The sequence below is a fragment of the Rugamonas violacea genome (assembly GCF_016461825.1).
GTDB lineage: Bacteria > Pseudomonadota > Gammaproteobacteria > Burkholderiales > Burkholderiaceae_D > Rugamonas.
The window spans coordinates 50869-103953 of sequence record NZ_JAEMNU010000074.1 but is presented as its reverse complement, the minus strand read 5'-3'; the positions used below and the strand labels follow the sequence as shown (position 1 = coordinate 103953).

Sequence of the window (53085 nt, the reverse complement as noted above, 5' to 3'; positions counted from 1 at the left end):
GTCGCCGACGTGCAGTCGGGCGGCTACGCCAACTGGGTCGCCGCCAACTATTTCAACCGGGAGGGCGCGCAATGACGCAGGCCAGCACCAGCAACAACGTCAACACCCGCAAGGGCATCATTCTGGCCGGCGGCTCGGGCACCCGGTTGTATCCGGTGACGATGAGCGTGTCGAAGCAGTTGCTGCCGATCTACGACAAGCCGATGATCTACCACCCGCTGACCACGCTGATGCTGGCCGGCATGCGCGAGATCCTGATCATCTCGACGCCGCAGGACACGCCGCGCTTTAAGGATTTGCTGGGCGACGGCAGCCAATGGGGCATCCAGCTCAGCTACGCGGTGCAGCCTTCGCCGGACGGCCTGGCGCAGGCCTTCATCATCGGCAAGGAATTCGTCGGCGATTCGCCGTCGGCGCTCATCCTGGGCGACAACATCTACTACGGCAACGACCTCGACGCGCTGTTGCGCAGCGCCGCCGAGCGCAGCCACGGCGCCACCGTCTTCGCCTACCACGTGCAGGACCCGGAACGCTACGGCGTGGTCGACTTCAACGCCGAGCGCCAGGCCGTCAGCATCGAGGAGAAGCCGCTCAAGCCGAAGTCCAACTACGCCGTCACCGGCCTGTACTTCTACGACCAGCAGGTCTGCGACATCGCCGCCGGCATCGCCCCCTCGGCCCGTGGCGAACTGGAGATCACCGACGTCAACCGGGTCTACCTGGAGCGCCAGCAACTGAACGTCGAGCTGATGGGACGCGGCATGGCCTGGCTCGACACCGGCACCCACGACTCGCTGCTCGACGCCTCGCAGTTCATCGCCACCATCGAGAAGCGCCAGGGCCTGAAGGTGGCCTGCCCGGAGGAGATCGCCTATCGCAAGGGCTACATCGACGCCGCCCAGCTGCGCAAGCTGGCCGAGCCGTTGAAGAAGAACAACTACGGCCAATATCTGCTGCAAATTCTTGAAGACAAGGTAATTCCACGATGAAAATGATTCCGACCCCCTTGGCCGGCCTGTTCCTGCTCGAACCGCGCGTGTTCGGCGACGATCGCGGCTTTTTCTACGAGAGCTTCAACGCCCGCACTTTCGCCGAACTGACCGGCGTGACGGCCGCCTTCGTGCAGGACAACCATTCGCGCTCGGCCAAGAACGTGCTGCGCGGCCTGCACTACCAGATCCAGCAGTCGCAGGGCAAGCTGGTGCGGGTCACCAGCGGCGCGGTGTTCGACGTCGCCGTCGACCTGCGCAAGAGCTCGGCCACCTTCGGCCAGTGGTATGGTGTCGAGTTGTCGGCCGAGAACAAGCGCCAGCTGTGGATTCCGCCCGGCTTCGCCCACGGCTTCGTGGTCACCAGCGAGCACGCCGAGTTCCTGTATAAAACCACCGATTACTGGGCGCCCGAGTTCGAGCGCGCCATCCTGTGGAACGATCCGGCGATCGGCATCGAGTGGCCGCTGGACGCCGCGCCGTTGCTGTCGGGCAAGGACCAGGCCGCCGCGCTGCTGGCCGACGCCGAGGTGTTCGCATGAGGATTTTGTTGACCGGATGCAGTGGCCAGGTCGGCTATGAGCTCGAACGCAGCCTGCAGGGCCTGGGTGAGGTCGTCGCGGTCGACCGCGCACGCATGGACCTGGCCGACCTGGACCAGGTGCGCGCCGTCATCCGCGAGGTGAAGCCCGGCCTGATCGTCAATCCGGCCGCCTACACGGCGGTCGACAAGGCCGAGAGCGAGCCCGAGCTGGCGCACCGCGTCAACGCCGAGGCGCCGGCCGTGATGGCCGAGGAGTGCAAGCGGCTGGGCGCGGCGCTGGTGCATTACTCGACCGACTACGTGTTCGACGGCAGCCAGGCCGGCGCCCGCGTCGAGACCGATCCGACCGGCCCGATCAACGTCTACGGCCGCAGCAAGCTGGCCGGCGAGCAGGCCATCGCGGCGGCCGGCATCCGCCACCTGATCCTGCGCACCAGCTGGGTCTACGGCATGCGCGGCAAGAACTTCCTGCTGACCATGCTGCGCCTGGCGCGCGAGCGCGACGAACTGAGGGTGGTCGCCGACCAGCACGGCGCGCCCACCTGGAGCCGCAGCATCGCCGACAGCACGGCGCTGATCCTGGCCCAGGCCCAAGGCGACAGCGACTGGTGGCAGCGCCACAGCGGCATCTACCACCTGAGCAGCCAGGGCCAGACCACCTGGTTCGAGTTCACCCAGGCCATCCTGGCCGAGGCGCAGATCGATTGCCGCCTGCTGCCGATCAGCACCGCCGAGTATCCCGTGCCGGCGCCCCGCCCGCAGTATTCGGTGATGTCGTCCGAACTTCTGATGAAGCAGTTCTGCCGTCTGCCACACTGGCGCGAAGCACTGCGCCTGTGCCTGAAATAGAGGGCCGGGCCGCCGCTGGCGCTGGCGCCGGTCGCCGCTGGCGGCCGCGCCGGCCGTCAGCGGCGGCCCGCGCCATTTGTATCGATTGGTAAGCGTCGGCCGCGCGGCCGGCGTGTTTTGTTAGAATCCGCGCATTCAATGACGCCGCGCCGTCGTTTTCCCCGAATATGGAATTGCCGATTGTCGATTGCCGAATCCGGTACAATCGCGGCTTGGCGTGCCGATAATAAAGTCTCAAGGCACGGGATAATCGCCACATCGTATGGTGTTGCCGGGACCGCCAGCGCGCCCGGTATTTTTGTACTGATAAAAAAATAATGTTTTCTTTTTTACTGAGCTTTGTCGCCTCCGCGCTGCTGACCCTGTTGGTGATTAAGGAAGCGCGACTGCACGGCCCGGCGCTGGACGACGACTTCCAGGCGGTGCAAAAAGTGCATTCGCATTCGGTGGCGCGGATCGGCGGCCTGTCGATCTTCCTCGCCGTGGCGCTCAGTTCGCTTATTTCCGTTTGGCGCGTGCCGGCCATGACCGGCCTGCTGATTCCCCTGCTCGGCTGCGCCACCGTGGCCTTCGTCGGCGGCATCGTCGAGGACTACACCGGCCGCGTCAGCGCGACGCGGCGCCTGGTGCTGACCATGATCGCCGCGTTGATGGGTTATTTCCTGCTCGACGCCCGCATCGACCGCATCGACTGGGCCTTCTCCGCCTGGCCGCTGCAATACATGTGGCTGACCTTGCCGCTGACGGTGCTGGCGGTGGCCGGCATCGCCAACGCCGTCAACATCATCGACGGCTTCAACGGCCTGGCCAGCGTGGTCACCATTTGCATGTTGCTGTCGCTCGGCTATGTCGCGCTGCAGGTCAACGACATGTTCGTGCTGGTCGCCGCGCTGATGGTGGCCGGCGCCACCGCCGGCTTCCTGGTGTGGAACTATCCGGTCGGCCTGATCTTCCTCGGCGACGGCGGCGCCTATTTCATCGGCTTCATGCTGGGCGAGCTGGCGTTGTTGCTGGTGATGCGCAATCCGCAGGTGTCGACCTGGTACGCCGCCTTGCTGCTGATCTACCCGACCTTCGAAACCCTGTTCTCGGTGTACCGCCGGATGTTTATTCGCGGTAAATCGCCGGCCATGCCCGACGGCATACATTTGCACAGCCTGATATTCCGCCGCATCGTCCAATGGGCGGTCGGGCGCAAGGAGGCGCGCGCGCTGATGCGGCGCAATTCGCTGACCTCGCCGTATTTGTGGATGTTTTCGCTGATGGCGGTAATACCGGCCACGGTATTCTGGCGCCACACCTGGGTGTTAATGGTGTTCTGCCTGTTGTTTATCATCAGCTATATCTGGCTGTATGTGCGCATCGTTCGATTCAAGGCGCCGCGTTGGATGATACGCCACAAGAGAAACTAGTATTTGCGCGGCTTTGTAGTATATTTCTATCGTCAGCGGTTTAAATGTATTCACCCCCCATTTTAAAAGGAAGCGAAGATGGATCTATCCAATTTGTCGGCGGCCGATCTGCGCAATCAGCAGGAACACATCAAACGCGAATTAAAGAAACGGGAATCGCAGGAGCGCGCCCGGGCGGTCGAGCAGATATTCGCCATCGCGAAAAGCGTCGGCCTGCCGTTGCAGGATTTGATCGGCGGCGGGCGCGCGAAAACCGGCTCGGTGGCGCCGCGCTACCGCAATCCGGCCGACGCCAGCCAGCAGTGGACCGGTCGCGGCCGCCAGCCGAAGTGGGTCAAGGACTGGCTCGACGCCGGCAAATCGATCGATTTGCTGCGCCTCTGAGCGGTTTCTCCGCTCGCCGATGAAGCGGCAGGGCTTGCCTGCCGCTGGTATCGCACTTACTATATCAATGTTGTGCCCGTGAACTTTACGGGCGGCCATTCTTTTCCCCATCCATCCAGCGGGCCGGACCCGCGCCAGCGGCCTCGTCGCGGCGCGTCGGCCGCATCACGTGAATTCAAACACCATGGTTTCCCTGTCAAAAACGATCTTTAAAGCATACGACATTCGCGGCATCATCGACCAGACGCTCGACGCCGGCGTGGCGCGGCAGATCGGCATGGCCTTCGGCCAGGCCGCGCTGGCCAAGGGCGAGACCAAGGTGGTGATCGGCCGCGACGGCCGCCTGTCCGGCCCCGAACTGGCCGCCGCGCTGGCCCAGGGCCTGCAGGCCGCCGGCGTCGACGTGATCGACCTGGGCGTGGTGGCCACGCCGATGGTCTACTTCGGCACCAACGTGCTCGACGCCAAGTCCGGCATCATGGTCACCGGCAGCCACAACCCGCCCAACTACAACGGCTTCAAGATGGTGCTGGCCGGCGAGGCCATCCACGGCGTGGCGATCACCTCCTTGTACGAGCGCATCGTCGCCGCCGACGGCGCGCTGGCGGCCCAGCCGGGCGCCTACAGCACGCACGACATCCGCGCCGCCTACCTGCAGCGCATCATCGGCGACGTCAAGCTGGCGCGGCCGATCAAGATCGCCGTCGACTGCGGCAACGGCGTGGCCGGCGCCTTCGCCGGCGACCTGTTCCGTGGCATGGGTTGCGAGGTGGTCGAGCTGTTCTGCGAAGTCGACGGCACCTTCCCCAACCACCATCCCGACCCGGCCCACCCGGAGAACCTGCAGGACCTGATCCGCTGCCTGCAAACCAGCGACGCCGAGATCGGCATCGCCTTCGACGGCGACGGCGACCGCCTCGGCGTGGTCACCAAGGACGGCCAGATCATCTATCCGGACCGCCAGATGATGTTGTTCGCCGCCGACGTGCTGACGCGCCATCCGGGCGAGCAGATCCTCTACGACGTCAAGTGCACGCGCCATCTGGCGCCATGGATCAGCAAGCACGGCGGCCGTCCGCTGATGTACAAGACCGGCCACTCGCTGGTCAAGGCCAAGCTGCGCGAGACCGGCGCCCCGCTGGGCGGCGAGATGAGCGGCCACATCTTCTTCAAGGACCGCTGGTACGGCTTCGACGACGGCCTGTACTCGGGCGCGCGCCTGCTGGAGATCCTGACCCGCGAGGCCGATCCGTCGGCCCTGCTGAACAGCCTGCCGCAGTCCGACAGCACGCCCGAGCTGCACCTGGAGCTCAAGGAGGGCGAGAACGTCGCCCTGATGGAGCGCCTGCGCAGCGACGCCGTGTTCCCCGGCCACGAGCAGATCATCACCATCGACGGCCTGCGCGTCGAGTACGCCGACGGCTTCGGCCTGGCCCGCTCGTCGAACACCACGCCGGTGATCGTGATGCGCTTCGAGGCCGAGACGCCGGCCGCGCTGGCGCGCATCCAGGGCCAGTTCAAGAGCGTGATCCTGGCCGCCAAGCCGGACGCGGTGCTGCCGTTCTAAGCGCCATGGCGACCAAGGCCGCGCGAGCGGGCGGCCCACGGCCGCTGAACATCCTGCTGGTGCGCGTGTCCTCGCTGGGCGACGTGCTGCACAACCTGCCGATGGTGGCCGACATCGCCCGCCACTGCCCGGACGCGAATATCGACTGGGTGGTGGAGGAGGGCTATGTCAGCCTGGTGCGGCAGAACAGCCGGGTGCGCAACATCATTCCCTTCGCCCTGCGGCGCTGGCGCAAGAGCCTGGGCAAGCCGGAGACGCGGGCCGAAATGAAAGCCTTCTGGCGCCGCCTGCGCGAGCAGGAGTACGACTATGTGTTCGACACCCAGGGCCTGTTGAAGACCGGCGCCATCATGGGCATGGCGCGGGTGGTCAAGGGCGGCCGCAAGGTCGGCCTGGCCAACGGCAGCGAGGGCTCGGGTTACGAGGGCATCTCGCGCCTGTTCCACAGCGAGAGCGTGCCGACCGATCCGCGCACCCACGCGGTGGCGCGCGGCCGCCTGGTGGCCGGCGCGGCGCTCGGCTATTCGGTCGACACGCCGGCCGACTTCGGCCTGCCGGCGCTGGAGGCCGCCGCGCCCCGGCCGGACTGGATGCCGGCCGGGGCCTACGCCGTCTACTTCCACGGCACCGCGCGCGACGCCAAGAAATGGTCGGCGCAGAACTGGATAGAACTGGGCCGCCAGCTGGCGCCCATGCCCATCCTGCTGCCCTGGGGCTCGGCCAAGGAGCTGGCCGAGGCCGAGCAACTGGCCGCCGGCCTGCCCAACGCCCGCGTGCTGCCCAAGCTGAGCATGGCCGACGCGGTGCTGCTGGCGCGCCACGCCGCGCTGGCGGTCGGCGTCGACACCGGCCTGACCCACATCGCCGCCGCCTTCACGGTGCCGACGGTGGAGATCTACGCCGACTCGCCGCGTTGGAAGACCGAGGGCAACTGGTCGCCGAAGATCATCAACCTGGGCGACCAGGGCGCGCCGCCCGGCGTGGCCGAAGTGGCCGCCGCCGCCAAGAGTCTATTGGCCTGAACATGCGTACCTTTTATTCCGCGATGTGGTGGCTGGCCCTGCCGCTGGTGTTGGCGCGGCTGTGGCTGCGCGGCCGCAAGGAGCCCGGTTACCGCGGCCATTGGGGCGAGCGGCTCGGCCTGTACGGCCGTGCCGTCGGTTCGGCCGGCCCCGGCGCGGCGCTGCCGGCGATCTGGTTGCATGCCGTCTCGGTCGGCGAAACGCGCGCCGCCGAGCCGCTGGTCAACGCCCTGCTGGCCGCCTATCCCGACCACCGCATTGTGCTGACCCACATGACGCCGACCGGCCGCGCCACCGGCGCCGCGCTGTTCGCGCGCCACGGCGCGCGGCTGGTGCAATCCTATCTGCCTTACGACACGGCGACCATGGTGCGCCGCTTCCTGCGCCATTTCGCGCCGCGCATCTGCATCCTGATGGAGACCGAGGTGTGGCCCAACCTGATCGCCGAATGCGGCCGTGGCGGCGTGCCGGTGGTGCTGGCCAACGCCCGCCTGTCGGAGCGCTCGCTGCGCAAGGCCGGCCGCTTCGGCCGCCTGCTGCTCGACGCCGCGCGCGGCATCACGCTGGTGGCGGCGCAGACCGAGGCCGACGCGGCGCGCGTGCGCACGCTGGGCGCGCCGCGCGTCGAAGTCACCGGCAGCATCAAGTTCGACGTCGACGTGCCGGCCGCCGCGCTGGCCACCGGCGCCGCCCTGCGCGGCCACATCGGCGACCGTCCGGTGCTGCTGTGCGCCAGCACGCGCGAGGGCGAGGAGGCTTTGATATTGGACGCCTTCCAGCAGGCCCGCGCGGCCCTGCCGGCCGACGTGCTGCTGTTGATCGTGCCGCGCCATCCGCAGCGTTTCGACGAGGTGGCCAAGCTGGTCGCCGGCCACGGCTTGGCGCTGGAGCGGCGCAGCGCGCTGACGTTGACCCCGGACGGCGCCGCGCCGCCGGCCAGGGCGACGGTGCTGCTGGGCGATTCGATGGGCGAGATGTTCGCCTACTACGCCGCCTGCGACTGCGCCTTTGTCGGCGGCAGCCTGCTGCCGCTGGGCGGACAGAACCTGATCGAACCGGCGGCGCTGGGCAAGCCGGTGCTGATCGGCCCGCACACCTTCAATTTCGCCGTGGTGACGGAAGACGCGCTGGCCGCCGGCGGCGCCGTGCGCGTGGCCGACGCGGCCGAGCTGATGGCCCAGGCGGCCCGCCTGCTGAACGACGCCGCCGCCCGCCACGCCATGGGCGGGCAGGCGCTGGCCTTCGCCAACCAGCATCGCGGCGCCACCGCCCGCACCGTGGCGCTGCTGCCGACCTGGCTGTAAAGGCAGGCAGCGCCGTCGTCCTCGCGAAGGCGGGGACCCATGCGCGGCCGGCCTTGTCGGCGTAGCGTGCTTTCCATGGCTTGCCGCCTGCGCGGCAACGACAACTGGGGAGATAGCAACGACAGCTAGGGAAACAGCACCGACAGGCTAGGGAAACAGCACCGGCAGCTCCTGCGCGCGTTTGCGCAGCAGCTGCTTGGCCTCCTCGTATTCCGGGTAGATGGTGCCGACGGTGTCCCAGAAGCGGGCGCTGTGGTTCATCTCCAGCAGGTGCGACAGCTCGTGCGCCACCACGTAGTCGATCAGCGGCAGCGAGAAGTGGACCAGGCGCCAGTTCAGGCGGATCTTGCGGTCGACCGTGCACGAGCCCCAGCGCGTGCCGGCCGAGGACAGCGCGAACGAATGGTAGCGCACGCCCAGCCGGGCGGCGTACACGTCGAGGCGTTGCTCGAACAACTGGCGCGCCTCCAGTTGCAGCCAGGCGCGCACGCGTTCCTTGAGCAGCAGCTCGGTGGCGCCGGGCACCAACACCATCGCCAACTCGCGCGTGGCCGGGTTGTAGCTGGTGCGGTTGCGGCCGCCCACCAGCAGGCGCAGCACGATCTCGCCGCCCAGGTAGGGCAGGGTGGCGCCGTCGACCCATTCGACCGGCGGCTTTTGCAGCCGCGCCGCGCGGCGTTCGCGCCGCTCGTGCAGCTTGCTGAGTATCCAGGCCTGCTTGGTGCGGATGGCGTTGTCGACCTCGGCGATGCTGATGCGCTTGGGCGCGGTGACGCGCAGGCCGTCGTCGTCGATCATGAAGCCGATCGAGCGGCGCGTCGAGCGGCGCAGCGTGTATTCGAGGACGAACTGGCCGACCAGCAGCTGGCGCTTGGGCGCGGCGTCGGGTGCCGGCGGTGCCGGCGGCGGCGCTTTGCGCGGCACTGGCGGCGCGGTCGGGGAAAAGTCCGGCGTGGCCGGCGCGACGCGGCGCGGCGCGGCGGGATTGGCGGGATTGGCGGGGAACGTGGCGGGGTTGGCCGGCAAGGCGACGGGGTCGGCTTCGCGCCGCAGCGCGGCAGGCGCCACGTGGCCGCTCAATGCGGCGGCCGGCGCGGCCGCGCCGGCCTGCCCGAACAGGTCGAGCTGCGAGGCGTCGTCCGGCGCCGTGGCGGCTGCCGGCCGGACTACGCTCGCGATGTCATCTAGCCAGCGTTGTAGGCGTGGGGCGAAATGACGTGCATTTCTGATTCTATCCAATTTTCCACCTGTTGCATCAAGCTGTCCGGTGTGTGCCCGGCCGACGGAATCGGTTTGCCGATCGATACCGTGATCAGGCCGGGACGCTTAATAAACGAATTCTTGGGCCAGCATTCGCCGGAGTTGTGGGCGATCGGCACCACCACCGCGCCGGTCTCGATGGCCAGCCGCGTGCCGCCGCTCTTGTACTTGCCCTTTTGTCCGACCGGGATGCGGGTCCCTTCGGGGAACATGATAATCCATTGGCCGTCGGCCAGGCGGCGTTTCCCGTGGGTGACCACGTGTTTGAAGGCGTTCTTGCCCTGCTTGCGGTCGATCGGGATCATGCGCAGCAGCGCCATGGCCCAGCCGAAGAAGGGGATGTACAGGATCTCCTTCTTGAAGACGAACACCAGCGGGCGCGGCATGCTGGGCAGCAGGAAGATGGTTTCCCAGGCCGACTGGTGCTTCGACAGCACGACGGCCGGCGCGTCGGGGAAGTTCTCGGCGCCCTTGATCTCGTAGCGGATGCCGCAAATGACCTTGGCGCACCAGATGATGAACACGTTCCAGCGCGAGGTGACGTAGAAGCGCTGGTTGTACGGCAGCGGCGCGACCAGGAAGCAGACGCAGGCCCAGACGATGGTGGCCAGCGTCATGATGGTCATGAACAGCAGGGAACGCAGGAACAGGAAGGTATGGCGCAATGCGGACTCCGGAATTGTTTTTATGGGTGTGTCAGTTGACGACGTGCAGCGCGGGCGGCGCGCCGGTCTTGAGCAGGTGGTTGACCATCGCCGCCAGGTCGGCGAAGACCATGGTGCCGGGCGGCAGGCCGCCGGTGCTGTGGGTTTTTTCGCCTTTGCCGGTCAACACCAGATAGGGTATGCAGCCGCTGACGAAGCCGGCCTGCAGGTCGCGCAGCGAGTCGCCGACGGTGGGCACGCCCTTCAGGCTGAGCTGGTAGCGCTTGGAGATCTCGGCGAACATGCCGGGCTTGGGCTTGCGGCAGTCGCAGCTGTCGACCGCCGCGTGCGGGCAGAAGAAGATCGCGTCGATGGTGGCGCCGACCTGTTGCGCCAGCAGGTGCATCTTCTGGTGGATGGCGTTGAGGATGCTCATGTCGAAGTACTCGCGGGCGATGCCCGATTGGTTCGACGCCACCACCACCCGGTAGCCCGCCTGGTTCAGGCGGGCGATCGCTTCGAGCGAGCCGGGGATGGGCAGCCACTCGGCGGGCGACTTGATGAAGTCCGGCGAGTCATGGTTGATCACGCCGTCGCGATCCAGAATGATCAGCTTCATGGCCGGCGCTCCCATTTAGGCCGCCAGTTTCGAGATGTCGGCGACGCGGTTCATCATGCCGTGCAGCGAGGACAGCAGGGCCAGGCGGTTGTTGCGCAGGGCGACATCCTCGGCCATCACCATGACGTCGTTGAAGAAGGCGTCGACGTCGTCGCGCAGCTGGGCCAGCGTTTTCAGCGTGCCGGCGAAGTCGCCGGCGGCGAAGGCGGCGTCGACTTCAGGCTGCACGCGCAGCACGGCGGCGGCCAGGTTCTTCTCGGCCGTGTCGACCAGCAGCGCGGCGTTGACGCCGGCGTTGCCGGAGGCGCTGAGCGCCTCTTCGTTCTTCTTCAGGATGTTGGTGATGCGCTTGTTGGCGGCGGCCAGCGAGGCGCTCTCCGGCAGCGCGGCGAAGGCCTGCACGGCCTCCAGGCGCTGCACAATGTCGTCCAGGCGGTCCGGATTCTGCGCCACCACGGCCTCGATCTCGTTGGGCGAGAAGCCGCGCTCGCGCAGGATGCCGCGCAGGCGGTCGATCATGAAGGTGTAGATCTCGGCCGACGGGTCTTTGAAACCGGCGACGAATTCAAACATTTTCGCCGCGCTCGAAAGCAGCGCGCCGATTGAAATCGACAGGCGCTTTTCGATCAGCATGCGCAGCACGCCGAGGGCGTGGCGGCGCAGCGCGAACGGGTCCTTGTCGCCGGTCGGCGCCAGGCCGATGGCCCAGATGCCGACCAGGGTCTCGAGCTTGTCGGCCAGCGCCACGGCGGTGCCGGTGACGGTGCTCGGCAGGGCGTCGCCGGCGAAGCGCGGCTGGTAGTGCTCGGAGGCGGCCAGCGCGACGTCTTCGTGCTCGCCGTCGTTGCGGGCGTAGTAGGTGCCCATGATGCCTTGCAGCTCGGGGAACTCGCCGACCATGTCGGTGACCAGGTCGGCCTTGGACAGCTTGGCGGCGCGGCTCGCCAGCGCGGCGTCGCCGCCGATCAAGCCGGCGATGTGGCCGGCCAGCGTGGCGACGCGTTCGCCGCGCGCGGCCTGGGTGCCCAGTTTGTTGTGGTAGACGATCTTGTCGAGCAGCGGCAGGCGCGATTCCAGCGTCTTCTTCTTGTCCTGCTCGAAGAAGAATTTGGCGTCGGCCAGGCGCGGGCGCACCACGCGCTCGTTGCCGCCGACGATGGCGGCCGGCGTCGCCGTCTCGATGTTGGAGACGATCAGGAAGCGCGAGCGCAGCTTGCCGGCGCTGTCGGTCAGGGCGAAATACTTCTGGTTGGTCTGCATGGTCAGGATCAGGCATTCCTGCGGCACGGCGAGGAACTCGTCCTCGAAGCGGCACTCGTAGACCACCGGCCATTCGACCAGCGCGGTGACTTCGTCGAGCAGGGCTTCGGGCATCAGCACCTGGTCGGCGCCGGCTTTTTCCAGCAGGGCGGCGCGGATCTTCTCCTTGCGCTGCTCGATGCTGGCGATGACCTTGCCTTCGCCGGCCAGGGTGGCGGCGTAGCTGTCGGCGTCGGCGATGACGATTTTTTTGCTGCCGTCGGCCATCAGGAAGCGGTGGCCCAGACTGGTGTTGGAGGCGGTCAGGCCGAGCAGGGTCAGCGGCAGTACATCGGCGCCATGCAGGGCGACCAGGCTGTGCGCCGGGCGGACGAACTGCACGCTGCTGCCGTCGGGACGCTGGTAGCTCATCAGCTTGGGAATCGGCAGCTTGGCGGCCGATTCCTCCAGCGCGGCTTGCAGCCCGCTGTGCAGCGCGCTGCCGGCGGCGGTGTGGGTGTAGAAGAAGCTCTCGGCCTTGCCGTCGACGGCGCGTTCCAGCTCGGCCACGGTGAGCTCGGGGAAGCCCAGCGCGGCCAGTTTCTTGGCCAGCGGCGCGGTGGCGTTGCCGTTGGCGTCGAGGGCGACGCTGACCGGCAGGACTTTTTCACGGATCGCCTTGTCGGGCGAGGTGGCGCGCACCTTGCTGATGGACACGGCCAGGCGGCGCGGCGAGGCGAACGAGGTGGCGACGCTGTCGGCTTCGAGGAAGTCGCGCGATTTCAGGCCGTTGACGATGCCGGCGGCGAAGGCGGCGCCCAGTTTGGCCAGCGCCTTCGGCGGCAGCTCTTCGGTCAGCAGTTCGATTAAGAGTGTCTGGTTCATATGGTTCATATTCTGTGGGGCTTAGGCGGCAGCGGCGGCGGCGTTGCCGAGCATGGGGAAGCCCAGCCGTTCGCGCGAGTCGTAATAGGCTTGCGCGACCAGGCGCGACAAGGTGCGCACGCGGCCGATGTAGGCGGCGCGCTCGGTGACGGAGATGGCGCCACGGGCGTCGAGCATGTTGAAGCTGTGCGAAGCCTTCATGATCTGCTCGTAGGCCGGCAGGGTCAGCTGCAACTCGATCAGGCGCTTGGCTTCCGATTCGTGGTTGGCGAATTGGGCGAACAGCAGGTCGGTGTTGGCGTGCTCGAAGTTGTAGGTCGACTGCTCGACCTCGTTTTGGTGGAACACGTCGCCGTAGGTCAGCTTTTTCGTCATACCGTTTTCTTCCCACTCGGTCCAGACCAGGTCGTAGACGTTCTCGACGCCCTGCAGATACATGGCCAGGCGTTCGATGCCGTAGGTGATCTCGCCCAGCACCGGCTTGCAATCGAGGCCGCCGACCTGCTGGAAGTAGGTGAACTGGGTCACCTCCATGCCGTTCAACCAGACCTCCCAACCCAGGCCCCAGGCGCCCAGGGTCGGGCTTTCCCAGTCGTCCTCGACGAAGCGCACGTCGTTCTGCTGCAGGTCCAGGCCGAGCGCGGCCAGCGAACCGAGATACAGGTCGAGGATGTTTTCCGGCGCCGGCTTGAGCACCACCTGGTATTGGTAGTAGTGCTGCATGCGGTTCGGGTTCTCGCCGTAGCGGCCGTCCTTGGGGCGGCGCGACGGCTGCACGTAGGCGGCGCGCCAAGGCTCGGGGCCGATGGCGCGCAGGAAGGTGCCGGTGTGGAAGGTGCCGGCGCCGACTTCCATGTCGTAGGGCTGGAGCAGGGCGCAGCCTTGCTTGTCCCAGTAGGTTTGCAAGGTCAGAATGATTTGTTGAAATGTGAGCATCTTGTTTGGTCGGTGGTGCGCAGCGGTGCGCGAGCGGTTGCAGGTTCGCTAAAGCGGCAATTTTAGCGGGTTTTAGCGGGTGGCTGGTGAGTTTAAGCGGGCTTTGCGCAGGGTTTCAGGCGCCTATGTCGGGATTGTCGCCCGCGACGCGGCATTTCGCCGCGCCAGCAGCCAGGCGCCGCCCAGGGCCAGGGCGGTCAGGACGAGGAATAGTTTGTTGCCCCACAGGATGTAAGGCGTGCTGCCGGCCATGCCCTGCACCGTCGCCGCCAGGGTGCCACGGGTGTAGGGCGCCAACTGGGCCCGCACCACGCCGTGGCCGTCGATGACGGCGGTGGCGCCGGTGTTGGTCGAGCGCAGCATCGGCCGGCCCGTCTCCAGCGTGCGCATCTGCGAGATCTGCAGGTGCTGCGGGATGGCGATGGTGTCGCCGAACCAGGCCAGGTTGGAGACGTTGAGCAGCAGCGTGGCCGGCAATTGGCCGCCGGCCGGCGCGTTGAGCTGTTCGGCGATCTCCTCGCCGAACAAGTCCTCGTAGCAGATGTTGGGCAGCACGCGCTGGTCCTTGACGGCCAGCGCCGGTTGCACGGCGGCGCCTCGGGTTTGGTCGCCCAGTGGAATCGACATCAGGTCGACGAACCAGCGGAAGCCGAGCGGAATGAATTCGCCGAACGGCACCAGGTGGTGTTTGTCGTAGCGGTAGGCGGCGGCGCCGGCGCGCGGGGCGATGCCGATGACGCTGTTGTGGTAGACGGTGGGGCTGTCGGCCAGCGGGATGCCGAGCACCAGGCTGCTGCCGGTTTTTTGGGTGAACTGGGCCAGCGCCGGCAGGTAGTCGGGCGGCAGCTGCTGCGGCAGCAGCACCACCGCCGTCTCCGGCGTGGCGATCAGGTCGGCCGGGGCGGCCATGATGGCCTCCTGGTACTGCTTCAGCGTGGCCATCACGTGGGCGCCGTTGAACTTCTCGTCCTGCGGGATGTTGCCCTGTAGCAGACGCACGCTGATCGGCTTGCCCTCGGCGTGGGTCCAGTGCAGCTGGCCCAGGCCCAGGCCGGCCAGCATGAGGCCGGCGAGCAGGCCGGCGGCGCGCCAGCGGGTGCGGTGCGCCAGCAGCAGCAGGGCGCCGGCGCAGACGGCGGCCAGCCAGCCCAGGCCGTACACGCCGATGATGGCGGCGTAGCCGGCCAGCGGACCGTGGTTGTGGGCGTAGCCGGCCGACAGCCAGGGGAAGCCGGTGAACAGCCAGCCGCGCAGCCATTCGAACAGCGCCCACATGGCCGGCAGCAGCAGCAGGTTGGCGGCCGGCAGCGGCAGCGCCCAGCGCTGGCGCAACCAGGCGGCGGCGCCCATCGCCAGGGCGACGTAGCTGCCCATGCCGAAGGCCAGCAGGGCGACGGCGGCGGCGGCCAGGGGCGCGGCCATGCCGCCGAAGTTGTGCAGGGAGACGTAGAGCCAGTGGGTGCCGGCGGCGGTCCAGCCGAAGCCGAAGGCCCAGCCGACCAGCGCCGCGCTTTTCACGCCGGCGCTGCGCAGCACCTGGTAGAACAGCACGGCCAGGGCGAGGATCTGCAGCGGCCACCAGCCGAACGGGGCGAAGGCGAAGACGCAGCCGGCGCCGGCCAGCGCGGCGATGGCCATGCGGCCACGGGTGCTGCGTTGGGGCGGGGGAGGGGCGTCGGGACGGGCTGGGCGAAAACGCATGTCAGGCGTCGGCGCCCGGCGCGGCCGGCAGTCTTTCCACCAGCAGCACGTGGATCTGCCGGGCGTCGGCGCGCAGCACCTCGAAGCGCAGGTTCTCGAAGTCGAACACGTCGCCCTTGTGCGGCATGCGCGCCAGGTGCTTGGCGACCAGGCCGCCGATGGTGTCGACGTCGTCGTCGGGCAGGGCGGTGTCGAGCTCGTCGTTGAACTGGCTGATCTCGGTCAGCGCCTTGATGCGCCAGCGCGGGCCGTGGACGCCTTCCTTGATCGAGAGGATGTTGTCCTCCTCCTCGTCGAAGTCGTATTCGTCCTCGATGTCGCCGACGATCTGTTCGAGCACGTCCTCGATGGTGATCAGGCCGGCCACGCCGCTGTACTCGTCAACCACGATGGCCATGTGGTTGTGGTTGGCGCGGAAGTCGCGCAGCAACACGTTCAGGCGTTTCGATTCGGGGATGAAGATGGCCGGGCGCAGCATGTCGCGCACGTCGAAGGAGTCTTCGGCGTAGTAGCGCAGCAGGTCCTTGGCCAGCAGGATGCCGATCACCTTGTCGCGTTCGCCCTCGATGGCGGGGAAGCGCGAGTGCGCCGTCTGCAGCACGGTCGGCAGCCATTCCTCGATCGGTTTGGAGATGTCGATCACGTCCATTTGCGAACGGGGGATCATGATGTCGCGGGCGGACAGGTCCGACACCTGGAACACGCCTTCGATCATCGACAGGGCGTCGGCGTCGATCAGGTTGCGTTCGTGGGCGTCGTGCAGAACTTCGAGCAGTTCCGCGCGGTTCTCGGGCTCGGGGGAGATCAGTGCGGTCAGGCGTTCAAACAGTGACCGGTGGGGCTTGGCGTCAGTCTTGACGCCACTAGGGTGCTCTTGCATAGGAGGCGTGAGCCGTTGTTTCGAAGGGGTATAGGATACACCAAATGGCCGGGGCGGACGGATTTTGTCAAAACAACATGCTCGCGCCCGCCGCCGGGGGCGGACTTAGCCGGCCGCGTCGGCGTAGGGGTCGGCGATGCCGAGGGCGGCCAGGATCTCGGTCTCCAGGCCTTCCATCTCGGTGGCTTCGGCGTCGTCCATGTGGTCGTAGCCCTGGGCGTGCAGCACGCCGTGGACGATCAGGTGGGCGGTGTGCTGCTCGACCGTCTTGCCCTGCTCGGCCGCTTCGCGTTCGAGCACGTCGGTGCAGAGGATGATGTCGGCCTGGGTCGGCGCGTCGTCGGCCAGCTGCTCGCCCTCGTTGTAGGCGAAGGTCAGCACGTTGGTGGCGTAGTCCTTGCCGCGGTAGTCGCGGTTCAGGGTCCGGCCCTCGGCGGCGTCGACGAAGCGGATGGTCAGCTCGGCCGGCGCCAGCAGGGCCGCCTGGACCCAGCGGCGCAGTTTGGCGCGGGTGATGCTGGCCTGCAGGCGGCTGTCCGGGTATTGCACCGACAGCGAGAGTTTATTTTTTTCGGACATTTTTGACGGCGCTGGGTTTGATCAAATGGGTGATGTCGGCGTTGGCGTCCTGCGCCGCCTCGTAGGCGTCGACGATGCGCGCCACCAGCGGGTGGCGCACCACGTCCTCGCTGCCGAACTGGGTGAAGGCGATGCCGCGCACCTCGCGCAGCACGGCGATGGCGTCGACCAGACCGCTCTTCTGGCTCTTGTGCAGGTCGATCTGGGTGACGTCGCCGGTGACCACGGCCTTGCTGCCGAAGCCGATGCGGGTCAGGAACATCTTCATCTGTTCGACGGTGGTGTTCTGCGCCTCGTCGAGGATGACGAAGGCGTGGTTCAGGGTGCGGCCGCGCATGTAGGCCAGCGGGGCGACCTCGATGATCTGCTTCTCGAACATCTTCTGCGTGCGGTCGAAGCCGAGCAGGTCGTACAGCGCGTCGTACAGCGGGCGCAGGTAGGGATCGACCTTCTGCGCCAGGTCGCCGGGCAGGAAGCCGAGGCGTTCGCCGGCTTCGACGGCGGGGCGGGTCAGGATGATGCGCTTGACGGCGTCGCGTTCGAGGGCGTCGACGGCGCAGGCCACCGCCAGGTAGGTCTTGCCGGTGCCGGCCGGGCCGACGCCGAAGCTGATGTCGTGTTCGAGGATGTGGCGCAGGTATTTGATCTGGTGCGGCGTGCGGCCGCGCAGGTCGGTGCGGCGCGTCTTCAACTGCGGGCTGGCGATGTCGGGTTCGACGAAGGCGCTCGGGGCGTGGTGCTCGCTGACGGCCGACAGGCCGGCGCGCTGCTCGACCAGGGCCAGTTGCACCTCCTCGATCGGCACCACCTTGTTGGCGACCTGGTAGAACTGGTCGAGGATTTCGACGGCGCGTTCGGCGTTGCTGCCGCTGACGATGAATTTTTCGCCACGGCGGAAGATGGTGACGTCGAGCGCGGCGGAGATCTGCCGCAGGTTCTCGTCGAGCGGGCCGCACAGGTGGGCCAGGCGCGCGTTATCGAGCGGCTCGGGGATGAAGTAGTGCGGCTGGACTGGGGTCTTGGTTTTCAATGGGGCGTGTCGTTCGTGTGTGAGGGGCGCGGCGGCGGCGTGGCCGCGACGCGCCGGACGGGGCGCAAGGCGCGCCCGCCAAGGGCCGGAGGCGGCAGAGCGGCGCGCCGGCGGGATAGGCGCCAGTGTAACGTAAATTGCCGGGGCGGATGGCGAGTCAATCCAGGCCGGCGCGGATTTTTGCTTGCATTCCGGTCGGCGCGCTCTACAGTAAAGATGTAGCCCGCCGGCAATGTCCGGTGCCATCCACCCTGTCGGAGTCCGCCATGTCGCTTCGTCCCGCCGGTTCCGCCGCCGCCACGGTGGCCAACAATTTGCAGCAGACCGCCCAGCACCGCGGCGCGCGGCGCGCCGAGGACGGCCAGCGGGCCGAGCGCGGCCAGCAGGCGCGCGGCGACAATAAGGCGGCCGAGGCGGCGGCCAAGGTGGCCGAGCGCCAGCAGGCCGCCAAGGCCGAGCAGCAGCGCCAGGTCGGCGCCCGCATCGAGCTGGCGCAGCAGCAGGTCGAGGCGCAGCAGGAGCGCGCCACGCTGGGCCGGCATATCGACACCACCGCCTGAGCCGTTCTACCGACTCGCTTTTTTCCACCTTGCGCGATGCCAGCCGGGGCACATCCGGCCGGCGCGTCGCCGCGTCCCCATCCCGCAGTCTTGGCGCCGCCGCCGGCCCGACGCCGCCGGGGTCATGTCACAGTTCCCCGGCCAATGATGAGGTCGCCAGCGGAGCGCCATTTAATCTTGTAACAATTTCCTACAAGTTCTTGCGTGCGACACCCATGGTCGCCATGTGTTGAAATGGCATCAAAGTTGTCAAGCTTTCCAGCTAATGATTGATCTTACACAATCTTTGCTGGCGCTGCACAAGAGGGAAACTAGCAATTTAGGTATAGAATATTGTGTAAATTACAATTTAAAAAGGAGGGCGAAAGTGGCTCAAATCGCCGCCGGCGCGCCAGGCGCGGGTGGGGAAACAGGCAACACCCCTGGCGAGGCGCTCTAAGCCGCCCTTAAGTTCGGAACCGCATTATTTGATTCACCAACACAGACGAGGAATATCATGGCACATCACGCGCTTGCATCCCAAGAGAGCTACAACCCCAACCATCTGCTCGACATCCTGCTTGGCAAGATGCAGCTGAAAAACGACGCCGCCCTGTCGCGCCTGCTGGAAGTGGCACCGCCGGTGATTAGCAAGATCCGCCACCATCGCCTGCCGGTCGGCGCCTCGCTGCTGATCCGCATGCACGAGGTGACCGGTATGAGCATCCGTGACCTGCGCGATTTGATGGGCGACCGGCGCACCAAGTATCGCCTGTCCGACGCCCAGGGCCGCCCCAAGGCGGAAGACCGTGGCGACAAGAAGGAAGCCGGCGGCAACTACGCCCACCACTGAGGTGCGCCGTGGCGGCGCGCGGCCGGCCTTGCTCAGGAGAGCAGGGCCATGGTGATCTCCTCGTACTGCAGCTCGGTTTCGCGGAACAGCTGCAGGTAGACCGACTCGTCGAGTCCCAGCGCGTTCCAGGCCACCGGCGAGACCGGCGGCACCAGGCCGTCGGGCGCCTGCGCCAGGTCGAGCGCGTGGACGATGGCGTCGGCCACGTGGATGATGGCGGCGAGGAAGCCGGCGCCCGGTTTTTCCGGGTCGTGGTGGCCGCCGATGGCCAGCCGCATCGTGTCGGAGAAGTTCCAGTGCTCGGCCAGCGCCATGCCGGCATCGACGTGGTCGATGCCCAGCACGGCCCGTTCGGCGTCGAGCAGGAAGCAATCGTGTTCGGCGCGGTGGGCCAGCACCTGCTCGTAGCGATCGGGGAAGCTGGCCACCAGCACCAGCCGGCCGATGTCGTGCAGCAGGCCGGCGGTGAAGGCGTAGTCCTGGTTGAAACGCATCTGCCGCGCCAGCACCTTGGCGCAGGCGGCGGTGGCGATCGAGTGGCGCCAGAAAGCGCGGTGGTCGAAGCCGCGGCAATGGCCCTCGGCGAAGCAGCCGGTGACGGCCGCCGCCGTGATCAGGTTGCGCGTGGTCTGGAAACCCAGGTAGGTGATCGCCTGCTGGATGGTGGTGACCTTGATCTGCAGGCCGTACAGCGAGGAGTTGGCCAGGCGCAGCGTCTTGGCCGTCAGCGCCTGGTCGTTCGACACCTTCTTGGCCAACACCGAGATGTCGACGTCCTCCTGGTCGATGCTGTTGAGCAGCTCCATCACCACCGCCGGCAGCGACGGCAAGTCCTCCAGATTCTTGACGACGTCGTCGTAGCTCAACGCCTGCAAGGCGGGATCGATGCTCATGCCGCGTCCTCCGCCGGGCCGGCGCGGAAATGGCTGACGTGGCTGCGCAGCAGGGTGGTGGCCCAGTCCTTGTCGACCTCCGGGTCGTTGCGGCGGAACAGGTGGGCGATGCGTTCGAGCTGTTGCTGGCGCTCGGCGGCCGCCTCTTCGACCGAGACGGGCTGCAGGGCGATCGGCAGCACGGCGATGCCGTGGCGCGGCATCAGGGCGATCATCGCCTCGCTCAGCACCGTGCCCTGCGGCAGCAGGACGTGGCCCTGCAGGTCGAGCAGCTCGTCCGACAAGCTCATGCCCGGCAGCACTTGCGCCAGCGGCAACTGCTGGTAGTTGGTGGTCATACATCCTCCCTGATCGCTTTGTCCGATCTTACCATTGCCAGCCTGCCACGTCTGCCGCCTCCTGCATTGGCCCGGCGCAATGTTGTGCTGCGTCAGCTACCGGCCCGCGGCGTGGCCGTGCCGGGCTTGCAACTTCTTGCCAAGTCGCGGGGCTTCCCGTACATTGGGGCGTTGCCATCGAAAACAGCGGTTGTCCCGCGCGGGCGAGGGGGGAGCGGTAGATGTTTGGAATCCAAGGTCGGCTGACATTGTTGTTCGTGCTGATCGTCACGGTGGTGCTGGCCATTTCCGGCACCTACGCCCAATACAGCCTCGGCCACGAGTTGGAGGTCAGCAACCAGCGCCTGCGCCAGGGTGTGTTGACGCGCCTGCAGACCAGCCTGCCGTCGGCGCTGTGGGACCTGGACAAGGCCAAGGTCGACAACATCGTCGCCGCCGAGATGTTGCCGCCCGAGCTGGTGGCGATCCGCGTCTACGACACCTCGGTCGGCCTGTTTTCCGGCAAGCTGCGGCGCGACAACGGCGGCGTCGCCAGCATCGACACCGACTCCCCCGTGCCCGGCTCGCCGGTGGTGGCCGACCTGGCCTACCGCGACTCGGGCGCCGCCGGCGCCGCCCTGAAGCCGGTGATCGTCGGCCGCGTGGTGGTCAACTTCAGCCGCGCCCAGATCGACGCCACCTTGGCGGCCGAGGTGCGGCGCAAGGTCATCGAGGTGCTGTTGCTCGACTTGATCCTGGTGGCGGCGCTGGCGCTCAGCCTGCGCATCGTGTTCGACCCGTTGAAACAATTGCGCGACGGCCTGTTCGACCTGGCCACGCGCGGCAGCGACGAGGTCGAGGAGCTGGCCGACAACCGGCGCGACGAGCTCGGCGAGGTGATCCGCGGCTTCAACGCCATCCAGCGCAAGGTGAAGTCGATCATCGCCCGCATCCGCGAGGCCGAGGACGAGGCGCGCAAGTCGGCGCAGGCGACGGCGCGGGCGATGGACGACCTGCAGCGCACCCAGGAGTCGCTGCTGCAGGCCGAGCGGCTGGCCTCGCTGGGCGGCCTGGTGGCCGGCGTCGCCCACGAGATCAACACGCCGGTCGGCATCGCCCTGACCAGCGCCTCGGTGCTGATGGAGGCGACCGAAAAGGTGCACCAGAACGTGGCCGACGGCAACATCAAGAAGTCCGACATCCTGCGCTACCTGGAGACGGCCAGCGAGAGCGCCCGCCTGATCATGAACAACGCCTACCGCGCCGCCCACCTGATCCACAGCTTCAAGCAGATCGCCGTCGACCAGGTCAGCGAGGCGCGCCGCCGTTTCGAGTTGCGCGACTACATCGGCGAGGTGGTGTCGAGCCTGCAGCCGAAGCTGAAGAAGACGCGCATCGTCGTGGCCATCGAGTGCCCGGCCGACATCGTGCTCGACAGCTACCCCGGCGCGCTGGCCCAGGTGATCACCAACTTGACGCTGAACTGCGTCGAGCACGCCTTCGCCGCCGAGGCCGAGGGCCGCATCGGCATCAACGTCAAGCGCGACGGCGACTGGATCGAGATGCAGGTGGTCGACAACGGCCGGGGCATCGCGGCCGACATGCTCGACAAGGTGTTCGACCCCTTCGTCACCACCCGCCGCGGCCAGGGCGGCACCGGGTTGGGGCTCAACATCGTGTTCAACCTGATCGTCAAGCAGTTCGCCGGCACCATCGCGGTGAGCAGCAAGCCCGGCCAGGGCGCCAGTTTCACGCTGCGCATTCCCATCGTCACGCCGGTCGAGGCCGGCCACGGCACCGTCGCCACGGCCGACGGCAAGGTCACGGCCTGAACCACGCGACCGCGCCGGCCGCATTAGGCCGGCTTATATTTGGTTCATAAAAATCAGTTCCACTTATATAGGAGAGTGTATGAAACTGTACTTCAGTCCGGGCGCTTGTTCCCTGTCACCACATATCGTGCTGCTCGAGGCCGGTCTGGCTTTCGACGCCGAGCGGGTCGACCTGCGCAGCAAGCGCACCGCCAGCGGCGCCGATTTCTACGCCATCCAGCCGCAGGGCTACGTGCCGGCGCTGCAGCTCGACGGCGGCCTGGTGCTGACCGAGGGGCCGGCCATCGTGCAATACCTGGCCGACCTGGCGCCGCACAAGCAACTGGCGCCGCCGGCCGGCAGCCTGGGGCGCTACCAGCTGGCCGCCTGGCTGAACTTCATCGGCACCGAGCTGCACAAGAACTTCAGCCCGCTGTTCGACCCCGGCGCCGCCGACGCGCTGAAGGATTACGCCCGCGCCAACCTGGCGCGCCGCCTGGCCCACGTCGGCGAGGTGCTGGCCGGCAACGAGTATCTGATGGGCAAGCAGTTCAGCGTCGCCGACGCCTACCTGTTCACCGTGCTCAACTGGGCCGGCATGGTCAAGGTCGACCTTAGCCCGTGGCCGGCGCTGGCCGCCTTCCAAGCGCGCGTCGCGGCACGGCCGGCGGTGCAGCAGGCGATGCGCGAGGAAGGCTTGATCCCGGCGGACTGAGCGGCGCGATGCGGAGCCGCACCGAGGGCGGCAAGCATTATTACGACTTCGACTACAGCCTGGCGCCGATTGCCTGACGCCACCGTGGCGGGCTAGAATGGCGGCCTGTCGACTTTCGCCCATGGCTAAGCATGAACAAAGATTTGATCAAGGGCATTCTGATATTGAGCGCTGTGTTGCTGGCCCTGTTTGTCGGCGCCGTGGCCACGGCCGACCATGGCATGGACAAGCTCGGCTGCATCTTCCGCGCCCTGTCGCACGGCATCGCGCTGAGCAACGTGCATGGCGTGTGTGGCTTGTAGCGGCGGGTGCCGACCGCGCAAAAAAAATCCCGCTGATGTAGCGGGATTTTTTATTGACGACGACGTTTAGTCGATGAATTTCTCGTAGGCCCCGCGGCGCCCGCCCTTGAGGCCGAGCACGACCAGGCCGAGCAGCAGCATCAACAGGGTGCCCGGCTCCGGCACCGGCGCCGCCGCCTCGTCGTAGCGCGTCGCTTCGGTCGGCGCGGCGCCCAATTCCTCGTCCGTCAAGGCGGCCGACGCGGTGGCGGCGATGCCGCAGGCGTCGGTCGGCGCGGCGAGGGCACAGGCATTGTTGTCGAAGGATGGCACGGCGCCGGCGGGGGCGGCCTGGGCGGCAGCCGTCAAGTCGAGCAATAGCGCGGCGGTGATGAGGCTGCTAGAGAGTTTGAACATATGTCTTCTTTCCGGTGTTAGGGCACTGCGCACTGCCGGCCCATGCGACCATCACGCGACTTACTTTGATAAAACTCAAACTGATTCCACAACGCCATTAGAGCATATTCGATTCAAAATTGATATCTGTATTTGCATATGGAAATCTATTTTTACCAACGAGCAACACTCTGTTCGGACTTTCCCGCGCCGTCCAAGCCGGTTTTTCCGCCGTTTTCCACCTGTTCCAGCGATCTTCGGCCGGCCGGCTGGCGGGCCGGCAGCGGCAGGCGGCGAGTCATCGCTTGCGCGATAAATTTGGCGCGTGGCATACTGCGCAGGCGTTTGCGCATCCACTCCGGGATGCATATTGCGGAAGAAGCAGAACCATGATTACACCGAATTCCACCGGCCGCCGCGCCGTCCCCGTCCGGGCCGGCATGCTGGCCGCCGCGCTGGCCCTGCTGCTGGCCACGAGCGCTTGCGGCGTGTTCAAATCGGCTGGCGCCGGCGCCGCCAAAACGGCCGCCGCGCCGGCCGCCACCACGGCCGCGCCGCCGCAGGTGCTGCTGCTCGGCGAGGTGCACGACAACGCCCAAGGCCACCGCCAGCGCTACGAGCTGCTGCGCCAGCGCGTCGAGGCGGGCTGGCGGCCGGCCATCGCCATGGAGCAGTTCGACCGCGAGCGGCAGGAGCTGTTGAGCAAGGCGCAGGCCGGCTGCCTGGACGCCGACTGCGTGATCCGCGTGATCGGCGGGCCGCGCTGGGACTGGCAGCAGTACCGTCCGTTGATCGAGCTGGCGCTGCAGTACCAACTGCCGCTGGTGGCGGTCAACCTGTCGCGCGCCGACGCCTCGCGCGTGGTGCGCGACGGCGTCGCCTCGTCCTTCAATCCGCAGGTGGTGGCCGAGTACCGCCTGGGCGAGCCGCTGCCGGCCGCGCTGCGCGCCGCGCAGCAGGAGGAGATCGTCGCCGGCCACTGCAATATGCTGCCCGAGGCGATGGTCGGCGGCATGGTCGACGCCCAGGTGGCGCGCGACATCTGGATGGCCAAGCTGATCCGCGCCCAGCGCCCGCGCGACGTCGTCCTCATCGCCGGCAACGGCCACGTGCGCAAGGACGTCGGCGTGCCCTATTGGCTCGACCGCATCGAACCCAAGCTGACGCTGCGCAGCGAAGGTTTCGTCGAAGGCAAGGACGGCGGCCGGGAAGCGGCCGGCCGCTACGACGCCAGCCACGCGCTGGCGCCGCAGGGGCGGCCCGATCCGTGCGCCGCTGTCAAGCCGAAGTAGTAGACCATACAGTTTTCGCCACCGCCCCGCCGCGCCGTCGTCGCGCGTGCGGAGCGCGGCGCCACCACGCGGAGAGCACGATGGAAACCACTTACCAAGCCGGCGCGCCGGAGCGCGCCGAGATCGACGCCCTGGCCGGCCCAGTGCTGCTGGAGTTCGGCGCCAACTGGTGCGGCCACTGCCGCGCCACGCAGGCGCCGTTGGCCGAGGCCTACGCCGGCCACGGCGGCGTGCGCCATATCAAGGTCGAGGACGGGCCGGGCCGCGCGCTGGGCCGCACTTTCCGCGTCAAGCTGTGGCCGACGCTGATCTTCCTGCGCGACGGCGTCGAGCTGGCGCGCCTGGTGCGGCCGCTGGAAAGCGAACCGATCGCCGCCGCCTTCGGCCGCATCGATACGCCGGCGTAGCCACCCGCTCGGCCGCCTGCGGAGGCCCGCGCAAGCAGCTGCGCAAGCCTGCGTGGCCGCCTGCGTAGTGTGCGTAGTATTACGCAGGCCCCCTCGCGGCGCTTGGCAGTTGCCGCCGGCGCCGCGTATCATGCAGCGTTCCAGCAGGACAGCGCGCCCCGACACATACCGCCGGCGCCCCGCCAGCGCGCGCCCGACAGCGGCCCGCGCGGCAAACCGGCCGACCACCCCTGCGCCCGTTTGCCACCGTCCTGCCGCCGCGAGCGGCATCCGCCGCCGCGCCGCCGCGCCGCATTTATCCTGCGCCGCCGCCGCGCGCCGGCGCCGTCTCGCCCATTCGATCCAGCCACACTGTCCACCGCACCCACGCCAACTAGGAGCGCTATTTATGTCCTTGCCCCATCCGGTGCCGCCTCCTCCGGCCGCCAAGACCAATTCGCCGGCCACCGTGCTGTTCGCCAGCCTGATCGGCACCACCATCGAATTCTTCGACTTCTACATCTACGCCACCGCCGCCGTGCTGGTGTTCCCCAAGCTGTTCTTCCCGGCCGGTGACGCCGCCGCCGCCACGCTGCAATCGCTGGCCACCTTCGCCATCGCCTTCTTCGCCCGTCCGGTCGGCTCGGCCGTGTTCGGCCACTTCGGCGACCGGGTCGGCCGCAAGGCCACGCTGGTGGCGGCGCTGCTGACGATGGGCCTGTCGACGGTGGCGATCGGCCTGCTGCCGACCTACGCGGCGATCGGCACCACCGCGCCGCTGCTGCTGGCGCTGTGCCGCTTCGGCCAAGGCCTGGGGCTGGGCGGCGAGTGGGGCGGCGCCGTGCTGCTGGCCACCGAGAACGCGCCGCCCGGCAAGCGCGCCTGGTACGGCATGTTCCCGCAACTGGGCGCGCCGATCGGCTTCTTCCTCTCCGGCGGCATCTTCCTGCTGCTCAGCCAGACCCTGAGCGACGCCGAATTCTTCAGCTACGGCTGGCGCATCCCCTTCCTGGCCAGCGCGCTGCTGGTGCTGGTGGGCCTGTACGTGCGCCTGAAGATCACCGAAACGCCGGCCTTCCAGCAGGTGCTCGACAAGAACGAGCGCGTCAAGATCCCGGTGGTGGCGGTGTTCCGCGAGCACGGCCGTGTGCTGGTGCTGGGCACCCTGATCGCCATGGCCACCTTCGTGCTGTTCTACCTGATGACGGTGTTCGCGCTGAGCTGGGGCACCACCGCGCTGGGCTTCTCGCGCAAGGACTTCCTGATTTTGCAGCTGTTCTCGGTGCTGTTCTTCGGCCTGACCATTCCGCTCGCCGCCGTGCTGGCCGACCGCCACGGCCGGCGCCAGACCTTGATCGCGGTGTCGGCGGCGATCGCCCTGTTCGGCCTGGTGCTGGCGCCGATGTTCGGCTCCGGCAGCGCCTGGGAGGTGACGCTGTTCATGTCGCTCGGCCTGGGCCTGATGGGCATGACCTACGGCCCGCTCGGCACCATGCTGTCCGAGCTGTTCCCGGCCGAGGTGCGCTACACCGGCGCCTCGTTGACCTTCAACCTGGCCGGCATCCTCGGCGCCTCGCTGGCACCCTACATCGCCACCTGGCTGGCGACCAACCACGGCCTGCAGTATGTCGGCTACTACCTGTCCGCCGCCGCGCTGCTCAGCCTGGCCGCGCTGGTCATGACCGGGAAACCGAAGGAGCACGACTGGGGTTGAGGTGGGACGGCCGGCCGCCAGAGCACCTTGGAAGCCAAGAAGACCCAACGGCGTACACCTAGGGTCAGACCCCGTGGGGTCTGACCCTGGCTCTCTGCCTTTGGGTGGTTTGGCAAGCGCTGTTGGCTTAACGCTGTCCAGCGAATAAAAAACCGGCCCTCGCGAGGGCCGGTTTTTTTGCGCCCGCGTCGCGGGGCTGGCTGGCTTAGAAGCGGTAGCGCGCCGTCAGTTGCAGCGAGCGCGGTGCGCCCGGCAGGTTCAGATTTTTGCTGCTGCCGTGGCCGGCGACGATGTACTCGCGGTCGAACAGGTTCTGCGCGTTGAGCTGCAGCTCGACCTTGCCGCTGCGGTAGTAGGCCATCGCGTCGGCGGTGACGAAGCTTGGCAGCGTCACCGTGTTGCCCGGATTGGCGAAGCGGTCGCCGACATAATTGACGCCGGCGCCGACGCCGAAGCCCTGGCCCAGCGCCTTGCTGAGCCACAGGTTGGCGCTGTGGCGCGGCGTGAGTGTCGGCCGCTTGCCCTGCACCAGTTGGCCGTCGTCCTTGGCCACCGAGGCGATCATGCTGGCGTCGAGCAGGGCGTAGCCGGCCCAGGTTTGCCAGCCGTCGCCCAGGTTGCCGCTGAGGGTCAGCTCCAGGCCGTCGGTGCGCTGGCTGCCCATCTGCACCAGCTTGTTGGTGACCGCGTCGGTCACCTTCATGTTGCTGCGTTCGAGGCGGAACAGCGAGACGCCGGCCGTGGCCTTGCCGCCGAACAGATCGAGCTTGGCGCCGACCTCGTTGTTCTTGGTGATTTCCGGATCGAGCTCGGCGTTGTTGGCGGCCAGCGCCGCGTTCTCGCCCGAGGGCTGGAAGGAGCGGCTGAACGAGGCGTAGTAGGACTGCGTGGCGCTGGGTTGGTAGACCAGGCCGGCGCGCGGACTCCAGCTGCGGTCGGTGCGGCCCAGGTTGGGCTGGCCGGCGCGGTGGTCCTCGGTCTGCTGTTCGAAGCGGTCGTAGCGCAGGCCGGCCAGCGCCTTCCATTGATTGCTCAAGCTGACCAGATCCTGCACGTAGACGGCGGCGACCTTGAAGATGCCGCGGTTGTCGCTGGCCGGTGCGCCGCCGGCGGTGAACGGCACCACCGGATTGACCGGGTTGAACAGCGACACGGTGGCGACGTTGGCCTGCGAGCGGTTCAGGATGTCCTTGGTCTGCTGGCCGAGCTCCAGGCCGTACAGCAACTGGTGGGGCATGCCGGCCAGCGTGGTCTTCTGCGTCAACTCGGTCTGGTTGAAGTAACCGCTCTCGTCGCGCTTGATGTTGCCGCGGGTGAGCGAGACGGTCTTGGCCGCCTCGTTGACCGAGCCCACCAGGGTGTTGTTGCGGTCGAGCGAGTAGTCGTAGTGGCGGAAGGCGTTGCGCAGCGACCAGTCCTGGTTGAGGCGGTGCTCCAAGGTGAAGCCCAGCGCGTGCACACGGGATTCGTTGTAGTCGTTGTCCTTGGCGTTGGCGGCGCCGTAGTAGGTGCCCGGCGCCACGTCGACCACGCGGCCCTGGTAGGACGGCACGCCGAAGTCGGTCAGGCGCTTGTCGTGCAGGTACTCGGCCTGCAGCAGCAGCGTGGTGGCGGCACCCAGCTTGAACTGCAGCGATGGCGCCAGCGTCTCGCGTTGGAGGAACTGCTGGTCGCGGTAGCTGCCCGAATCCTCGACGGCGCCGGTGACGCGCAGCGCCATGGCTTGCTCCGGCAGCCTGCGCGCCAGGTCGAACTCGGCGCGTTTCTGCTGGTTGCTTCCGGCTTGGATGCTCACTTCGCTGAGATCGATGCCGGGTTTTTTGCTGACCCGGTTGATCAAGCCGCCCGACGAGCCGCGCCCGAACAGCACCGAGGCCGGTCCCTTGACCACTTCAATCTGCTCGATGTTGGACAGGTCGCGGAAGTACATCGAATCGTCGCGCATGCCGTCGACGAACTGGTCGGCGATGGCCGAGAAGCCACGGATGGTCACCTGGTCGCGCTGGCCGTCGCCGGTCGACAGGCCGACGCCCGGCACGGCCTTGAGCACGTCCTGCATCGAGCGCGCCGCCTGGTCGCGCAGCAGCTCCTTCGGCACCACGTTGACGGTCTGCGGAATGTCGCGCAGCGGCGCCTCGGTCTTGGTGGCGCTGCCGGCGCTGCCGGCGTTGTAGCCGCTGTCCTGGCTGCCGCTGACGGTCACCACCGTCATGGTTTGTTCGGCGCCGGCGGCGGGCGCCGGGCCGGCGTCGGCCGCCTGGGCGGTGGTGGAGAGCGATTGAACGGCCAGCGCGACGAGCAGCGCGAGCGGGGTCTTGTTGAGTGCCATGAACAGTCCTAGTCAAAAATGGGAGTCGCTGGCTACCACGTGCTGACACGCTTTGCTTGCTTAAATGAGAATCATTACTATTCAAATTATGGCTGGACTGTTGACGTTGCACAAGGCTAAGTGACTTGTTTATTGATATTTATTATGGATTCGGTGGATTTGCGGTCGCCGGGCGGTGGCGGGGGAGAGGCGGCGGGGAGGCGGCGGGAGCGCCGGATAAGGCGGCTCCGCCGGCCCGGAGCGCGCCGCCGACGGGGTGGCGGAAGGCGTGCGCTCGGGCTTGGGCCGGCGGATGGCCGGCCCGCGAAAACTAAAAAACTAGAACAGGCGGCTCAGGTCGGGCCGGGTGGCCAGTGCCTGGTTGACGATGGCGCTGACGCGCTCGCGCTCGGCGCCTTGCAGCGGCTGGCGCGGCCGGCGCACGTTCTCGTTGCCGACGCCGGCCAGGGTCTCGACCAGCTTCAGGTTCTGCACCAGCTTGGTCGACACGTCGAGGTGCATCAGCGGCATGAACCACTGGTACAGCTTGAGCGCCTCGTCCCAGCGCTTGGCCTTCATCAGCTTGTACAGCGCCACGGTCTCCTTGGGGAAGGCCACCACCAGGCCGGCCAGCAGGCCGTCGGCGCCCACCGCCAGACCCTCGAAGGACAGGTCGTCGACGCCCATGAACAGCTGGTAGCGATGGCCGACGGCGTTGCGCAGGTCGGTGATGCGGCGCACGTTGTCGCTCGACTCCTTGATGGCGACGATCCACTCGCAGTCGGCCAGGTCCTGGAAGTCCTCCGGCGTCAGGTCGACCTTGTAGGTGACCGGATTGTTATACACCATGATCGGCAGGCGCGCCGCGTCGGCGATGGTGCGCAGATTCTCCTTGGCCTCGCGGGCGTCGGCCGCGTACAGCACGGACGGCATCACCATCAGGCCCTGCACGCCCATCTCGTGCGCCTTTTCGACGAAGCGGCAGGCGTTCAGCGTGCGCGTCTCGCTGACGTTGACCAGCACCGGCACGCGGCCGGCGGCGACGCGCAGCGCGGTCTGGGTGACCGCCAGCTTCTCGTCGAAGGACAAGGTGCTGGCCTCGCCGAGCGAGCCGCAGGTGAGCAGGGCGTGCACGCCGCTGTCGATCTGGAAGGCGAAGTGGCGCTCCATGGCGTCGTGGTCGAGATCCTCGTTCGATTTGAACTTGGTGGTGACTGCGGGGAAGACCCCTTCCCATTTTGCTGCGGCCATGCTGTTCTCCTGGTTGTTATAACTTCGGTTATGAAGCGGTGGTGATGCTGTCGATGCGCGCCGGTGAAATCGGCAAACGCACGGAGTCGGGGCGCCAGCCGTATAGCAGCTCGGTGGCGCCGCCGCAGATGCGGCCCTGGCAGGGACCCATGCCGCATCGGCTGTGTAGCTTGGCGCTGCGCCAGCTGTTGTGCTGCCGCAGCTCGCCATGGCAAACGTCTTCGCAGCGGCAGACGATGGTGTCGTCGTCTGCCAGTGCGCTTAATTCGGGGCGTAGGACAAAGGTGCGCGCCAGGCGGCCGGCGAAGGCCTGCCAGCGCGCCCGTTCGGCGAAGTGGTCGCGCGCCTGGTCGGGCCGCTCGGCGGCGGCCAGGCCGGCGATGCGGCCCTCGGCCAGCGCCAGGTCGACGCCGCCGACGCCGGTGCCCTCGCCGGCGCAATAGACGCCGGCCACGGAGCTGTGCTGCCACTGGTCGACGCGCACCGCGCCGGCGGCGCTGGCGCAGCCGAGCGCCAGCGCCAGCTCCAGATTGGGCAGCAGGCCGTAGCCGCAGGCCAGGTAGTCGCAGTCCAGCGTCTCGCTGGCGCCGCCACGCTGCACGCTGACGCGCAGGGCCGGTGGCTGCGTCAAGCCGGCCTGTTCGTCGTCCAGCAGGCTGGCCACCGAGCGCACATAGCTGTTGTGCCGGTAGGGCACGCCACGCAGGCGGCGCATCAACTGCCATGCCTGCTGCAATTTGGACGGTGTGGCCGGCAGGCCGAGGGCGAAGCGGGCCAGCCGGGGCAGGGCGGCTTGCTCGACGATGGCGACCACTTGCGCGCCGCGTTCGCGCAGCGTGGCGGCCACCGCCAGCAGCAGCGGGCCGGAGCCGGCCACCAGCACGCGTTTTCCGGCCAGCGGATAGCCGCCCTTGGCCAACGCCTGCAGGCCGCCGGCGCCGGTCACGCCGGGCAGGGTCCAGCCGGGGAAGGGCAGCAGCCGCTCGCGCGCGCCGGTGGCGAGGATCAGTTTTTGGTAGGCCAGCGTTTCCGCGCCGTGCGGCGTTTGCACCAGCAGCCGGCCCGGCGCCGGCGCGTACAGCACGCGCGCCTGGTGCAGGAAGCTGACCTTGGGGCTGGCGCGCAGCGCGTCCCACAACCGGCGCGCGCGCGGGTCCGGCTGATGCTGCGGGCCGCCGCGCCAGATCTGGCCGCCGGCTTGCGGATTGTCGTCGACCACGACCACCTGCGCGCCGTTGGACTCGGCGGCGTGGGCGGCGGCCAGGCCGGCCGGACCGGCGCCGACCACCAGCACGTCGATGGCGCGGTTCGCGGCGCCGCCCGCCGTGTGCGTTGCGGGGTGCGTCGCGGCGCCGCTCATTGCGCCTCCGGCGATTGTGCAGTCAATACGTGCATACCGGACGCGCAAGGCGTCTGGCAGGCCAGTTGGTGCGCCAGGCCGTCGATGCTGACGCGGCACTCGTGGCAGACGCCCATGCCGCACAAGGGCGCGCGCGGCATGCCGCCGACCGAGCGGCGTGTCACCGGGCTGCCCGTCATGGCGATGGCGGCGGCCACGCTGGTGCCGGCGGCGACGCTGACCTCGCGTCCGTCGATGCGCAGGCTGATGCTGGCGCTGGGGCTATGCATGGCCGGCCGCCATGCCGGTCGAACCATGCCGCTCGAAGCGCTGCGGCAGATAGGGCTGGAAGGGAATGGCCGATGGCTCGCCGCAGATCTGCGCGGCCAGCAGCTGGGCCGTGGCCAGCGAGGTGGTGATGCCCAGGCCCTCGTGGCCGGTGGCCAGCCACAGGCCGTGACGCAGCGCGCTGGGACCGATCAGCGGCAAGCCGTCCGGACTGGCGGCGCGCAGGCCGGTCCAGCAGCGCAGCAGATTCATTTTGCCCAGCGCCGGCGTGAAGCTGGTGGCGTGGGCCAGCATGCGCGTCATCATCGCCGGGTCGACGGCCAGGTTGTCGGTGCCGAACTGGCGCGACGAGCCGATCAGGATTTGTCCGGTCGGGCGTGGCTGTAGATTGAAGGCCACCGAGTCGCCGCTGGCGGCGTGCGCGCTCTTGATGTAGCCCAGCTCGACCAGTTGATGGCGGATGAAGCCGGGGTAACGGTCGGTGATGGCGACATGGCCCTTCTTCGGCTGGATCGGCAGTTGCGGCAGCAGGACGCTGGAGCGCGAGCCGGCGGCCAGCACCACATGGGCCGCCTGCAGACGGCTGCCGTCGGCCAGCAGCACGCCGTGGTCCTCGATGGCGACCACTTCGCCGTTGAGCAGGGTGGTGCCACGGGCCAGCGCCTTGTCGAGCAGGATGCGGGCGCTCTTGGGCGGATACACCAGCGCGTCGCCGCTCACCAGCAGGCCGCCGGCCAAGCCGGCGCGCAGCTGCGGTTCGCATGCATACAGCGCTTCGGCGCCGAGCAGTTCGCAGGCCAGGCCGTGGCCGGCCAGCGTCTCCGCCTTGGCGCCGGCGGCGGCCATCTCCTCCTCGTCGGCGGCGATCCAAAGGGTGCCGCAGCGGCTGTACTCATGGCGCAACGGCGCCGCCTCGACCAGCTGGTTCCACAGCCGGATCGAATAGGCCGACAGGGCCAGTTCGGCCGCGCTGTCGTCCATCACCACCAGATGGCCCATGCCGGCCGCCGTGGCGCCGCCGCCCACGCCGTCCTGCTCGATCAGCGTGACGCGCAGGCCGCGCATGCTCAGCGCGTCGGCGCAGGCGGCGCCGACGATGCCGGCGCCGACCACGATGACGTCCGGCGTCATGCCGGGTTCCGGCATACAAGACCGGTGGCGCGGACTCCCCCACGCGGCCGGTGGAAATGGAACACCATGGACATCAGCGGATGCCCCAGACGAAAGGGTCGCTCGGGTCGAGGATCAACTGGCCCTGGGCGTTGACCCAGGCCTGGCCACGGATGCTGGGAATCAGCGCGCCGTCGCGGTAGCGGTAGGAGCCGGTGAAGACGCTGCCGATGATGCTCTCCTGGCGCCACAGCGCGTGCTCGGCCAGCTTGCCGTCGGCCGCCAGGCAGGCCAGCTTGGCGCTGGTGCCCGTGCCGCAGGGCGAGCGGTCGTAGGCCTTGCCGGGGCAGAGCACGAAGCTCTGGCTGTCGGCGCCCGTGCGCGAGGGGCCGAACAGTTCGATGTGGTCGATCTCGGCGCCGTCGGTGCCGCCGATGCCGGCCTGCGCCAGCGCCGCGCCGACGCGGGCGGCGAAGGCGGTCAGCGCCTCGACGTTCTCGACGCGCAGCTCCAGGCCGTGCTCGGCGACCAGGAAGAACCAGTTGCCGCCCCAGGCGACGTCGCCGACCACCGCACCGTGGCCGGGCACGTTCACACTGACCTGGCGCTGGCTGCGGTAGGAAGCCACATTGTCGAGGGTGACGCTGCCGTCGGCGTGCAGCTCGGCCTCGACCACGCCGACCGGCGTGTCGATGCGGTGGCGGCCGACGCCGATGCGGCCCATGTGGGCCAGCGAGGCGACCAGGCCGATGGTGCCGTGGCCGCACATGCCGAGATAGCCGACGTTGTTGAAGAAGATGACGCCGGCGACGCAGTCGGCGGCGTGCGGTTCGCACAGCAGGGCGCCGACCAGCACGTCCGAGCCGCGCGGTTCGCACACCACCGCCGAGCGGAAGTGGTCGTGCTCGCAGCGCAGCGTGGCCAGCCGTTCGGAGAGGGGGCCGTTGCCCAGTTCGGGGCCGCCGGCGGTGACCAGGCGGGTCGGTTCGCCGCCGGTGTGGGAGTCGATAATGGAGATGGATTTCATAGTGAAATCATAAGCCCGGCCGCGCCGCCTGTCTTGCACACGCCCGGCATCAAAGATGACGAAATCGGCACAATCGTCACATGACAACAAGGGCAAACGGTGGTTTAATCGGGGCGCACGGGGTGGCCCGGGCACAGCGGGGAGTCAAATGGCGCAGACATTGAAACAGGATCGGACACGGCAGGCGGACGCGCGCGACGCGCTCGGCCGCCGCATCGCCGACGCCTTCTTCGCCGAGCATCTGTTCGACGCGCTGCCCGACGTGGTCTTCTTCGTCAAGGATGCCGAGGGCCGTTACGTGGTGGTCAACCAGGCGCTGGTCAAGCGTTGCGGCGTCAAGGAGAAGACGGCGCTGATCGGCCGCACGCCGGCCGAGGTGTTCGCCCATCCCTTCGGCCAGACCTATCTGGCGCAGGACTTGGCGGTGCTGGCCGGCGGCGCCGATATCGACGACCAGCTCGAACTGCACCTGTATCCCAACCGCGACCCCGGCTGGTGCCTGACGCGCAAGGTGGCGCTGCGCGACGCGGCCGGCGCCATCGTCGGCCTGAGCGGCGTGTCGCGCGATCTGGCGATGGCCGACCAGAAGAATCCGGCCTATGCCAGGGTGGCCGCCGCCGCGCGCATGATCCAGGAACAGTTCGACCAGCCGCTGCCGCTGAGCCAACTGGCGCGCACCGCCAACATGTCGGTGGCGCAGATCGAGCGCTACTTCCTGCGCATCTTCCACCTGACGCCGCGCCAGATGATTATCAAGGCGCGTCTGGACGCCGCCTCGCGTCTGTTGATTGGTCCGGCCAGCGTGGCCGAGATCGCCCAGGCCTGCGGCTACGGCGACCACAGCGCCTTCACGCGGCAGTTCAAGGCCACGGTCGGCGTGACACCCAGCCAGTACCGTTTGATGTTGCGGGGGTGAGACAGATTGCCGGTTTTTTATCAGTGGGCGCGGCGGCCGTAGCGGATGCGTCGTGGCGAAACGGCTTCTTTGACGCCTGGTAGGACCAATCCGGCCGCCGCGCGCGGCCAGCTGCGCGGCTAGTTGGCGGTGCTAGTCGGCGCGGCTAGTCGAACTCCGGCCCGAAGCGGCTGCGCACGAAGTCGATGTGGGTTTGCATGGCGGTGCGCGCCTCTTCCGGCCGGTTCAGGCAGATCGACTCGGCCACGCTGCGGTGCTGCTGCAATAGCTGCTCGGCGACGTTGGCGTCGATCTCGCGCAGGCCGTTGCCGTTCAAGGTGATGTGCTCGCGCAGCATGCTCAACACGCTGGTGTGCAGGTGCAGGAACATCGAATTGTGCGAGGCCAGCGCGATCGCCTCGTGCAGACGGGTGTCGGCGTTGGCCTCGGCCGGACGGTTGTCGTCGCGGCGCGCCTGCTCCAGTTCCTGCATCAAGCCCTTGATGCGCTCGCGTTCCTCGGCCGTGGCGCGCTGCGCCGCGAAGTAGGCGGTGGCGCCCTCCAGCACGCGGCGGAACTCCAGGATGTCCTCGCGCACGCCGGGATGGTCGGCCACCAGCTCGCCCCACGGCGTGCTGATGCCGGTGCGCAGTTGGTCGGTGACGTAGACGCCGGCGCCGGCCCGGCTGCGCAGCAGGCCGCGCGCGTTCAGGCGCTGGATCGCCTCGCGCACCGTGTTGCGCGACACCTGGTACTGCTCGGCCAGCACGCGCTCGGCCGGCAGGCGCGCGTTGGCCGCCAGCGAGCCGTCCAGCAGGGCCGCCTCCAGCTTCTGTATCACCTCCGCCACCCGTCCACCCGCCTGCCTGCCGCGCATCGCATCTCCTTTGTCCTGGCTCGGCGCATGCCGCGACGCCGGCAAAACCCAAGGGCGCAACCTGGGGTCAGACCCGACGGGTCTGACCCCGGCTCTTTGCCGCTGGGGTTTGCCGGTATCGCCGGCGCCTCGCATTCCATGTATTCGCCAACTCCGCGATTGGTCCAACCAATTTGTGGTCCGCCGCATCCGCTGGGATTATGGGCTGAACAAAAATAATACGCAAACCTTCGCACCATCGAGGAGACACCATGCAGGACCGAGACTATCCCACCGCCCCCAAACAGGTCTACCTGTTCGGCACTTGCGTGATCGACCTGTTCATGCCGGAAGCGGGGCTGGACGCCGTCCGCCTGCTCGAACGCGAAGGGCTGGCCGTGCACTTCCCGCGCGGCCAGAGCTGCTGCGGCCAGCCGGCCTACAGCAGCGGCAATCCCGACGAGGCGCGCGCCGTGGCGCTGGCCCAGATCGACCTGTTCGCCCAACCCTGGCCGGTGATCGTGCCATCCGGCTCCTGCGCCGGCATGATGCGCCACCACTGGCCGCAGCTGTTCGCCGACGACCCGGCCACTGCCGCCAAGGCGCAGGAACTGGCCGGCCGCATCTACGAGCTGAGCGAATTCCTGCTGCACGTGCTGAAGGTCGATTACCGCGCCGCCGTCGGCGCCCCGGTCGAGCAGGTGGTGCTGCACACCTCCTGCGGCGCGCGGCGCGAAATGGGCACCCGCGTTCACGGCGTGGCGCTGGTCGACGCGCTGCCCGGCGTGCAGCGCATCGAACACGAACACGAATCGGAATGCTGCGGCTTCGGCGGCACCTTCTCGCTCAAGCACGCCGACATCTCCGGCGCCATGGTCAAGGACAAGGTGGCCGCCGCCTGCGCCACCGGCGCCGGCCGGCTGGTCTCGGCCGACTGCGGCTGCCTGCTCAACATCGGCCACGCCGCCCGCTTCCAGGGCGCGCCGCTGGCGGTCGAGCACATGGCCAGTTTCCTCTGGCGCCGGGTCAACGGCACGGCCGCCGCCGGAGGTGCCAAATGAGCGGCCCGGGCGCACGCGAACAGATGCTGGGCCGCCTGCGCGCGGCGGCACCGGCCAACGCCGACAACCTGGCGCAACTGCAGCGCCGCATCGACGATTACTACACCGGCCTGCATGCCGCGCTGCCGGCCACGCCGCAGGATCTGGCGCAGGCCATGCACGACGCCTTGAGCGCCGCCCACGCCGACGTGTGGTTCGCCAGCGGCGCCGACTGGCAGCAACTGCTGGCGCAGAAGATCGCCGCCAAGGGCGTGCGTCGCCTGCTGCTCGATCCAACCAGCGCCGAGGGCGCGGCCCTGGCCGGCGCCTTGCCGGCCTCGGTGCAGCCGCTGTCCTTCGACTGGCCGCTGGAGCACTGGAAGGCCGAACTGTTCGACAGCGTCGACGCCGGCTTCACCGTGGCCCGCTCCGGCATCGCCGCCACCGGCACGCTGGTGCTGGCGCCGGATCGCGGCACGCCGCGCACCGTCTCGCTGGTGCCGCCGCTGCACATCGCCCTGGTCTACGCCAGCACGCTGCACCGCGACCTGTATGCCGCCGCCCAGACCGAACACTGGGGCGAGGGTATGCCGAGCAATCTGGTGCTGGTGTCGAGCCCGTCGAAGACGTCGGACATCCAGCAGACGCTGGCCTACGGCGCCCACGGCCCGCGCTGGCTGTGGGTGGTGATCGTGCTCGACGGCGCGCCGGCCGCAGCGGGAGCGCAGCAATGAACGCGCCGCTGAACAACGCCGCCAAGGCCGCGCTGACCCCGCCCGCCGCCGCTGCCGCCGTCACCGCCGCCGCCGTCACCACCGCCGCCGTCACCACCGCCGCCGTCACCACCGCCACCGCCACCGCCAATGCAGCGCCGCTGAACTTCGTGCCGCCGGCCGACTTCCGCGCCCGCGCCCGCGCCGCGCTGGACGATCCCAAGCTGCGCCAGAGCTTCCGTGGCGCGATGGACTTCCTGCAGGCCAAGCGCGTCGTGCAGTTCCCCGACGGCGCCGAGCTGGAACAGATGCGCGACCTGGGCGAGGCGATCCGCCAGCACGCGCTGGCCAATCTGCCCGACCTGCTGGTGCAACTGGAGAGCAATCTGACGCAGGCCGGCGTGCAGGTGCACTGGGCCGCCGACGCCGCCGAGGCCAACGCCATCATCCTCGGCATCGCCCAGCGGGCCAAGGCGCGCAAGGTCATCAAGGGCAAGTCGATGGCCAGCGAAGAGATCGAACTGAACCACTTCATGGCGCAGCACGGCGTGTCCTGCCTGGAGTCGGACATGGGCGAGTACATCGTGCAGATGGCCGGCGAGAAGCCCTCGCACATCGTCATGCCGGCGATCCACAAGACCAAGGCCGACATTGGCGCCCTGTTCGAGCAGCACATCGCCGACACGCCCTACACCGAGGATGTCGATAGCCTGATCCAGACCGGCCGGCGCGCGCTGCGCCAAGCCTTCGTCGACGCCGACATCGGCCTGTCCGGCGTCAACTTCGCGGCGGCCGACACCGGCACGTTGTGGCTGGTCGAGAACGAAGGCAACGGCCGCCTTTGCACCACCGTGCCGGACACCCACATCGCCATCATGGGCATGGAGAAGGTGGTGGCCAAGCTGGAGCACATCGTGCCGCTGGCCAGCCTGCTGACCCGCTCGGCCACCGGCCAGGCGATCACCAGCTACTTCAACCTGATCTCCGGCCCGCGCCGCGCCGACGAACGCGACGGCCCGCGCGCCGTCCACCTGGTCTTGCTCGACAACGGCCGCAGCCAGGCCTACGCCGACGAGCAGTTGCGCGCCACCTTGCAGTGCATCCGCTGCGGCGCCTGCATGAACCACTGCCCGGTGTACGCCCGCATCGGCGGCCACGCCTACGGCACCACCTACCCCGGCCCGATCGGCAAGATCATCTCGCCGCACCTGCTGGGATTGGCCGCCACCGCCGACCTGGCCACCGCCTCCAGCCTGTGCGGCGCCTGCGGCGAAGTGTGCCCGGTGCGCATTCCGATTCCGCAGTTGCTGATCCGCCTGCGCACCGAGGCCAATCGCGATCCGGCCCAGCAGGTCGACCATCCGCTGCGTGGCCAGGGCGCCCGGTTCTCCCGTGCCGACAAGCTGGTGTGGCGCTTTTGGAGCGGCGCCTTCGCCCGGCCCACTGTGTACCGCCTGTTCCGCTGGGCCGCCACGCGCCTGCGCGCCTTCACGCCCAAGCAGCAACTGGGTTGGACGGCGCACCGCGCCCCGCTCAAGCCGGCCGCGCGCAGCCTGGCCGACCTGCTGCGCGAGCGCGACCAGCCAGAGTAGCCCCGACGCGGTGGCCGCATCCGGCATGAATGCCGCGCTTTGGGAAAACCCACAGGCACAAACTGGGGTCAGACCCGACGGGTCTGACCCCGGCTCTCCGCCTCTGGGGGAAGGGGGAGCCGCCGGCGCCTTAACTGAGTGGCATTCGGCTGCGCCCTTGGCCATACGCCGCTGAGTGGCACCGGTGTTCCCGTCACAGCGCCGACCAGTTTTAGTTGTTTTGCTTGTCCCATCGTCACATAAAAAATAGTTCAACGAACGTTCTTGGAGGAGTCACCATGCAAGCCTGGAGTCAAATATACGCACCGCTCGGCAGCCTAGGCCTGTCGGCGTTTGTCGCCGCCGTACCGATCATTTTCTTCTTCCTCGCGCTGGCCGTCTGGCGCATCAAGGGCCACGTCGCCGCCGCCGTCACGCTGGCGCTGGCGCTGGTGGTGGCCATTTTCGCCTACGGCATGCCGGTGTCGCAGGCGCTGGCGGCGGCCGGCTACGGCTTCGCCTACGGCCTGTGGCCGGTGGCCTGGATCATCGTCACGGCGGTGTTCCTCTACAAGGTGGTCGAGCAGACCGGCCAGCTCGACGTGATCCGCGCCTCGGTGGTGGCGATCACCGACGACCAACGCCTGCAGATGCTGCTGATCGGCTTCGCCTTCGGCGCCTTCCTCGAAGGCGCTGCCGGCTTCGGCGCGCCGGTGGCGATCACCGCCGCGCTGTTGGTCGGGCTGGGCTTCAACCCGCTGTACGCGGCCGGCCTGTGCCTGATCGCCAACACCGCGCCGGTGGCCTTCGGCGCGATGGGCATCCCCATCATCGTGGCGGGGCAGGTGACCGGCATCGACCCGATGCTGATCGGCGCCATGGCCGGCCGCCAGCTGCCGCTGCTGTCGCTGCTGGTGCCGTTCTGGCTGGTGTTCATGATGGACGGTTTTCGCGGCATCCGCGAAGTGTGGCCGGCCGCCCTGGTGGCCGGCGCCAGCTTCGCCGTGACCCAGTACATCACCTCCAACTTCATCGGCCCGGAACTGCCGGACATCACCTCGGCCCTGGTCTGCCTGGTCTCGCTGACCGGCTTCCTCAAGGTGTGGCAGCCGGCCGGCGCCAAGGCCGCCGCGCGCGCCAGCGTCTCGGTCGGCGGCGGTGCCGTCGCTCTCGGTGGCTTCGGTGGTTTCGGCGCTGCTGTCGGCGGTGGCTTCGCCGGCGGCGCCAAGCAGGACGGCCGCAAGGCCTCGCCGTTCACCTTCGCCCAGACGCTGCGCGCCTGGTCGCCCTTCCTGATCCTGACCGCCATTGTCACGGTGTGGAGCCTGCCATGGTTCAAAAGCCTGTTCGCCGCCAAGGGCGCGCTGGCCGACACGGTGATCAAGTTCCACGTGCCCTTGCTCGACAAGCTGGTCATCAAGACCGCCCCCATCGTCGCCGCGCCGAAGGCCTACGACGCCGTGCTCAAGCTCGACTTCCTGTCGGCCGTCGGCACCGCGATTTTGCTGACCGCGATCATCGCCGTGGTGCTGCTGAAGATGAAGCCGGCCGCCGCCGTCAAGGCCTTCGGCCAGACCGTGGTCGAGCTGAAGCGCCCCATCCTGTCGATCGGCCTGGTGCTGGCCTTCGCCTTCGTCGCCAACTACTCCGGCATGTCGTCGACGCTGGCGCTGGTGCTGGCCGGGACCGGCGTCGCCTTCCCGTTCTTCTCGCCCTTCCTCGGTTGGCTCGGCGTGTTCCTGACCGGCTCGGACACCTCGTCGAACGCGCTGTTTTGCTCGCTGCAAAACACCACCGCGCACCAATTGGGCCTGTCGGACACGCTGATGGTGACCGCCAACACCACCGGCGGCGTGACCGGCAAGATGATCTCGCCGCAGTCGATCGCCGTGGCCTGCGCCGCCACCGGCCTGGTGGGCAAGGAGTCGGAGCTGTTCCGCTTCACGCTCAAGCACAGCCTGATGTTCGCCGCCATCGTCGGCGTCATCACCACCGTGCAGGCCTACTTCCTGACGGGGATGATTCCGCATTAAATCCTGCGCCGGACCGGGCTGCCCTAGCCGAACAGGCTAAAGCCGCCCGGCATAGCGTTGCAGCATGTCGGCGCTGGATCGGTACACCACGTGCAGATGCTGGAATCCGGAATCCGGCACGCGCCTGCCATCCTCGAAGGCCTGTCATGCGCCGGTCTTTTTGTCGTCGTCTTTCATCGAGTGGTGACGGCGCGCAATCCAAGGCAGCTTACGGAATCAGGAAGGAGGTGGGCGAATGTTGACGGCTTTCCCGTTGACTATGTCGTAGGGTATGCGTACTTGTGCGAATGGGAAGTCGCTGGGATTGCGGGTGATGATCAGACGCCCATACAAATTGGCCGTCGCTTGTATGATTGCATAGCAAAATTTCATTCATCGCCGCAGCATGATGATTGAGTGCGTCGATCAAGATATTGGTATCGAAAAGGACTAGTGCCATTCTGCACGCAATATCTTTTGATACAGCACCCCGTCCTTGGGGGCATCCTGCCGCTTCTTCCAAAGCCCAAAAATTTTCTCGACCGCATCACGTCGTCTTTGGTCGTCGTCGTTGTTGGCGAGGGATTCTGACGGACTGATCTGATTGTTGGCGAGTGTTCCCGTGTCGATCATCTTGGCGTGAATGAGTCGGCGTATCTGCTCTTGAACGAGCACTTCCGGAGGACGTTGCTCAATATGAGCAATTTCTTGTAAATTTTCCATGTCCGAGTCGGAAATTTTCACGGTTATCAGGCGCATAGTGCCTCCGGGGGGAAGTCGGTCAAATCAGTGTACTCCATGGGTGGAAGATTGTCGCTGACTGATATCCGCGTCAAGCCGGGCTGCCCTAGCCGAACAGGCTAAAGTCGCCGGCATAGCGTTGCAGCATGTCGGCGCTGGATCGGTACACCACGCTCAGATGCTGGAATCCGGAATCCGGCAGGCGCCTGCCATCCTCGAAGGCCTGCCATGCGCAGGTCTTTTTTTCGTCGTGCCGGGCCGGCACCCAGAGTTCCAGTTCGACCGCCGACTCATCCCAGCTGCGCAATTCGTGCTGCATCAGCAGCCAGCGGTAGCTTTCCAGATTGGCGATGTCTTGCTGCATCTTGTAGGCGTCGCCGTCGATGGCGATGCGGCCGTTGTCCAGCTGTTGCGTCTCCGCCGCAGTCAGATCGATGTCGGCTGGGCGGCGCTTGAAAAAGCCTTCGTCGTTGTATTGGGCCGAGTACTTGAAGTCGATGATGCGAAAGCGGCCGTCGGGCTGCCTGAGCACCAGATCGGGCCGGCGCGCCCTGCCGTTGCGGGCGAACACCCGATGGCGGTTGGTGCGCCATTGCTGGCGCTGTTGCGGCGCGACGCCGGACAGCAGGGCATCGTCGCAGGTGAAAATCTGTGCCGCGCCATATTCGGCCAGGGCATGGCCGAGACAGGCGGCTTCCCACACGCGGTGGAAGCCGCGCATGCCCCAGATGTCGCCACTGTCGCCGCCCACGGACAAGCACAGTAGTTGCTCAAGCAGGGCGGACAGCTCGCGCGCCTCGCTGTCCATCGGCGGCGCGCGGCGCAATTCCGCTTCCAGCGCCGCTTGCAGCTGCAACAGCGTGGTGGCGCGCGCCGCGCCAAACAACGATGCCTGGCGCGGCAAGCGCTGAGCGTCGCCGAAGCGCTGTGCCAGATGATTCCACTCGGCCTGCAGGCCGGTGGCGAGCTCGCCTTGCCAGTGGCCGGGGAAGACGTGCAGGAGCGCGTCGATGGCCAGCCAGCAGGCCAGTCCCACCAGGCCGCCGCTGTGACGGCGTATCTGCTTCAGTTGCCCCCATTGCTGGTCGAAGTAGGCGCTGCCGTCGGGCAGGTAGATGGCGCGTTCCAGGTTGCGGCCGAGGTGGCGCGGGTCGAACGGCGCCAGCGCCGGTACACGCAGAGGACCGAGTTGGCGCGGCTGGCGCAGGCGGCGCATCAGATCGATGTAGCCGGCCACCGAGTTGTAGCCGACGCTGCCGCCGCGCTGCTGCCAGTGCAAACCGTCGGCATGGCGCAACAGACCATCGCGCGGCGCGCAGTGACGTTCGGCGGCCAGCACCTCGTCCGGGTGTTGGTCGGCGAAGCGCGCCATCACCCGCGTCAGTTGGCCCAGCGCCGCCAGTCGCGCCGCAGCCGGGATGGCGGCCTGATCGAGCTGATAGCCATGGGGCAGATGCAGCACGGGCTCGCCATCCGGCACCGCACGCAGGCCGACGAAGTCCTCGTTGTCGGTGCCGTTCCCGTCGGCTTGCTCGTCCGCTAGTGGCGGCGCCGGTGCCGCTGCAGTTGGCGTACTCACGTTTTCATCAAGCCTTCAAGTAGCGCGTCGACATTTTCATCGGTGGCGAACTCGCCGAAGGTGCGCGGCTCGGCGATGGCCGCATCGACGCTTTGCAGCAGCGCGGTCAGCGGCGCCGTGTCGCGGGCGAAGACGTTATCCCACAAGAAGAACATCAGCTTGTTGCGGATCGCCTCGCGCGATATTTCCGATGACGGCGGTGTACTGGCATTGCTGGCGCTTTTTACTTCCGGCAGCAAGGCTTTGGCCAGACCGGCGGCATGCATGTTCGAGGCGCCGAACGGCCAGCTGACGCCCAGCGACTCCGCCACTGGACGGATCGAATCGTTGCGCAGCAGGCCGCTGTCGCCCAGCTCCTCGGCGGAAGGGAAGTGTGCGACCCAATCGCTATATGCACTTTTCGAAAGCAGTTGACCCAGTGTTTTTTCCAGTGTTTGTAGTGGCGTGGGCGACTGATTTTTGCTGCTCTTGATGAACCATAGGCCGACCTGTTTATCGTCGATCCTGCGGCCGGGCAGACTGCTCGCGATAAAGGCATTCAGCTTGACCAGCAGCGCATGCCAGCCATGCTTGGTGCCGGCCACCAGGGCCAGGCCTTGCGGGCCTTGCCAGACCTCGGCCTGATGGCCATGCCAGTGCATGAAAGCGAAGTCCCAGCGTCGTTTGAAAGCGGTGTCCATGTAGTAGACCGATTCGTCGCTGGTGTTCATGGTGCCGATCAGCGACAGATTGGGCGGCAGGCGCAGTTTGTAGCCGACGCACTCTTGGTCGGCGTTGCGGACGCATAGCTGGTCCGGCAGTTGGTCCATGGTTTTGCCCAGGCGGAGCATCTCCTGTTTCAGCGCATCATAGAACATCGTGCTCAGCTCCAGCCCGTATTCCGACCAGCCGTGCTCATCGCGGTCGAGCAGCTGGAAGGCGTCGCCAAAGATCTGCGCGCAGTTGCCGCGGTTGATTTCGTCGATCGCCAGCAGCACCTTGCGGCCCTCGCTCTGGCCGGCATAGGCCAGCGCCAGCGCCTTGAGCAGCGGGCCGACATGGATGCGGTATTCAATCGTGGGGCTGGCTTCGAGCTGCACCAGTTTCACATCCCTCAGGTGGACGGATTCGCCGCTGACCTGGTAGGAGTGGACGCGTGTGCCGCTGTGCGGCAGCAGCTTGGCGAGGAAGTCGCCGTAGCTGTATTCCGGGTGGAAGGTGGTTTCAATCAGTTGCTGGCTGTCGCGTGCGATACCCAAATGGCTGGCGGCCAGTTGGCGCACGTGGAAGCTCTTGCCGCAACCGGGCGGTCCAAAAAGAATCTGTTGCAGCCATGGCGTCGTCATGCTTATCTTTCATGAAATGAAGACGGTATGCTAACCCGGATTGTTTTTGGGAATCAAGGCTGGGCGGCGGCGTGCCATGTGAAAAGCCCTTGCTGCGATACTGGATACATACTTGTATCATTTGTGATTCAAAGGGGGGAGCATGAAAGCCATCGTCACAATCGACGACGCCCTGTATAACAAGGCCTTTGAGCTCGCCGATCCGGCCATGGACAAGGCAGACCTCTTCCGCGAAGCCATCAAGACCTTTGTGAGCGTCCGAGCCGCCAAGCGCTTGGCGGCGTTGGGCGGCACGATGCCCGATATGTCAGAAGTATTTCGCCGCCGGTCCGAGCCAGCCATATAAGAAAGTCGGCCCTCAGGCAGCGCGTCGGGCCGCAAATGAAAAAGCCGCCGACCCTTGCGGGACGGCGGCTTTTCGGTATTGGTGGTGATAGGTGGACTTGAACCACCGACCCCAGCATTATGAATGCTGTGCTCTAACCAACTGAGCTATATCACCGAAACAAAAATGGCCCGGACCGTGTTGGTCCAGACCAGTTCTGATATGTTCTTGGTGGTGATAGGTGGACTTGAACCACCGACCCCAGCATTATGAATGCTGTGCTCTAACCAACTGAGCTATATCACCTGCAACGCCCAGCATTATCGGGGTTGGGCCAAACGCTGTCAAGACTGGCCCGGACATTTTTGCGCGATTGTCGACCCGGCGGGCCGCCGGCGCCAGCGCGGCGCCAAAATATTGGCAAATTGGTATGCTGTACAGTGGCTGCGCGCGGCGGCCTCTTTTCACGGGAGAGAGCATGGCCACCAACATCTTCGTCAACCTGCCGGTGCGGGACCTGGGCAAGTCGATCGCCTTCTTCACCAGCCTGGGCTATAGCTTCAATCGGCAATTCACCGACGAGACGGCCACCTGCATGGTGGTCGCCGACAACATCTTCGTCATGTTGCTGAGCGAGGAGAAGTTCCGCAGCTTCACGCCCAAGCCGATCTGCGACGCGCACACCAGCACCGAGGTGCTGATCTGCCTGCAAGTGGACAGCCGCGCCCAGGTCGACGCGCTGGTCGGCAAGGCGCTGGCGGCCGGCGGCACGCTGTACAAGGCGGCGCAGGACCACGGCTTCATGTACGGCCACGGCTACCAGGATCTCGACGGCCATATGTGGGAAATCATTTACATGGATGGCGCCGGCGCGCCGGCCTGAGCCGTGCCGGCGCCGGCGGCGCACGCGGAATCGGCCGAGCTGTTAAAATTTGGGCAAGATTGCATGCATTTCAATCCAGGGATGCCGCAGTCGGCCAGCGCCGGCCGTGCATTCCGCATTTGTTTCGGCGCGGCCTGCGGGCGGCGCCGAGTCCCAAGCTCTGCTATTTAAGTCAGGATTTATTCATGCTGGTTCATTCCGTCACATTCACCGCCAAACCCGACGCCATCCCCGCCCTGCTCGACCTGGGCGCCATGCTGGTGCCGCTGTCGCGCGCCGAGCCTGGCTGCGTGCGTTACGATTTCCTCCAGGAGCCGCACAATCCACAGCGCTTCGTCTTCTTCGAGCTGTGGAAGAGCCGCGCCGATCTGGACGCGCACTTCGCCATGTCGTATTTCAAAACCCTCGACGAGCGTCTGCCGTCGTTGATTGAGGGCGGGGCCGAGATCCTGACCTATGCAATCGAAGGTCCGAAGCCGGCCTTCTAAGCTGGTTTTACAGCGGCGCCGGCCTACTGGCCGTGCGCCGTGATCTGCGCCAGCATGCTGGCGGCCGGATCGTTCCCCAGGCAGTCGATGACGACCCGCTGCGGCATCGAGCGCAGCCAGGTCAACTGGCGCTTGGCCAGCTGGCGGGTGGCGATGATGCCGGTTTCGCGCATGGTCTTGTAGTCGATCTCCCCCTCCAGATATTCCCACGCCTGGCGATAGCCGACGCAGCGCATCGACGGCAGGCCGGGGTGCAGGTCGCCGCGCCGGCGCAGCAGCTCCACCTCGCGGACCAGATTGTCGTCCGTGCCCTCGTCGAGCATGATGTCGAAGCGGCGGGCGATGCGCTCGTGCAGCACGGCGCGGTCGGACGGCTCCAGCGCGAACGACAGCAGCTCGAAGGGCAGCTCGGTCTTTTCGCGCAGCGCCAGCAGCTCGGACATCGGCTTGCCGCTCAGCGCGCAGATCTCCAGCGCGCGCTGGATGCGCTGGGCGTCGTTGGGCGCCAGCCGGGCCGCCGTCACCGGGTCGAGCGCGGCCAGGCGCTGGTGCATGGCCGGCCAGCCGTGCTGCGCCGCCTGGTCCTCCAGCTCGGCGCGCAGCACCGGATCGGCGCCGGGCAGTTCGTCGAGGCCGTCGGCCAGTCCCTTGAAGTACAACATGGTGCCGCCCACCAGCAGCGGCAGCTTGCCGCGCCCGACGATGTCGTCGACCAGGCGCAGCGTGTCGTGGCGGAACTGCGCCACCGAATAGGCGTCGAGCGGGTCGATGATGTCGATCAGGTGGTGCGGCGCGGCGGCGCGCTCGGCGCGGGTCGGCTTGGCGGTGCCGATGTCCATGCCGCGATACACCAGCGCCGAGTCGACCGAGATGATCTCGGACGGGATGCGGGCGGCGATGGCGAGGGCGGCGGCGGTCTTGCCGGAGGCCGTCGGCCCCATGATGGCGACGGCCAGCGGACGAATTGCTTGAGTAGTCATGTATCGATTCTTTATTGGCCGCGCAGGAACAGCTTGTCGAGCGCGGCGATTTCCACCTGCACCCAGGTCGGGCGGCCGTGGTTGCACTGGTCGGCGCGCTCGGTCGCCTCCATCTGGCGCAGCAGGGCGTTCATCTCCTGGGTCGAGAGGATGCGGTTGGCGCGCACCGCCGTGTGGCAGGCCAGCGTGCCGAGCAGCTCGTTGCGCCGCTCGATCAACACGCGCGAGCCGCCGAATTCGCGCACGTCGCGCAGCACGTCGCGCGCCAGCGTTTGCGCGTCGGCGTTCTTCAGCAGCACCGGCACGGCGCGCACCGCCAGCGTGGTCGGCGACAGCGCGGCGATGTCGAAGCCGAGCGCGTGCAGCGTTTCCTGGTTCTCCTGCACCGTGGCCACTTCCAGCGTGTCGGCGTAGAAGGTGATCGGGATCAGCAGCGGCTGGATCTGCATGTCGTTGCCGGCCACCTGGCCGTCGAGGGCGTTCTTCAGTTGTTCGTAGAGGATGCGCTCGTGGGCGGCGTGCATGTCGACCAGCACCAGGCCCTTGCTGTTCTGCGCCAGGATGTAGATGCCGTGCAGCTGGGCCAGCGCGAAGCCGAGCGGGAACTCCTCCTGTGCCATCGCCTCGGGCGTGGCGGTGTAGGGCACGGCCTGCGGCAGCGCCTTGTCTAGGTCGAAGCTGCTGGCGGCGCCGAAGCCGGTGGCGGCACTGCTGGCGCCCAAGCCCGAAGCGGAGGCCGCGCCGCGTTCGCCGGCGGCGCCAAAGCCGCCGCCGAAGCCGCCCGAACCACTCGAACCACCGGAGCCGCCCGAGCCGCCCGAGCCGCCGCCGGAGCGCGCGCCGGAAGCGGCGTCGGAAAACAGCGCGCCATAGCGCTCGCTGCTCTGCGCCACTCCGCCGCCGGCACCGCCGCGCGCGCCGAACGGCGAGGGCGAGAAGGTCGGCGCGTAGTGCGGCGAGAGCAGGGCGCCGAAGCTGGTCTGCTCCTGTTCGCGCATGGCCGGCGCCGCCGCTTGCGCGCCGCCCAGCCCCGCGCCGGCCGCCTGGGGCGCCGGCACGGTGCCGTGCGCGGTGGCCGAGGTCTGCGCCAGCGCGCGCTGCACGGCGTGGAAGACGAACTGGTGCACCGCGCGGCTGTCGCGGAAGCGCACCTCGATCTTCGACGGGTGGACGTTGACGTCGACCAGCACCGGGTCGAGTTCGAGCGCCAGCACGTAGGAGGGGAAGCGGTCGCCGTGCAGCACGTCCTGGTAGGCCGCCTTGACGGCGTGGACCAGCAGCTTGTCGCGCACGAAGCGGCCGTTCACGTAGAAGAACTGGGCGTCGGCGCGCGCCTTGGAGGCGGTCGGCAGGCCGACATAGCCGTGGATGCGCAGCGGGCCGGCCTGCTCGTCGATGGCCAGGCGCGCTTCGGCGAAGCCGTCGCCGAGGATGTGGGCGCTGCGCTTGGCCATCTCGCTGACGTTCCAGTGGTCGACGGTGCGGCCGTTGTGGCTGAGCGAGAACGAGACGTCGGGCCGCGCCAGCGCGATGCGCCGCACCACCTCGGCGCAGTGGCCGAACTCGGTCTGCTCCGACTTGAGGAACTTGCGCCGCGCCGGCGTGTTGAAGTACAGGTCCTGCACGTCGACGGTGGTGCCGTGCGAGCCGGAGGAGGGCGCCACGGTGCCGTTGTGCGAGCCGACGATCTCCCAGGCGTGGGCGCCGTCGGCGGTGCGCGAGGTCAGCGTGACCGAGGCCACCGAGGCGATCGAGGCCAGCGCCTCGCCACGGAAGCCCAGCGTGCCGACGTTCTCCAGGTCGTCGAGCGAGGCGATCTTCGAGGTGGCGTGGCGCGCCAGCGCGAGCGGCAGCTGCTCGGGGGCGATGCCACGGCCGTTGTCGGTGATGGCGATGCGCTTGACGCCGCCCTCCTCGATGCGCACGGTGATCTGGCTGGCGCCCGAGTCGAGCGCGTTCTCCAGCAGTTCCTTGACCACGGCGGAGGGCCGCTCCACCACCTCGCCGGCGGCGATCTGGGAAATCAGCTGGTCGGGCAGGGCCTGGATGGGGCGGGGGGAGCGGTTTGGGGTGTCGGGCGCGTTCATCCCGCGATTATACCGGGTGGCGGGCGGCTATTTGTCGGCCTGTTCGCGCACCGGGATGGGCGCGTTGCACAGTTCGATGTGGCCGGCGGCGTACTTGCTCCACGGCCCGCCGCGGTTGCGCTGCGCCTCGACGGCGGCTTGGTAGGTGGGCGCATCGCTGCGCATCACTTCCAGGTGGCTGCGTTCGGCCTCGGGCAGCTCGGCGGCCAGGCGCACCGACTTGATCGGCACGCGCAGCTCCGGCTTGTCGTAGTAGCCCATCGGCGCGGCGCCGCGCGGCAGCGCCGACAACAGCGGCATGCCGGCGACGACGCGGCCGACCACGGTGATGTTGCGGTCGAGCTGGCGCGGCGCGTGGCCGGTCACGGCGTACAACTCGGCGCCGTTGCCGCTGTCGCTGTCGTTGTCGCGGCCGACGCCGACCATGCCGTAGCAGTGGGCCAGCCAGGTGCTGCGCATCTTCGGATCGCGGCCGACCGGGAAACCGTTCGAGTGGCCGACCAGCGGGGCGTAGCCGTCGCGGTCGGGCAGGCGCACGAAGTGCTTGTCGTTGGCCATCGGCACGGTGAATTCGCCGGCCACCTTGGCCTTGGCGCTCTTCAGCGGCTTGGGGTTCTTCTCGTCCGGGTCGCCCCATTGGGCGACGAAGTTGTCCTGCGAGCGCAGCACGGCCAGGCCGTCGTAGTAGCGCTCCTGCACCAGCGTCTTGATGTTGGCGATGTTGTTGGGGGCGAAGTCGGGCGCCAGTTCGATCACCACCCGGCCGCCCGGCAGCTCCAGATACAGGGTGTTGTTCGGGTCGAGCGGGCGCCAGTCGCCCGGCTTGGAGGCCTTGATGACGTCGCCCAGGCTGGCCTTGGCGGCCGGCGCCGGCGCCGGCGCCGACCTGGCCTCGCTGGCGGCGTTGGCGCGGGCGGCATGGGCGCCGCCGGCGGCCAGGGCCAAGGCCAAGGCCAGCGTCAGCGCGCCCGGCTTGAGCGGCAGGGGCAGAGTCGGCGCCGGGGTGGCGCGCTGGCGGGTTACGACGGTCGAAACTTGCATCCGGGTCTCCTGAGGGGAATGGTGGCGGGGCCGGCCGCGACGCTGCGCGCGGGCGGCGGATCCGTCGGCAATTGTAATCTGCAAGATGGCCGAAATGGAAACTTACAATTTCCTCCGCCCGGCGGCGCCGGTGTTTGCTATTCTCGGCACGAAATATCCCCCGTCGACCGGCCGCCGGGCCTGCGGGTGGTGTATGATTCCGCCGCAACCTTTATGGGAAGAATATGGATTTGATGCAATTTTTGGACATGATCCTTCATGTCGACAAGACGCTCGAAGTGCTGATTCAGCAATACGGCACGCTGGTGTACGCCGTGTTGTTCGCCATCATCTTTTGCGAGACCGGCCTGGTGGTGCTGTTCTTCTTCCCTGGCGACACGCTGCTGTTCATCGCCGGCGCCCTGTGCGCGGTCGGCGAGATGAACCTGGCGCTGTTGATGGTGCTGCTGGTGACGGCGGCCGTCACGGGCAACACGCTCAATTATTGGATCGGCGAGAAGATCGGCCAGCGGGTGTTCACCCACGATTACCGCTGGCTCAACAAGGACGCGCTGCGCCGCACCCACGACTTCTTCGAGAAGCACGGCGGCAAGACCATCATCCTGGCCCGTTTCGTGCCGGTGGTGCGCACCTTCGCCCCCTTCGTCGCCGGCGTGTCCGACATGACGCATGCCCGCTTCCAGCTCTACAACATCACCGGCGCCCTGCTGTGGGTGGTGGCGCTGACCACGGCCGGCTACTTCTTCGGCAACATCGCCATCGTCCGCGAGCACCTGACCGAGATCGTGCTGTTCGGTGTCGGCATCGCCGTGGTGCCGATGGCGCTGGGCGGCATGTGGAAGCTGTCGCGCCGCATGCTGGGCCGCTGAGCGCCCGTTTGACCGTCCGGCCCGGCGCCGGAGCGCAGCATTGAATCCGACGCCACGGCCCACGCCGTGGCGTTTTTCATGGCGCGCCGGTTTTCCTCTTGGCAAATATATTCTTTCATGCAAGGTCTGCATGGCTCAAGTTTTGCCCTAGTGCATCCGTAAACCAGTATGTAATTCTCTTTTACTACCTGGATCCCCATGCGTACTCTGATCGCCCTGATTGCCTGCTGCTTCGTCACCGCGACGGCAAGCGCGAACGATCCTCCGCCCATCAAGGCGGCCCCCGCCAAGGGCATCGAGCCGGTTCGTCCGCACTATCCCGGCGCCGGCAACCAGGGCGCCAAGGGCTCCGGCGGCGATGCCTCGTCCTCGTCGGCGTCCTCCTCGTCTTCGTCCTCGTCCTCGTCCTCCTCTTCGGCGTCCAGCCCGCGCATGAGCGAGCGCGAGCGCGAGGCCCAGGCCGAGGCCGACCTGTCGGCCAAGATCGCCGCCCGCCTGGCCGTGATGCGCGCCAACCAGGCCGCCCGCGCCGCCGCCCAGGCCAGGGCGAAGAAGGTGGCCGCCGTGGCCGCCGCCGCGCCGCCGGTGCAGTTCCGCAGCAACCACTGGTCCTACGAGGGCGAGACGGGGCCGGCCAACTGGGGCCGCATCAATCCCGACTGGGCCAAGTGCGGCAGCGGCAACCGCCAGTCGCCGATCGACATCCGCGACGGCATGAAGGTCGAGCTGGAGCAGATCGCCTTCGACTACAAGCCGTCCTCGTTCAGCGTGACCGACAACGGCCACACGGTGCAGGTGATGCTTAGCGGCGGGAATTTCATCACCATCCAGAACCGCATGTACGAGCTGATGCAGTTCCACTTCCACCGGCCGTCGGAGGAACGCATCAACGGCAAGGGCTACGAGATGGTGCTGCACCTGGTGCACAAGGACGCCGAGGGCCGGCTGGCCGTGGTGGCGCTGATGCTGGAGCGCGGCCGGCCGCAGCCGACCATCCAGACCGTGTGGAACAATCTGCCGCTGGAGAAGCTCGAGACCAGCACGCCGTCGATCGTGCTCGACCCGGCCGATTTGATTCCGCAGCGGCGCGATTACTTCACCTATATGGGGTCGTTGACCACGCCGCCATGCAGCGAGGGCGTGTTGTGGCTGGTGATGAAGGAGCCGTTGCAGGCCTCGCCGGCGCAGATGGCGCTGTTCAGCCGCCTGTATCCGCTCAACTCGCGGCCCATCCAGCCCGGTTCGGGACGGATGATCAAGGAATCGAACTAGGGGCGGCGGCGAGAAGCCCCAGCGGCGCAACCCTGGGGTCAGAC

At 67.5% G+C, this 53085-nt stretch carries 52 protein-coding genes and 2 tRNA genes; 26 read left to right on the top strand and 28 right to left on the bottom strand.

Translation table 11 applies throughout. From position 1 onward, the window contains the following. The first annotated feature begins 71 nt into the window (after positions 1-71). The 8 genes from rfbA to waaA all read left to right on the top strand — a co-directional run bounded on the left by rfbA (position 72) and on the right by waaA (position 8071). A complete protein-coding gene (gene rfbA / locus H7U20_RS14490) occupies positions 72-989 on the top strand; it encodes a glucose-1-phosphate thymidylyltransferase RfbA (RefSeq protein WP_199759857.1) in 918 nt (305 codons plus the stop codon). Beyond that, the gene (gene rfbC / locus H7U20_RS14485) at positions 986-1531 is read left to right on the top strand and encodes a dTDP-4-dehydrorhamnose 3,5-epimerase (protein WP_199759856.1); all 546 of its coding nucleotides are present in this window, start codon (positions 986-988) and stop codon (positions 1529-1531) included. The genes rfbA and rfbC overlap by 4 nt, the downstream gene beginning before the upstream one ends. Then, on the top strand, positions 1528-2382 hold the full coding sequence (gene rfbD, locus H7U20_RS14480) for a dTDP-4-dehydrorhamnose reductase (protein ID WP_199759855.1): 855 nt from the start codon (positions 1528-1530) through the stop codon (positions 2380-2382). Before rfbC ends, rfbD begins: the two co-directional genes overlap by 4 nt. A gap of 317 nt (positions 2383-2699) precedes the next feature. Next, positions 2700-3794 (top strand): glycosyltransferase family 4 protein, encoded by a 1095-nt coding sequence (locus H7U20_RS14475; protein WP_199759854.1) that lies wholly within the window; start codon positions 2700-2702, stop codon positions 3792-3794. A gap of 78 nt (positions 3795-3872) precedes the next feature. Then, positions 3873-4178: an H-NS histone family protein gene (locus H7U20_RS14470; RefSeq protein WP_199759853.1), complete on the top strand. Its 306-nt coding sequence runs from the start codon at positions 3873-3875 to the stop codon at positions 4176-4178. Positions 4179-4362: 184 nt separating this feature from the next. Continuing rightward, complete coding sequence (locus tag H7U20_RS14465) at positions 4363-5745, top strand: phosphomannomutase/phosphoglucomutase (protein WP_199759852.1); 1383 nt, start codon at positions 4363-4365, stop codon at positions 5743-5745. 5 nt (positions 5746-5750) lie between these two features. Then, positions 5751-6767: a lipopolysaccharide heptosyltransferase I gene (waaC, locus tag H7U20_RS14460; protein WP_199759851.1), complete on the top strand. Its 1017-nt coding sequence runs from the start codon at positions 5751-5753 to the stop codon at positions 6765-6767. A 2-nt stretch (positions 6768-6769) separates the two neighbouring features. Next, complete coding sequence (waaA, locus tag H7U20_RS14455) at positions 6770-8071, top strand: lipid IV(A) 3-deoxy-D-manno-octulosonic acid transferase (protein WP_199759850.1); 1302 nt, start codon at positions 6770-6772, stop codon at positions 8069-8071. A 147-nt stretch (positions 8072-8218) separates the two neighbouring features. Here waaA and H7U20_RS14450 read toward each other — a convergent pair whose 3' ends face one another. From H7U20_RS14450 to H7U20_RS14410, 9 genes are all read right to left on the bottom strand, one after another. Beyond that, entirely contained in the window at positions 8219-9310 is a 1092-nt protein-coding gene (locus tag H7U20_RS14450) for a M48 family metallopeptidase (RefSeq protein ID WP_233410760.1), read from the bottom strand. Beyond that, positions 9256-9996 carry a lysophospholipid acyltransferase family protein gene (locus tag H7U20_RS14445; protein WP_199759849.1) on the bottom strand — a complete coding sequence of 247 codons (741 nt, stop codon included), beginning with the start codon at positions 9994-9996 and terminating at the stop codon, positions 9256-9258. The genes H7U20_RS14450 and H7U20_RS14445 overlap by 55 nt, the downstream gene beginning before the upstream one ends. Before the next feature lie 31 nt (positions 9997-10027). Beyond that, positions 10028-10594 (bottom strand): D-glycero-beta-D-manno-heptose 1,7-bisphosphate 7-phosphatase, encoded by a 567-nt coding sequence (gene gmhB / locus H7U20_RS14440; RefSeq protein ID WP_199759848.1) that lies wholly within the window; start codon positions 10592-10594, stop codon positions 10028-10030. Between the two features lie 15 nt (positions 10595-10609). Then, positions 10610-12718 (bottom strand): glycine--tRNA ligase subunit beta, encoded by a 2109-nt coding sequence (glyS, locus tag H7U20_RS14435; RefSeq protein ID WP_199759847.1) that lies wholly within the window; start codon positions 12716-12718, stop codon positions 10610-10612. Positions 12719-12739: 21 nt separating this feature from the next. Further along, positions 12740-13654: a glycine--tRNA ligase subunit alpha gene (glyQ, locus tag H7U20_RS14430; protein WP_199759846.1), complete on the bottom strand. Its 915-nt coding sequence runs from the start codon at positions 13652-13654 to the stop codon at positions 12740-12742. A 123-nt stretch (positions 13655-13777) separates the two neighbouring features. Next, positions 13778-15355, bottom strand: coding sequence for an apolipoprotein N-acyltransferase (gene lnt / locus H7U20_RS14425; RefSeq protein WP_199759845.1), 1578 nt, complete (start codon positions 15353-15355; stop codon positions 13778-13780). Position 15356: 1 nt separating this feature from the next. Next, positions 15357-16235 (bottom strand): HlyC/CorC family transporter, encoded by an 879-nt coding sequence (locus H7U20_RS14420; RefSeq protein WP_199759844.1) that lies wholly within the window; start codon positions 16233-16235, stop codon positions 15357-15359. A gap of 105 nt (positions 16236-16340) precedes the next feature. Next, a complete protein-coding gene (ybeY, locus tag H7U20_RS14415) occupies positions 16341-16814 on the bottom strand; it encodes an rRNA maturation RNase YbeY (protein WP_199759843.1) in 474 nt (157 codons plus the stop codon). Then, entirely contained in the window at positions 16798-17844 is a 1047-nt protein-coding gene (locus tag H7U20_RS14410) for a PhoH family protein (protein WP_199759842.1), read from the bottom strand. The genes ybeY and H7U20_RS14410 overlap by 17 nt, the downstream gene beginning before the upstream one ends. A 266-nt stretch (positions 17845-18110) precedes the next feature. Between H7U20_RS14410 and H7U20_RS14405 the strand changes: the two genes are divergently transcribed. Together H7U20_RS14405 and H7U20_RS14400 are read left to right on the top strand one after the other, a co-directional pair. After that, the gene (locus H7U20_RS14405) at positions 18111-18404 is read left to right on the top strand and encodes a hypothetical protein (RefSeq protein ID WP_199759841.1); all 294 of its coding nucleotides are present in this window, start codon (positions 18111-18113) and stop codon (positions 18402-18404) included. Between the two features lie 496 nt (positions 18405-18900). After that, positions 18901-19236, top strand: coding sequence for a hypothetical protein (locus tag H7U20_RS14400; protein ID WP_199759840.1), 336 nt, complete (start codon positions 18901-18903; stop codon positions 19234-19236). Between the two features lie 32 nt (positions 19237-19268). On the opposite strand, the gene H7U20_RS14395 is transcribed toward H7U20_RS14400, so the two are convergent. Both H7U20_RS14395 and H7U20_RS14390 read right to left on the bottom strand, forming a co-directional pair. Next, positions 19269-20129, bottom strand: a complete 861-nt coding sequence (locus H7U20_RS14395) for an HDOD domain-containing protein (RefSeq protein ID WP_199759839.1) — start codon at positions 20127-20129, stop codon at positions 19269-19271. Further along, a complete protein-coding gene (locus tag H7U20_RS14390) occupies positions 20126-20467 on the bottom strand; it encodes a hypothetical protein (RefSeq protein WP_199759838.1) in 342 nt (113 codons plus the stop codon). Before H7U20_RS14390 ends, H7U20_RS14395 begins: the two co-directional genes overlap by 4 nt. Positions 20468-20688: 221 nt before the next feature. Here H7U20_RS14390 and H7U20_RS14385 point away from each other — a divergent pair, with 221 nt between their 5' ends. From H7U20_RS14385 to H7U20_RS14375, 3 genes are all read left to right on the top strand, one after another. Further along, positions 20689-22278: a sensor histidine kinase gene (locus H7U20_RS14385; protein WP_199759837.1), complete on the top strand. Its 1590-nt coding sequence runs from the start codon at positions 20689-20691 to the stop codon at positions 22276-22278. Positions 22279-22357: 79 nt separating this feature from the next. Further along, on the top strand, positions 22358-22972 hold the full coding sequence (gene gstA / locus H7U20_RS14380) for a glutathione transferase GstA (protein ID WP_199759836.1): 615 nt from the start codon (positions 22358-22360) through the stop codon (positions 22970-22972). 131 nt (positions 22973-23103) lie between these two features. Next, a complete protein-coding gene (locus H7U20_RS14375) occupies positions 23104-23274 on the top strand; it encodes a hypothetical protein (protein WP_199759835.1) in 171 nt (56 codons plus the stop codon). Between the two features lie 66 nt (positions 23275-23340). Here the strand turns inward: H7U20_RS14375 and H7U20_RS30780 are convergent, their stop codons facing one another. Beyond that, positions 23341-23670, bottom strand: coding sequence for a PEP-CTERM sorting domain-containing protein (locus tag H7U20_RS30780; protein WP_199759834.1), 330 nt, complete (start codon positions 23668-23670; stop codon positions 23341-23343). Positions 23671-23822: 152 nt separating this feature from the next. Continuing rightward, the gene (locus H7U20_RS14365) at positions 23823-24002 is read right to left on the bottom strand and encodes a hypothetical protein (RefSeq protein ID WP_199759833.1); all 180 of its coding nucleotides are present in this window, start codon (positions 24000-24002) and stop codon (positions 23823-23825) included. A gap of 36 nt (positions 24003-24038) precedes the next feature. Between H7U20_RS14365 and H7U20_RS14360 the strand changes: the two genes are divergently transcribed. The 3 genes from H7U20_RS14360 (at position 24039) to H7U20_RS14350 (ending at position 27041) form a co-directional block, all read left to right on the top strand. Continuing rightward, complete coding sequence (locus H7U20_RS14360) at positions 24039-24941, top strand: ChaN family lipoprotein (RefSeq protein WP_233410759.1); 903 nt, start codon at positions 24039-24041, stop codon at positions 24939-24941. 80 nt (positions 24942-25021) lie between these two features. After that, positions 25022-25348 (top strand): thioredoxin family protein, encoded by a 327-nt coding sequence (locus H7U20_RS14355; RefSeq protein WP_199759832.1) that lies wholly within the window; start codon positions 25022-25024, stop codon positions 25346-25348. A 388-nt stretch (positions 25349-25736) separates the two neighbouring features. Next, positions 25737-27041: an MFS transporter gene (locus H7U20_RS14350; RefSeq protein WP_199759831.1), complete on the top strand. Its 1305-nt coding sequence runs from the start codon at positions 25737-25739 to the stop codon at positions 27039-27041. A gap of 205 nt (positions 27042-27246) precedes the next feature. Here H7U20_RS14350 and H7U20_RS14345 read toward each other — a convergent pair whose 3' ends face one another. The 6 genes from H7U20_RS14345 to H7U20_RS14320 form a co-directional block, all read right to left on the bottom strand. Then, entirely contained in the window at positions 27247-29370 is a 2124-nt protein-coding gene (locus tag H7U20_RS14345) for a TonB-dependent receptor (protein ID WP_199759830.1), read from the bottom strand. A gap of 318 nt (positions 29371-29688) precedes the next feature. Beyond that, positions 29689-30600, bottom strand: coding sequence for a dihydrodipicolinate synthase family protein (locus H7U20_RS14340; RefSeq protein WP_199759829.1), 912 nt, complete (start codon positions 30598-30600; stop codon positions 29689-29691). Positions 30601-30628: 28 nt separating this feature from the next. After that, complete coding sequence (locus H7U20_RS14335; RefSeq protein WP_199759828.1) at positions 30629-31960, bottom strand: NAD(P)/FAD-dependent oxidoreductase; 1332 nt, start codon at positions 31958-31960, stop codon at positions 30629-30631. Beyond that, a complete protein-coding gene (locus tag H7U20_RS14330) occupies positions 31957-32229 on the bottom strand; it encodes a (2Fe-2S)-binding protein (protein WP_199759827.1) in 273 nt (90 codons plus the stop codon). Before H7U20_RS14330 ends, H7U20_RS14335 begins: the two co-directional genes overlap by 4 nt. Next, positions 32222-33358, bottom strand: a complete 1137-nt coding sequence (locus H7U20_RS14325) for an NAD(P)/FAD-dependent oxidoreductase (RefSeq protein ID WP_199759826.1) — start codon at positions 33356-33358, stop codon at positions 32222-32224. Before H7U20_RS14325 ends, H7U20_RS14330 begins: the two co-directional genes overlap by 8 nt. A gap of 73 nt (positions 33359-33431) precedes the next feature. Then, the gene (locus H7U20_RS14320; RefSeq protein WP_199759825.1) at positions 33432-34364 is read right to left on the bottom strand and encodes a 4-hydroxyproline epimerase; all 933 of its coding nucleotides are present in this window, start codon (positions 34362-34364) and stop codon (positions 33432-33434) included. Between the two features lie 148 nt (positions 34365-34512). Here H7U20_RS14320 and H7U20_RS14315 point away from each other — a divergent pair, with 148 nt between their 5' ends. Next, positions 34513-35280: a helix-turn-helix transcriptional regulator gene (locus H7U20_RS14315; RefSeq protein WP_199759824.1), complete on the top strand. Its 768-nt coding sequence runs from the start codon at positions 34513-34515 to the stop codon at positions 35278-35280. A gap of 145 nt (positions 35281-35425) precedes the next feature. Here the strand turns inward: H7U20_RS14315 and H7U20_RS14310 are convergent, their stop codons facing one another. After that, complete coding sequence (locus H7U20_RS14310; RefSeq protein ID WP_199759823.1) at positions 35426-36136, bottom strand: FadR/GntR family transcriptional regulator; 711 nt, start codon at positions 36134-36136, stop codon at positions 35426-35428. Positions 36137-36387: 251 nt separating this feature from the next. Here H7U20_RS14310 and H7U20_RS14305 point away from each other — a divergent pair, with 251 nt between their 5' ends. The 4 genes from H7U20_RS14305 (at position 36388) to H7U20_RS14290 (ending at position 41472) form a co-directional block, all read left to right on the top strand. Beyond that, positions 36388-37176, top strand: a complete 789-nt coding sequence (locus H7U20_RS14305) for a (Fe-S)-binding protein (protein ID WP_199759822.1) — start codon at positions 36388-36390, stop codon at positions 37174-37176. Then, positions 37173-37889, top strand: a complete 717-nt coding sequence (locus H7U20_RS14300; protein ID WP_199759821.1) for a LutC/YkgG family protein — start codon at positions 37173-37175, stop codon at positions 37887-37889. Before H7U20_RS14305 ends, H7U20_RS14300 begins: the two co-directional genes overlap by 4 nt. Next, positions 37886-39460, top strand: coding sequence for a LutB/LldF family L-lactate oxidation iron-sulfur protein (locus H7U20_RS14295; RefSeq protein WP_199759820.1), 1575 nt, complete (start codon positions 37886-37888; stop codon positions 39458-39460). Before H7U20_RS14300 ends, H7U20_RS14295 begins: the two co-directional genes overlap by 4 nt. 278 nt (positions 39461-39738) lie before the next feature. Continuing rightward, positions 39739-41472 carry a lactate permease LctP family transporter gene (locus H7U20_RS14290; RefSeq protein ID WP_199759819.1) on the top strand — a complete coding sequence of 578 codons (1734 nt, stop codon included), beginning with the start codon at positions 39739-39741 and terminating at the stop codon, positions 41470-41472. Positions 41473-41901: 429 nt separating this feature from the next. Here the strand turns inward: H7U20_RS14290 and H7U20_RS14285 are convergent, their stop codons facing one another. From H7U20_RS14285 to H7U20_RS14275, 3 genes are all read right to left on the bottom strand, one after another. Then, positions 41902-42210 (bottom strand): hypothetical protein, encoded by a 309-nt coding sequence (locus H7U20_RS14285; RefSeq protein ID WP_199759818.1) that lies wholly within the window; start codon positions 42208-42210, stop codon positions 41902-41904. Positions 42211-42298: 88 nt separating this feature from the next. Further along, entirely contained in the window at positions 42299-43771 is a 1473-nt protein-coding gene (locus H7U20_RS14280; RefSeq protein ID WP_199759817.1) for a hypothetical protein, read from the bottom strand. After that, positions 43768-45096 carry an AAA family ATPase gene (locus tag H7U20_RS14275; RefSeq protein ID WP_199759816.1) on the bottom strand — a complete coding sequence of 443 codons (1329 nt, stop codon included), beginning with the start codon at positions 45094-45096 and terminating at the stop codon, positions 43768-43770. Before H7U20_RS14275 ends, H7U20_RS14280 begins: the two co-directional genes overlap by 4 nt. A gap of 142 nt (positions 45097-45238) precedes the next feature. On the opposite strand from H7U20_RS14275, the gene H7U20_RS14270 reads away from it, so the two are divergent. Beyond that, positions 45239-45442, top strand: coding sequence for a type II toxin-antitoxin system VapB family antitoxin (locus H7U20_RS14270; protein ID WP_199759815.1), 204 nt, complete (start codon positions 45239-45241; stop codon positions 45440-45442). A 79-nt stretch (positions 45443-45521) separates the two neighbouring features. Here the strand turns inward: H7U20_RS14270 and H7U20_RS14265 are convergent. Then, positions 45522-45598: transfer RNA gene (locus H7U20_RS14265), tRNA-Met, on the bottom strand. Positions 45599-45650: 52 nt separating this feature from the next. Further along, positions 45651-45727: transfer RNA gene (locus H7U20_RS14260), tRNA-Met, on the bottom strand. 172 nt (positions 45728-45899) lie between these two features. On the opposite strand from H7U20_RS14260, the gene H7U20_RS14255 reads away from it, so the two are divergent. Both H7U20_RS14255 and H7U20_RS14250 read left to right on the top strand, forming a co-directional pair. Continuing rightward, positions 45900-46304 (top strand): VOC family protein, encoded by a 405-nt coding sequence (locus H7U20_RS14255; protein ID WP_199759814.1) that lies wholly within the window; start codon positions 45900-45902, stop codon positions 46302-46304. Positions 46305-46489: 185 nt separating this feature from the next. Continuing rightward, complete coding sequence (locus H7U20_RS14250) at positions 46490-46792, top strand: putative quinol monooxygenase (protein WP_199759813.1); 303 nt, start codon at positions 46490-46492, stop codon at positions 46790-46792. Between the two features lie 23 nt (positions 46793-46815). Here the strand turns inward: H7U20_RS14250 and miaA are convergent, their stop codons facing one another. Genes miaA through H7U20_RS14235 form a run of 3 tightly spaced genes read right to left on the bottom strand, consistent with a single transcriptional unit; the run spans position 46816 to position 50900 of the window. Then, positions 46816-47772: a tRNA (adenosine(37)-N6)-dimethylallyltransferase MiaA gene (gene miaA, locus H7U20_RS14245; RefSeq protein WP_199759812.1), complete on the bottom strand. Its 957-nt coding sequence runs from the start codon at positions 47770-47772 to the stop codon at positions 46816-46818. An 11-nt stretch (positions 47773-47783) separates the two neighbouring features. Further along, complete coding sequence (gene mutL / locus H7U20_RS14240) at positions 47784-49859, bottom strand: DNA mismatch repair endonuclease MutL (RefSeq protein WP_199759811.1); 2076 nt, start codon at positions 49857-49859, stop codon at positions 47784-47786. A gap of 27 nt (positions 49860-49886) precedes the next feature. After that, positions 49887-50900: a peptidylprolyl isomerase gene (locus H7U20_RS14235; RefSeq protein ID WP_199759810.1), complete on the bottom strand. Its 1014-nt coding sequence runs from the start codon at positions 50898-50900 to the stop codon at positions 49887-49889. A gap of 224 nt (positions 50901-51124) precedes the next feature. On the opposite strand from H7U20_RS14235, the gene H7U20_RS14230 reads away from it, so the two are divergent. Both H7U20_RS14230 and H7U20_RS14225 read left to right on the top strand, forming a co-directional pair. Next, complete coding sequence (locus H7U20_RS14230; protein ID WP_199759809.1) at positions 51125-51769, top strand: VTT domain-containing protein; 645 nt, start codon at positions 51125-51127, stop codon at positions 51767-51769. Between the two features lie 198 nt (positions 51770-51967). After that, positions 51968-53041 carry a carbonic anhydrase gene (locus tag H7U20_RS14225; protein ID WP_199759808.1) on the top strand — a complete coding sequence of 358 codons (1074 nt, stop codon included), beginning with the start codon at positions 51968-51970 and terminating at the stop codon, positions 53039-53041. The last annotated feature ends 44 nt before the right edge of the window (positions 53042-53085 follow it).

Bases quoted from the DNA above. Each gene is read 5' to 3' on its own strand.
- H7U20_RS14300 (WP_199759821.1), top strand. From the start codon at position 37,173: ATGAGCGGCCCGGGCGCACGCGAACAGATGCTGGGCCGCCTGCGCGCG.
- H7U20_RS14375 (WP_199759835.1), top strand. From the start codon at position 23,104: ATGAACAAAGATTTGATCAAGGGCATTCTGATATTGAGCGCTGTGTTG.
- H7U20_RS14250 (WP_199759813.1), top strand. From the start codon at position 46,490: ATGCTGGTTCATTCCGTCACATTCACCGCCAAACCCGACGCCATCCCC.
- H7U20_RS14350 (WP_199759831.1), top strand. From the start codon at position 25,737: ATGTCCTTGCCCCATCCGGTGCCGCCTCCTCCGGCCGCCAAGACCAAT.
- glyQ (WP_199759846.1), bottom strand. From the start codon at position 13,654: ATGCTCACATTTCAACAAATCATTCTGACCTTGCAAACCTACTGGGAC.
- rfbC (WP_199759856.1), top strand. From the start codon at position 986: ATGAAAATGATTCCGACCCCCTTGGCCGGCCTGTTCCTGCTCGAACCG.
- H7U20_RS14320 (WP_199759825.1), bottom strand. From the start codon at position 34,364: ATGAAATCCATCTCCATTATCGACTCCCACACCGGCGGCGAACCGACC.
- H7U20_RS14400 (WP_199759840.1), top strand. From the start codon at position 18,901: ATGGCACATCACGCGCTTGCATCCCAAGAGAGCTACAACCCCAACCAT.
- H7U20_RS14285 (WP_199759818.1), bottom strand. From the start codon at position 42,210: ATGCGCCTGATAACCGTGAAAATTTCCGACTCGGACATGGAAAATTTA.
- waaC (WP_199759851.1), top strand. From the start codon at position 5,751: ATGGCGACCAAGGCCGCGCGAGCGGGCGGCCCACGGCCGCTGAACATC.
- H7U20_RS14330 (WP_199759827.1), bottom strand. From the start codon at position 32,229: ATGCATAGCCCCAGCGCCAGCATCAGCCTGCGCATCGACGGACGCGAG.
- rfbD (WP_199759855.1), top strand. From the start codon at position 1,528: ATGAGGATTTTGTTGACCGGATGCAGTGGCCAGGTCGGCTATGAGCTC.
- H7U20_RS14360 (WP_233410759.1), top strand. From the start codon at position 24,039: ATGATTACACCGAATTCCACCGGCCGCCGCGCCGTCCCCGTCCGGGCC.
- H7U20_RS14275 (WP_199759816.1), bottom strand. From the start codon at position 45,096: ATGACGACGCCATGGCTGCAACAGATTCTTTTTGGACCGCCCGGTTGC.
- H7U20_RS14365 (WP_199759833.1), bottom strand. From the start codon at position 24,002: ATGCGCAAACGCCTGCGCAGTATGCCACGCGCCAAATTTATCGCGCAA.
- H7U20_RS14475 (WP_199759854.1), top strand. From the start codon at position 2,700: ATGTTTTCTTTTTTACTGAGCTTTGTCGCCTCCGCGCTGCTGACCCTG.
- H7U20_RS14305 (WP_199759822.1), top strand. From the start codon at position 36,388: ATGCAGGACCGAGACTATCCCACCGCCCCCAAACAGGTCTACCTGTTC.
- H7U20_RS14390 (WP_199759838.1), bottom strand. From the start codon at position 20,467: ATGACCACCAACTACCAGCAGTTGCCGCTGGCGCAAGTGCTGCCGGGC.
- H7U20_RS14340 (WP_199759829.1), bottom strand. From the start codon at position 30,600: ATGGCCGCAGCAAAATGGGAAGGGGTCTTCCCCGCAGTCACCACCAAG.
- ybeY (WP_199759843.1), bottom strand. From the start codon at position 16,814: ATGTCCGAAAAAAATAAACTCTCGCTGTCGGTGCAATACCCGGACAGC.
- H7U20_RS14230 (WP_199759809.1), top strand. From the start codon at position 51,125: ATGGATTTGATGCAATTTTTGGACATGATCCTTCATGTCGACAAGACG.
- H7U20_RS14235 (WP_199759810.1), bottom strand. From the start codon at position 50,900: ATGCAAGTTTCGACCGTCGTAACCCGCCAGCGCGCCACCCCGGCGCCG.
- H7U20_RS14295 (WP_199759820.1), top strand. From the start codon at position 37,886: ATGAACGCGCCGCTGAACAACGCCGCCAAGGCCGCGCTGACCCCGCCC.
- H7U20_RS14290 (WP_199759819.1), top strand. From the start codon at position 39,739: ATGCAAGCCTGGAGTCAAATATACGCACCGCTCGGCAGCCTAGGCCTG.
- H7U20_RS14315 (WP_199759824.1), top strand. From the start codon at position 34,513: ATGGCGCAGACATTGAAACAGGATCGGACACGGCAGGCGGACGCGCGC.
- mutL (WP_199759811.1), bottom strand. From the start codon at position 49,859: ATGAACGCGCCCGACACCCCAAACCGCTCCCCCCGCCCCATCCAGGCC.
- H7U20_RS14225 (WP_199759808.1), top strand. From the start codon at position 51,968: ATGCGTACTCTGATCGCCCTGATTGCCTGCTGCTTCGTCACCGCGACG.
- H7U20_RS14465 (WP_199759852.1), top strand. From the start codon at position 4,363: ATGGTTTCCCTGTCAAAAACGATCTTTAAAGCATACGACATTCGCGGC.
- H7U20_RS14310 (WP_199759823.1), bottom strand. From the start codon at position 36,136: ATGCGCGGCAGGCAGGCGGGTGGACGGGTGGCGGAGGTGATACAGAAG.
- gstA (WP_199759836.1), top strand. From the start codon at position 22,358: ATGAAACTGTACTTCAGTCCGGGCGCTTGTTCCCTGTCACCACATATC.
- H7U20_RS14395 (WP_199759839.1), bottom strand. From the start codon at position 20,129: ATGAGCATCGATCCCGCCTTGCAGGCGTTGAGCTACGACGACGTCGTC.
- H7U20_RS14470 (WP_199759853.1), top strand. From the start codon at position 3,873: ATGGATCTATCCAATTTGTCGGCGGCCGATCTGCGCAATCAGCAGGAA.
- H7U20_RS14345 (WP_199759830.1), bottom strand. From the start codon at position 29,370: ATGGCACTCAACAAGACCCCGCTCGCGCTGCTCGTCGCGCTGGCCGTT.
- H7U20_RS14355 (WP_199759832.1), top strand. From the start codon at position 25,022: ATGGAAACCACTTACCAAGCCGGCGCGCCGGAGCGCGCCGAGATCGAC.
- gmhB (WP_199759848.1), bottom strand. From the start codon at position 10,594: ATGAAGCTGATCATTCTGGATCGCGACGGCGTGATCAACCATGACTCG.
- H7U20_RS14420 (WP_199759844.1), bottom strand. From the start codon at position 16,235: ATGCAAGAGCACCCTAGTGGCGTCAAGACTGACGCCAAGCCCCACCGG.
- H7U20_RS14405 (WP_199759841.1), top strand. From the start codon at position 18,111: ATGTCGCTTCGTCCCGCCGGTTCCGCCGCCGCCACGGTGGCCAACAAT.
- H7U20_RS14270 (WP_199759815.1), top strand. From the start codon at position 45,239: ATGAAAGCCATCGTCACAATCGACGACGCCCTGTATAACAAGGCCTTT.
- H7U20_RS14335 (WP_199759828.1), bottom strand. From the start codon at position 31,960: ATGAGCGGCGCCGCGACGCACCCCGCAACGCACACGGCGGGCGGCGCC.
- H7U20_RS30780 (WP_199759834.1), bottom strand. From the start codon at position 23,670: ATGTTCAAACTCTCTAGCAGCCTCATCACCGCCGCGCTATTGCTCGAC.
- miaA (WP_199759812.1), bottom strand. From the start codon at position 47,772: ATGACTACTCAAGCAATTCGTCCGCTGGCCGTCGCCATCATGGGGCCG.
- H7U20_RS14255 (WP_199759814.1), top strand. From the start codon at position 45,900: ATGGCCACCAACATCTTCGTCAACCTGCCGGTGCGGGACCTGGGCAAG.
- waaA (WP_199759850.1), top strand. From the start codon at position 6,770: ATGCGTACCTTTTATTCCGCGATGTGGTGGCTGGCCCTGCCGCTGGTG.
- H7U20_RS14325 (WP_199759826.1), bottom strand. From the start codon at position 33,358: ATGACGCCGGACGTCATCGTGGTCGGCGCCGGCATCGTCGGCGCCGCC.
- H7U20_RS14385 (WP_199759837.1), top strand. From the start codon at position 20,689: ATGTTTGGAATCCAAGGTCGGCTGACATTGTTGTTCGTGCTGATCGTC.
- glyS (WP_199759847.1), bottom strand. From the start codon at position 12,718: ATGAACCAGACACTCTTAATCGAACTGCTGACCGAAGAGCTGCCGCCG.
- lnt (WP_199759845.1), bottom strand. From the start codon at position 15,355: ATGCGTTTTCGCCCAGCCCGTCCCGACGCCCCTCCCCCGCCCCAACGC.
- rfbA (WP_199759857.1), top strand. From the start codon at position 72: ATGACGCAGGCCAGCACCAGCAACAACGTCAACACCCGCAAGGGCATC.